At 64.8% G+C, this 57,671-nt stretch carries 50 protein-coding genes and 2 tRNA genes (1 of these 52 only partly in view); 22 read left to right on the plus strand and 30 right to left on the minus strand.

Features of this window, described 5'->3' with window-relative positions; genetic code table 11:
* Nucleotides 1-63 precede the first annotated feature (63 nt).
* Together A5785_RS13415 and A5785_RS13420 are read left to right on the plus strand one after the other, a co-directional pair.
* Nucleotides 64-1,677, plus strand: coding sequence for an amidohydrolase (locus A5785_RS13415; RefSeq protein WP_064866899.1), 1,614 nt, complete (start codon nt 64-66; stop codon nt 1,675-1,677).
* 62 nt (nt 1,678-1,739) lie between these two features.
* Nucleotides 1,740-2,363, plus strand: a complete 624-nt coding sequence (locus A5785_RS13420) for a TetR/AcrR family transcriptional regulator (RefSeq protein WP_064866901.1) — start codon at nt 1,740-1,742, stop codon at nt 2,361-2,363.
* A gap of 25 nt (nt 2,364-2,388) precedes the next feature.
* On the opposite strand, the gene polA is transcribed toward A5785_RS13420, so the two are convergent.
* The 8 genes from polA to A5785_RS13460 form a co-directional block, all read right to left on the minus strand.
* Nucleotides 2,389-5,202 (minus strand): DNA polymerase I, encoded by a 2,814-nt coding sequence (polA, locus tag A5785_RS13425; protein ID WP_442902853.1) that lies wholly within the window; start codon nt 5,200-5,202, stop codon nt 2,389-2,391.
* Between the two features lie 82 nt (nt 5,203-5,284).
* Nucleotides 5,285-5,860: a GNAT family N-acetyltransferase gene (locus tag A5785_RS13430; protein WP_064866904.1), complete on the minus strand. Its 576-nt coding sequence runs from the start codon at nt 5,858-5,860 to the stop codon at nt 5,285-5,287.
* 4 nt (nt 5,861-5,864) lie between these two features.
* Nucleotides 5,865-6,635 carry an ABC transporter ATP-binding protein gene (locus A5785_RS13435; RefSeq protein WP_064866906.1) on the minus strand — a complete coding sequence of 257 codons (771 nt, stop codon included), beginning with the start codon at nt 6,633-6,635 and terminating at the stop codon, nt 5,865-5,867.
* Complete coding sequence (locus A5785_RS13440) at nt 6,619-7,629, minus strand: ABC transporter ATP-binding protein (protein WP_064866908.1); 1,011 nt, start codon at nt 7,627-7,629, stop codon at nt 6,619-6,621. Before A5785_RS13440 ends, A5785_RS13435 begins: the two co-directional genes overlap by 17 nt.
* Nucleotides 7,626-8,891: a branched-chain amino acid ABC transporter permease gene (locus tag A5785_RS13445; protein WP_064866910.1), complete on the minus strand. Its 1,266-nt coding sequence runs from the start codon at nt 8,889-8,891 to the stop codon at nt 7,626-7,628. The genes A5785_RS13440 and A5785_RS13445 overlap by 4 nt, the downstream gene beginning before the upstream one ends.
* Nucleotides 8,888-9,934, minus strand: a complete 1,047-nt coding sequence (locus A5785_RS13450) for a branched-chain amino acid ABC transporter permease (RefSeq protein WP_064866912.1) — start codon at nt 9,932-9,934, stop codon at nt 8,888-8,890. Before A5785_RS13450 ends, A5785_RS13445 begins: the two co-directional genes overlap by 4 nt.
* 84 nt (nt 9,935-10,018) lie before the next feature.
* Nucleotides 10,019-11,245 (minus strand): branched-chain amino acid ABC transporter substrate-binding protein, encoded by a 1,227-nt coding sequence (locus A5785_RS13455; protein ID WP_064866914.1) that lies wholly within the window; start codon nt 11,243-11,245, stop codon nt 10,019-10,021.
* A 167-nt stretch (nt 11,246-11,412) separates the two neighbouring features.
* Nucleotides 11,413-12,036, minus strand: coding sequence for an ANTAR domain-containing response regulator (locus A5785_RS13460; RefSeq protein WP_197494438.1), 624 nt, complete (start codon nt 12,034-12,036; stop codon nt 11,413-11,415).
* Nucleotides 12,037-12,189: 153 nt separating this feature from the next.
* Between A5785_RS13460 and A5785_RS13465 the strand changes: the two genes are divergently transcribed.
* Together A5785_RS13465 and A5785_RS13470 are read left to right on the plus strand one after the other, a co-directional pair.
* A tRNA-Leu gene (locus A5785_RS13465) sits at nt 12,190-12,266 on the plus strand.
* A gap of 126 nt (nt 12,267-12,392) precedes the next feature.
* The gene (locus A5785_RS13470; RefSeq protein ID WP_064866916.1) at nt 12,393-13,016 is read left to right on the plus strand and encodes a hypothetical protein; all 624 of its coding nucleotides are present in this window, start codon (nt 12,393-12,395) and stop codon (nt 13,014-13,016) included.
* A gap of 67 nt (nt 13,017-13,083) precedes the next feature.
* On the opposite strand, the gene A5785_RS13475 is transcribed toward A5785_RS13470, so the two are convergent.
* Together A5785_RS13475 and A5785_RS13480 are read right to left on the minus strand one after the other, a co-directional pair.
* Nucleotides 13,084-13,542, minus strand: coding sequence for a hypothetical protein (locus tag A5785_RS13475; RefSeq protein WP_231894042.1), 459 nt, complete (start codon nt 13,540-13,542; stop codon nt 13,084-13,086).
* Nucleotides 13,543-13,979: 437 nt separating this feature from the next.
* Nucleotides 13,980-14,225, minus strand: coding sequence for a helix-turn-helix domain-containing protein (locus tag A5785_RS13480; protein WP_064866918.1), 246 nt, complete (start codon nt 14,223-14,225; stop codon nt 13,980-13,982).
* A 278-nt stretch (nt 14,226-14,503) separates the two neighbouring features.
* On the opposite strand from A5785_RS13480, the gene A5785_RS23285 reads away from it, so the two are divergent.
* Nucleotides 14,504-14,598, plus strand: a tRNA-OTHER gene (locus A5785_RS23285).
* 45 nt (nt 14,599-14,643) lie between these two features.
* Here A5785_RS23285 and A5785_RS13485 read toward each other — a convergent pair.
* A complete protein-coding gene (locus tag A5785_RS13485) occupies nt 14,644-16,869 on the minus strand; it encodes an FUSC family protein (RefSeq protein ID WP_064866919.1) in 2,226 nt (741 codons plus the stop codon).
* Between the two features lie 330 nt (nt 16,870-17,199).
* Between A5785_RS13485 and A5785_RS13490 the strand changes: the two genes are divergently transcribed.
* From A5785_RS13490 to A5785_RS13500, 3 genes are all read left to right on the plus strand, one after another.
* On the plus strand, nt 17,200-18,087 hold the full coding sequence (locus A5785_RS13490; RefSeq protein ID WP_064866921.1) for a YdcF family protein: 888 nt from the start codon (nt 17,200-17,202) through the stop codon (nt 18,085-18,087).
* Nucleotides 18,088-18,586: 499 nt separating this feature from the next.
* Nucleotides 18,587-19,264: a hypothetical protein gene (locus tag A5785_RS13495; protein ID WP_231894043.1), complete on the plus strand. Its 678-nt coding sequence runs from the start codon at nt 18,587-18,589 to the stop codon at nt 19,262-19,264.
* Entirely contained in the window at nt 19,257-21,032 is a 1,776-nt protein-coding gene (locus A5785_RS13500) for a GMC family oxidoreductase N-terminal domain-containing protein (RefSeq protein ID WP_064866924.1), read from the plus strand. Before A5785_RS13495 ends, A5785_RS13500 begins: the two co-directional genes overlap by 8 nt.
* Nucleotides 21,033-21,035: 3 nt before the next feature.
* Here the strand turns inward: A5785_RS13500 and A5785_RS13505 are convergent, their stop codons facing one another.
* Nucleotides 21,036-21,833 carry a DUF5995 family protein gene (locus tag A5785_RS13505; RefSeq protein ID WP_231894044.1) on the minus strand — a complete coding sequence of 266 codons (798 nt, stop codon included), beginning with the start codon at nt 21,831-21,833 and terminating at the stop codon, nt 21,036-21,038.
* A 198-nt stretch (nt 21,834-22,031) separates the two neighbouring features.
* Here A5785_RS13505 and A5785_RS13510 point away from each other — a divergent pair, with 198 nt between their 5' ends.
* A complete protein-coding gene (locus A5785_RS13510; protein WP_082937798.1) occupies nt 22,032-22,775 on the plus strand; it encodes a M23 family metallopeptidase in 744 nt (247 codons plus the stop codon).
* Nucleotides 22,776-22,859: 84 nt separating this feature from the next.
* A complete protein-coding gene (locus A5785_RS23290) occupies nt 22,860-23,006 on the plus strand; it encodes a hypothetical protein (RefSeq protein ID WP_156525513.1) in 147 nt (48 codons plus the stop codon).
* Nucleotides 23,007-23,074: 68 nt separating this feature from the next.
* Here A5785_RS23290 and A5785_RS13515 read toward each other — a convergent pair whose 3' ends face one another.
* Nucleotides 23,075-24,700, minus strand: coding sequence for an MFS transporter (locus A5785_RS13515; protein ID WP_064866928.1), 1,626 nt, complete (start codon nt 24,698-24,700; stop codon nt 23,075-23,077).
* 279 nt (nt 24,701-24,979) lie between these two features.
* Between A5785_RS13515 and A5785_RS13520 the strand changes: the two genes are divergently transcribed.
* The gene (locus tag A5785_RS13520) at nt 24,980-25,792 is read left to right on the plus strand and encodes a hydroxypyruvate isomerase family protein (RefSeq protein ID WP_064866930.1); all 813 of its coding nucleotides are present in this window, start codon (nt 24,980-24,982) and stop codon (nt 25,790-25,792) included.
* Between the two features lie 43 nt (nt 25,793-25,835).
* Nucleotides 25,836-26,723 (plus strand): 2-hydroxy-3-oxopropionate reductase, encoded by an 888-nt coding sequence (locus A5785_RS13525; RefSeq protein WP_049698174.1) that lies wholly within the window; start codon nt 25,836-25,838, stop codon nt 26,721-26,723.
* A gap of 14 nt (nt 26,724-26,737) precedes the next feature.
* Here A5785_RS13525 and A5785_RS13530 read toward each other — a convergent pair whose 3' ends face one another.
* Nucleotides 26,738-27,358 carry a TetR/AcrR family transcriptional regulator gene (locus tag A5785_RS13530; protein WP_064866932.1) on the minus strand — a complete coding sequence of 207 codons (621 nt, stop codon included), beginning with the start codon at nt 27,356-27,358 and terminating at the stop codon, nt 26,738-26,740.
* A 148-nt stretch (nt 27,359-27,506) separates the two neighbouring features.
* On the opposite strand from A5785_RS13530, the gene A5785_RS13535 reads away from it, so the two are divergent.
* Nucleotides 27,507-28,541, plus strand: a complete 1,035-nt coding sequence (locus A5785_RS13535) for an agmatine deiminase family protein (RefSeq protein WP_049698176.1) — start codon at nt 27,507-27,509, stop codon at nt 28,539-28,541.
* The gene (locus tag A5785_RS13540) at nt 28,538-30,559 is read left to right on the plus strand and encodes an amidase (protein ID WP_049698177.1); all 2,022 of its coding nucleotides are present in this window, start codon (nt 28,538-28,540) and stop codon (nt 30,557-30,559) included. The genes A5785_RS13535 and A5785_RS13540 overlap by 4 nt, the downstream gene beginning before the upstream one ends.
* Before the next feature lie 126 nt (nt 30,560-30,685).
* Here the strand turns inward: A5785_RS13540 and A5785_RS13545 are convergent, their stop codons facing one another.
* Complete coding sequence (locus tag A5785_RS13545) at nt 30,686-32,575, minus strand: HNH endonuclease signature motif containing protein (RefSeq protein WP_053117387.1); 1,890 nt, start codon at nt 32,573-32,575, stop codon at nt 30,686-30,688.
* 102 nt (nt 32,576-32,677) lie between these two features.
* Nucleotides 32,678-33,139: a mycothiol transferase gene (locus A5785_RS13550; RefSeq protein ID WP_049698178.1), complete on the minus strand. Its 462-nt coding sequence runs from the start codon at nt 33,137-33,139 to the stop codon at nt 32,678-32,680.
* Between the two features lie 170 nt (nt 33,140-33,309).
* On the opposite strand from A5785_RS13550, the gene A5785_RS13555 reads away from it, so the two are divergent.
* From A5785_RS13555 to A5785_RS13570, 4 genes are all read left to right on the plus strand, one after another.
* The gene (locus A5785_RS13555; protein WP_005208825.1) at nt 33,310-33,564 is read left to right on the plus strand and encodes a hypothetical protein; all 255 of its coding nucleotides are present in this window, start codon (nt 33,310-33,312) and stop codon (nt 33,562-33,564) included.
* Nucleotides 33,565-33,573: 9 nt separating this feature from the next.
* Nucleotides 33,574-34,800, plus strand: a complete 1,227-nt coding sequence (locus A5785_RS13560; protein ID WP_049698557.1) for a cupin domain-containing protein — start codon at nt 33,574-33,576, stop codon at nt 34,798-34,800.
* A complete protein-coding gene (locus A5785_RS13565) occupies nt 34,797-35,696 on the plus strand; it encodes a sucrase ferredoxin (RefSeq protein WP_049698179.1) in 900 nt (299 codons plus the stop codon). The genes A5785_RS13560 and A5785_RS13565 overlap by 4 nt, the downstream gene beginning before the upstream one ends.
* Nucleotides 35,697-35,794: 98 nt before the next feature.
* Entirely contained in the window at nt 35,795-35,998 is a 204-nt protein-coding gene (locus tag A5785_RS13570; protein ID WP_005208831.1) for a DUF2945 domain-containing protein, read from the plus strand.
* Nucleotides 35,999-36,025: 27 nt separating this feature from the next.
* On the opposite strand, the gene A5785_RS13575 is transcribed toward A5785_RS13570, so the two are convergent.
* Nucleotides 36,026-36,580 carry a hypothetical protein gene (locus tag A5785_RS13575; RefSeq protein WP_039856949.1) on the minus strand — a complete coding sequence of 185 codons (555 nt, stop codon included), beginning with the start codon at nt 36,578-36,580 and terminating at the stop codon, nt 36,026-36,028.
* Nucleotides 36,581-36,659: 79 nt separating this feature from the next.
* Here A5785_RS13575 and A5785_RS13580 point away from each other — a divergent pair, with 79 nt between their 5' ends.
* On the plus strand, nt 36,660-37,292 hold the full coding sequence (locus tag A5785_RS13580) for a DUF2461 domain-containing protein (protein ID WP_049698180.1): 633 nt from the start codon (nt 36,660-36,662) through the stop codon (nt 37,290-37,292).
* Between the two features lie 42 nt (nt 37,293-37,334).
* Here the strand turns inward: A5785_RS13580 and A5785_RS13585 are convergent, their stop codons facing one another.
* A complete protein-coding gene (locus A5785_RS13585) occupies nt 37,335-37,733 on the minus strand; it encodes a YchJ family protein (RefSeq protein WP_049698558.1) in 399 nt (132 codons plus the stop codon).
* Between the two features lie 93 nt (nt 37,734-37,826).
* Between A5785_RS13585 and A5785_RS13590 the strand changes: the two genes are divergently transcribed.
* The 3 genes from A5785_RS13590 (at nt 37,827) to A5785_RS13600 (ending at nt 41,081) form a co-directional block, all read left to right on the plus strand.
* Complete coding sequence (locus tag A5785_RS13590; protein ID WP_049698181.1) at nt 37,827-38,168, plus strand: hypothetical protein; 342 nt, start codon at nt 37,827-37,829, stop codon at nt 38,166-38,168.
* 296 nt (nt 38,169-38,464) lie between these two features.
* The gene (locus A5785_RS13595) at nt 38,465-40,288 is read left to right on the plus strand and encodes an APC family permease (protein WP_082938100.1); all 1,824 of its coding nucleotides are present in this window, start codon (nt 38,465-38,467) and stop codon (nt 40,286-40,288) included.
* 64 nt (nt 40,289-40,352) lie between these two features.
* On the plus strand, nt 40,353-41,081 hold the full coding sequence (locus tag A5785_RS13600; RefSeq protein WP_049698182.1) for a DUF998 domain-containing protein: 729 nt from the start codon (nt 40,353-40,355) through the stop codon (nt 41,079-41,081).
* Here the strand turns inward: A5785_RS13600 and A5785_RS13605 are convergent.
* The 12 genes from A5785_RS13605 to A5785_RS13660 form a co-directional block, all read right to left on the minus strand.
* Nucleotides 41,060-41,506, minus strand: coding sequence for a GNAT family N-acetyltransferase (locus A5785_RS13605; RefSeq protein ID WP_053117390.1), 447 nt, complete (start codon nt 41,504-41,506; stop codon nt 41,060-41,062). The genes A5785_RS13600 and A5785_RS13605 overlap by 22 nt on opposite strands.
* A 110-nt stretch (nt 41,507-41,616) precedes the next feature.
* Entirely contained in the window at nt 41,617-42,225 is a 609-nt protein-coding gene (locus A5785_RS13610) for a hypothetical protein (protein WP_049698184.1), read from the minus strand.
* Between the two features lie 6 nt (nt 42,226-42,231).
* Nucleotides 42,232-43,110, minus strand: coding sequence for an acyl-CoA thioesterase (locus A5785_RS13615; protein WP_049698185.1), 879 nt, complete (start codon nt 43,108-43,110; stop codon nt 42,232-42,234).
* A 94-nt stretch (nt 43,111-43,204) separates the two neighbouring features.
* Nucleotides 43,205-44,638: a pyruvate kinase gene (pyk, locus tag A5785_RS13620; RefSeq protein WP_039856938.1), complete on the minus strand. Its 1,434-nt coding sequence runs from the start codon at nt 44,636-44,638 to the stop codon at nt 43,205-43,207.
* 88 nt (nt 44,639-44,726) lie between these two features.
* Complete coding sequence (locus A5785_RS13625; RefSeq protein WP_049698186.1) at nt 44,727-46,232, minus strand: glutamate synthase subunit beta; 1,506 nt, start codon at nt 46,230-46,232, stop codon at nt 44,727-44,729.
* Nucleotides 46,225-50,796: a glutamate synthase large subunit gene (gltB, locus tag A5785_RS13630; RefSeq protein ID WP_049698187.1), complete on the minus strand. Its 4,572-nt coding sequence runs from the start codon at nt 50,794-50,796 to the stop codon at nt 46,225-46,227. The genes A5785_RS13625 and gltB overlap by 8 nt, the downstream gene beginning before the upstream one ends.
* A gap of 436 nt (nt 50,797-51,232) precedes the next feature.
* Complete coding sequence (gene lgt / locus A5785_RS13635) at nt 51,233-53,350, minus strand: prolipoprotein diacylglyceryl transferase (RefSeq protein ID WP_049698188.1); 2,118 nt, start codon at nt 53,348-53,350, stop codon at nt 51,233-51,235.
* Nucleotides 53,351-53,423: 73 nt separating this feature from the next.
* On the minus strand, nt 53,424-54,248 hold the full coding sequence (gene trpA, locus A5785_RS13640; RefSeq protein WP_049698189.1) for a tryptophan synthase subunit alpha: 825 nt from the start codon (nt 54,246-54,248) through the stop codon (nt 53,424-53,426).
* Entirely contained in the window at nt 54,245-55,588 is a 1,344-nt protein-coding gene (gene trpB, locus A5785_RS13645) for a tryptophan synthase subunit beta (RefSeq protein ID WP_049698190.1), read from the minus strand. The genes trpA and trpB overlap by 4 nt, the downstream gene beginning before the upstream one ends.
* A gap of 64 nt (nt 55,589-55,652) precedes the next feature.
* Nucleotides 55,653-56,471 (minus strand): indole-3-glycerol phosphate synthase TrpC, encoded by an 819-nt coding sequence (trpC, locus tag A5785_RS13650; protein ID WP_049698191.1) that lies wholly within the window; start codon nt 56,469-56,471, stop codon nt 55,653-55,655.
* Nucleotides 56,472-56,550: 79 nt separating this feature from the next.
* On the minus strand, nt 56,551-57,462 hold the full coding sequence (locus A5785_RS13655; RefSeq protein WP_053117393.1) for a TIGR02234 family membrane protein: 912 nt from the start codon (nt 57,460-57,462) through the stop codon (nt 56,551-56,553).
* On the minus strand, nt 57,459-57,671 hold the final stretch of the coding sequence (locus A5785_RS13660) for an anthranilate synthase component I (protein WP_049698192.1). The gene runs 1,428 nt beyond the window's last position; the window shows 213 of its 1,641 coding nt (coding positions 1,429-1,641); its start codon lies beyond the right edge, outside the window — the gene reads right to left on this strand; its stop codon occupies nt 57,459-57,461. The genes A5785_RS13655 and A5785_RS13660 overlap by 4 nt, the downstream gene beginning before the upstream one ends.

A 57,671-nucleotide genomic window follows, 5' to 3' on the forward strand; every position in this document is an offset into this window, starting at 1 on the left:
TCAATCACGTACCAGACCGCACTCAACGACATACGCAGGGACGACCATGACACAGGGACGACAATGACACAGCGAGCCGACACGGTGATTCTCGCCAAGACCATCCACACACTGACAGGGGAACAGGGCCACAGCGCCGTCGCCATCTCCGACGGGCGGATCTGCGCACTCGGCGATGCGGATTCGCTGGCCACCTATATCTCTGCGTCAACTCAGATCGTGGATCTGGGAGGCGCGACACTCACCCCCGGCCTCATCGACGGACACATCCATCCTGTTCTCGGACTGGACATCTCGGCCGGCGTCGACCTCTCGGGCGTCGACAACCTCGATCAACTCGTCGAGGCTCTGCGGACCGCCCCGGTCGTCGACGGCTGGGTACGGGGCTGGGGCCTCGATCCCAACGCGTTCGGTGGCCGACCCGTCACGTCCGACGTGGTGGTGACGGCGGTGGGACCCGACCTGCCCACCCTGCTCTACCTCTTCGACGGTCATTCAGCACTCGCCACGCCGGCGGCACTGCGCATCGCGGGCGTCGATGGCCCGCGGACATTCAGCGGCAACGCCGAGATCGTCTGCCAGGACGGCATTCCCACGGGCCACCTGCTGGAGTTGGAGGCGGTCAGCGTCGTATCCGCGGTCGTACCGCCCGAGTCGGCACACCAACGCCGACGACGCCTCACCGAACTCCTCGGCTCCATGGCAGCGGCCGGACTGACATCAGCGAACGCCATGGATTTCGAAGGCGACAGCGGCGAGCTCGTCACCGCACTCGAAGCCGACATCGAACTTCCCATGCGGCTCCGCTTCGCTCCGTTCTGCATGCCCGGCACTGACACCGAGCAACTCGATCACATCGTCGAACTGCAGCGTCGCGGTGGCAGGCGGTGGCGTGTCGACGGCGTCAAGTTCATGGTCGACGGCACCATCGACGGTGGCACCGCGTGGCTCGAGACTCCCGACTCCCACGGCGAATCGACCGCACCGCTGTGGCCGGACCCGGCGGAGTACCGACACGCGCTGCGCTACTTGGCACAGCGAGGTGTCCCCACGGTGACCCACGCGATCGGCGACGCCGGAATCCGTTATGCACTCGACAGTCTCGTCGATCTACCCGAACTCCCGTCGGGCGCACGACATCGGATCGAACACATCGAAACACTCCCCGACGACCTCGTCGACCGTTTCGCGCGGCAGGGCGTCGTCGCGAGCATGCAGCCGACCCACTGCACCCACTACACGCGCGCCGACCACTCCGACAACTGGTCGGAGAGACTCGGGACCGAACGTGCCGACCGCGCATTCCGTACGCGCGACATCCGTGACGCGGGAGCGATCCTCGCGTTGGGTTCGGACTGGCCGATCGCACCCTTCGATGCCCGTTCGATCATGGCCGACGCCCAGCTCCGACGCCGCGCGGGACATCTCGACGACGCTCCGATCCTTCCCGGACAGGCACTCACCGCGCGCATGGCGCTCGAGGGCTATACGAGCCACGCCGCACGAGCGCAGGGCGCGAGCGACGCGGGTGCCATCGCGGTGGGCTGTCGCGCTGACCTCACCGCGTTCGCCGTCGATCCGCTCCGGTGCCCGCCCGACGAACTCGCCGACGCCCCGATCGTGCTCACCATGGTCGGAGGCGACGTGGTGCATCGCGCCGACCACGTCGACGCCTGACCCGCCCGAGCGTCGAGGCAACGGCGAGCATCAGGCATACGGCGAGTCACTAGGCTTACGGAATGCCCCGCCCGCGCACACCGATCCTCGATCCGAACACGATTGCCCGAGCGGCACTCGACGCGCTCGACTCCGACGGCTCGTTCACCATGCCCGGGGTTGCGAAGCGCCTCAACGTAGCGGTGTCGTCGCTGTATCACCATGTGGCGAGCCGCGAGCAACTCCTCGAGCTCATCCGCGGGGTGATCGCCGAGGAACTCTCGGTGTCGATCGAGTGGCCGGAGGACTGGCGCGACGTGGTTCGAGAGTGGCTGATCGGCTACCGCGCGGGCTTCGGCGCCCACCCCGAACTGGTGCGGGCACTCACGGCGCAAACGGTTCGCGCACCCGAGGTGCTGCGCGGCTACGACCGATTAGCGCAGAAGCTCGTCGACGCCGGGTTCCCGATCGATCGGGTGCTGCACGTCATCACGTTTCTCGACACCATCGCGCTCGGGTCGGCGCTCGACGTCGGCGCACCCGAGGAGGTGTGGTCGGCCGACGGCGTCGCAGCCGACAGCGCCCTCGGGCGTGCGCTGTCAGCAGCACCGACGGGACGCGTGCGCGCTGACGAAGCGTTCGAGCTGACCGTCGACTTGGCCGTCATCGGCCTCGAGACCGAACTGGCCCGCGTGTCGCAGAACTGACAGCTCTATCGCAGGACTGCGTTCCTCAGTGCGCGGCGTCGTCCCACGAGCGACCGAAGCCGACCGAAACCTCCAGTGGCACAGACAGATCGATAGCATTGCCCATCTCTTCGCGAACGACCTTCTCGGCTTGTTCGCGCTCACCCTCTGCCACTTCGACGACGAGCTCGTCGTGGACCTGGAGCAACATGCGGGAGGCAAGCTTCTCGGCGACGAGTCGCTTGTGCACGTTGATCATGGCGACCTTGATGATGTCGGCAGCCGTGCCCTGGATCGGGGCGTTGAGCGCCATACGCTCTGCCGCCTGACGCCGTTGCCAGTTGTCGCTGTTGAGGTCGGGTAGGTAGCGGCGTCGACCGAAAAGCGTTGCGGTGTACTCGTTTCGGCGTGCCTCGACGACGACGTCATGAAGGTAGTCCCGCACGCCACCGAAGCGGTCGAAGTAGGCCTCCATCTGTTCCTTGGCCTCGTCGCGACTGATCCGCAGCTGCGCCGCGAGCCCGAACGCCGAGAGTCCGTATGCGAGACCGTACGACATCGCTTTGACACGATGCCGCATATCTGTGGTCACTGCGTCGATCGGCACTCCGAAAGCCCGTGACCCGACGAAGTTGTGGAGGTCTTCTCCGGTGTTGAACGCCTCGATGAGGCCCGCGTCGCCAGAGAGGTGAGCCATGATGCGCATTTCGATCTGGCTGTAGTCGGCCGTCATGAGGGTCTCGTACGGCTTGCCGGTGCCACCGGGTCCGTTGTCCGACCCGACGACGAATCCGTGGCGGATCTCGCGGCCGGCTTCGGTACGAACCGGAATGTTCTGCAGGTTGGGTTCGGTCGACGACAGCCGACCCGTCGCCGCGACGGTTTGGTTGAAGGTCGTGTGGATGCGGCCGTCGTCGGCCACCGACTTGAGCAGACCGTCGACGGTCACCTTGAGTCGCGTGGCATCACGGTGCTCGAGGAGATACGCGAGGAACGGATGCTCGGTCTTCTCGTAGAGGGTCTGCAAGGCGTCGGCGTCGGTCGTGTATCCGGTTTTGGTCTTCTTGGTCTTGGGCATGTCGAGCTTGTCGAACAGCACCGTCTGCAACTGCTTGGGCGAGCCGAGGTTGATCTGCTCGCCGATCACCTCGTAGGCGGCCTCCGCGGCCGTCCGTATGCGCTCGGAGAACGTCTCTTCGAGCTGACCGAAGTGCTCGACGTCGACCGCGATCCCCGCTGCCTCGAGGTCGGCGAGCACGAAGAGCAGTGGCAGCTCCATCTCGGTCAGCAGCGGCTTGGAGTCGATGCGGTCCAGCTCGGTGTCGAGGGTGTCGGCGAGCTCGGCGACAGCCCGCGCCTCGAGCATCGCCTGCTCGGCGATCTTGCCCGCGCCCCCGTCGTCGTCGAGGAGCGAGAGCTGCCCGGAGTCGGCGCCATCGTCGGCGCGCAGTTCGCGTCGCAGGTAGCGCAGCGCGAGATCGTCGAGGTTGAAGGTTCGTTGGCCGGGCCGGACGAGGTACGCGGCGAGGGCGGTGTCGCTGGTGACACCGGCGAGCGTCCACCCACGAGACCGCAGCGCGTGGATGGCCCACTTCGTCTCGTGGAGGGCCTTGTCGATGGTCGAGTCGGCAAACCAATCGCCGAGCGCCTTCTCGTCGTCGGGGCCGAGCACCGTGACGTCGACGTAGCCCGACGTACCGTCGGCCGCGGCGATCGCGACGCCCGTCACGTCTGCGCCGACGACCTGGTGCGGAGCGGTGACGGTGAGTCCGCTGCGGCCGGTGCGGGCGTGCGCGTCGAGCCAGTCGCGAACCTCACCTTCGCCGAGGACCGACCCGTCGAGTTCAAACCCTGATTCGGCCTCCGGTTCGACGGAACTGAGCGTCGAGAACAGACGATCGCGCAGGACACGGAACTCGAGGTCGTCGAAGAGTTGGTGGATGCGGTCGCGGTCCCAGCCGACCATCGCCAGTTCGTCGGGCGTGGCAGGCAATTGCATGTCGCGGACGAGCTCGGTGAGCTGGCGATTCGTCTGCACCGAGGCCAGGTGCGCGCGCAATGCGTCGCCGACCTTTCCCTTGACCTCGTCGACGTGATCGATGAGTGAGGCGAGAGAGCCGTACTCTCGAATCCACTTCGACGCCGTCTTCTCCCCCACGCCCGGGATGCCGGGCAGGTTGTCGCTCGGGTCGCCGCGCAGCGCCGCGTAGTCGGGATACTGCGTGGGTGTGAGTCCGTACTTCTTCTCGACCTCTTCGGGGGTGAAGCGGGTCAGCTCCGACACGCCTTTGCGCGGGTACAACACCGTCACCGAGTCGTCGACGAGCTGCAGCGAGTCCCGGTCGCCGGTGACGACGAGAACCTTGTAGCCCTCCGCTTCGGCCTGCGTTGCCAGCGTCGCGATGATGTCGTCGGCCTCGTAGCCCTCGATCGCCATCACGGGGATTCCGAGCGCATCGAGCACCTCTTTGGTCAGATCGACCTGACCGTTGAACTCGTCGGGCGACTTGGATCGCTGTGCCTTGTACTCGGGAAACATCTCCGAGCGGAAGGTCTTGCGCGAGACGTCGAACGCCGCTGCGACGTGCGTCGGTTCCTCGTCGCGGAGCAGGTTGATCAACATGGAGGTGAAGCCGTACACCGCGTTGGTCGTCTGGCCGGTCGCCGTTTTGAAGTTCTCGGCAGGAAGCGCGAAGAACGCCCGATAGGCCAGCGAGTGCCCGTCGAGCAGCATCAACGTCGGTTGACGCTTACCCTTGCCACCCTTCTGACTCGATCGCGACGACGTCGACGGCGCAGCCTTGCCGTCAGCGGGTGTGCCGTCGGAACTCTTCACGGGTGCACTTTGCGCAGGACTCACACCGCCGAGTCTAGTGACGCCCCCCGACACGCCTCATCCCCGGCAACCCATCCCCGGCAACCCCACGGCCCCTCGCGAATCCTCAGCCAGGCGCGCTGCGGTACATCGGCCACACCGTAGGTCCGTTCTCCGGCAACGTCACCTCGGCGGTCACCGTGAAACCGAATCGCTCGTAGAGCGGAATATTCGCCTCGTTGGAGCTCTCCAGATACGCCGGGCCGTCGACCGACTCCATCCCGGTGCGCAACAACGTACTTCCGACGCCGCGCCCCTGCAGTGTGGCGCCGACGAATGCCAGATACCAGTGCGGTTCGCGCGGACGGTATCCCGCGAACATCTCCTCGATCTGTTGGCCGCGACGGTACCGACCGCCCAGCGCCGACAGGAACCGCGGCACCGCCAACAGTTGGCGGCCGCTCGAGGGGTGAAATCCCGGCGGGTCCCACACCGCGGCGCCGACTGCCCGGCCACCGTCACAGCACACGTCGATACGTCCCCGCGACCCGTGACCCGCGGTCAACAATGCGCGATACAGGGCCGCGTACCGGGTGGTGTCGGGTTGCAACCACCGCATCACCGGGTCGTCGGCAAACGCCTCTCCGAGAATCTCGCTGACGAGCTTGTTGTCCGTTGAGCCCTCGATGGCGTAGGCGGTCACCGCGTCAGGCTACGCCGAGATACGCCTCACGCACCGCGTCGTCGACGAGTAGCTCTTTGCCCGGACCCTCTTTCAGGATCGTGCCGGTCTCCAGGATGTAGCCCCGATCGGAGCGGCTCAAGGCCTGCTGCGCATTCTGCTCGACGAGCAGGATCGTGGTTCCCTCCGCGTTGATCTGCGCGATGATCGAGAAGATCTGTTGGATCACCATGGGCGCCAATCCCATTGACGGTTCGTCGAGGAGTAGCAGATTGGGACGCGCCATCAGTCCACGACCGATCGCGAGCATCTGCTGCTCGCCGCCGGACATGGTGCCGCCGTATTGCTTGCGCCGTTCCGCCAACCGCGGAAACAACTCGAAGACCTGGTCGAGGGCCTGACTGTAGGCAGCCTTGGACTCGAATTTCCTTCCATAGCAACCCATGTCGAGATTTTCGAGCACCGTCATTCCCGGGAAGATGTGTCTGCCCTCGGGAACCTGGATGATTCCCCGTGACACACGCTCGTGCGGGGCCAGCTTGGTGATCGACTCGCCATGGAACTTGATGTCGCCCTGACTGAGTTTGAGCAGACCGGAGATACCGCGCATCGTGGTCGATTTTCCCGCGCCGTTGGCTCCGAGGAGAGTCACCAGCTCGCCCTCGTCGACGTGTAGCGAGATGCCGTGCAGCGCTTGGATTCGGCCGTAGTGAATGACGACGTCGGTCATTTCCAGCACCGGTGTCTTGGTGGTCGTCGAGGCCGAATCCTTGCTGAGATCAGGCGATTTGGTCATCGGGAACTCCCAGGTAGGCGGCGACGACCGCGGGATTCTCGCGAACCTCGCGCGGTGAGCCGTCAGCGATCTTGCGGCCGAATTCGAGGACGACGATGCGGTCGGTCACACCCATGACCAAGCGCATGTCGTGCTCGATCAGCAGCACGGTGTAGCCGTCCTCGCGGATCTTCTGGATCAACTCCATCAGCGCCGACTTCTCGCTCGGATTGAAGCCGGCCGCAGGCTCGTCGAGGCACAGCAGCTTGGGTTCGGTGGCCAATGCCCGAGCGATTTCGAGACGACGCTGATCTCCGTACGGGAGATTCGACGCCTTCTCCGCCGCGCGGGCACCGATACCGACGAACTCGAGCAGCGCCATCCCGCGGTCGACGGCGTCGTGTTCTTCGCGGTACAGCCGCGGCGTGCGCATGATTGCTCCGAAGACCGACGTCTTGTGTCGGGCATCGGTGCCGACGGAGACGTTCTCCAGGGCGGTCATCTCACCCCAGAGCCGCACGTTCTGGAAGGTACGCGCGATCCCCTTGCGAGTGATCTTGTGCTGCGACATCTTGCCGAGCGGCGCACCGTCGAAGACCACCGTTCCACGCGTCGGACGATAGACGCCCGTAATCGCGTTGAAGCACGTGGTCTTGCCCGCGCCATTGGGTCCGATCAGGCCGAGGATCTCGCCGCGCTTGATGTCGAACGTGACGTCGTCAAGTGCAGCCAGGCCACCGAATTCGACGGTCAAACCGGTGACCTTCAGTAGCGGTTCACCCTCGGCAGTTTCGATGTTCCGTTGCGGCGCAACGGCTTCGGCGACAGCTTCTGGATCAGCGAGTTGCGGATCGACCGCTGCCGGGTCGACGACGGCCGTCGACTCGGGGTCGGCGAGCACCTCCTCGACCTGTTCGACGTTATCTTGCCCGGTCTGCGCCTTGCTGATGTCGACACGCGGAGTGGTGTCGTCGGCGCGATCGTCCGCGGCGTCGTCAGGTGTCCTGTGCGTCATGCGTGCGCCTCCTCACTTCCCGACGGTAGCGGGTTGGGGTTACGACGGACAGCGGCATAAACCTTCCGACCGAAGGTCAACAGTCGCGCTCGTGCCGGGAACAGGCCTTGCGGCCGGAAGATCATCAGCACCACGAGGGCGATGCCGAAGAACAGGTACTTGAACTCGCTGAGCGACTGCCCGCCCACCTCGATGCCCTGCACCCGCGCAGGCAGGTAGACGATGATGAACGCGCCGGCGATCACGCCGAGCTTGTTGCCCTGTCCGCCGAGCACGACGGCACAGAGAAAAAGCATCGAGTTGATGACCGTGAACGCCTTGGGATCGACGTACTGCACCTGGCCCGCGTAGACGGCGCCCGACAGCCCGCCGATACCCGCGCCGATCACGAACGCCCACAGCTTGTACTTGAACGTGGGCACGCCCATGATCTCGGCAGCGTCCTCGTCTTCACGAATCGCCACCCACGAGCGTCCGACGCGGCTGCGTTCCAGATTGCCGATGATGATCAGTACGAGGATGACTGCGACGATTCCCAGCCAGTACCACCAGACACCGTAGTTCGTGGTCGGGCTGTTGTTACCGACGGAGAACACGCCGTCGGGATGCGCGTCGGACCGCCCGAGCTCGGGGAACAGGACACCCTGCAGTCCCGACGCACCGTTGGTGATGTCTGTGAGGTTGTCGGCGAGCAGACGCACGATCTCGCCGAATCCCAGGGTGACGATCGCCAGGTAGTCGCCTCGGACGCGCAGCGTCGGGGTACCGAGGACCAACCCCGTGAGTCCGGTGATGATGATCGCGAGCGGAACGCAGGCGAGCCACGCCCACGGCCCCGAGAAGAACCCGTGATCTTCGCTGTTCCACAACGGACTCGCCGGACTCGTCAGCAATGCGACGACGTAGGCGCCCACCGCGTAGAAGCCGACGTAGCCGAGGTCGAGGAGACCCGTCTGGCCGACCACGACGTTGAGTCCGATGGCAATCAATGCCGTCATGGCGAACGTCGCCATGACCACACCGAAGTTGGTTGCCGTCGTCGTGATCAGTGGCGGTTTGATGACCGGAAGCAGCGCGAGAAGAATGATGAGGGGGACGCCGAGTAGCCACTGCTGCACGCGAGGCAGGCTGTCCCACCAGGTGCGGATACGGTCGCCGAGACCGCGCGGCGGCGGCGTGGTCAGTTGCGTCGAAGACACTTTCGCCGACGCCACCTTGTCTGACGCCACGCTGTCTGACGCCTCATTGTCTGATGTCGTCATACCCGCGCCTTCCCCAGCTTCTCACCGAGTATTCCGGTTGGACGGAACATCAATACGAGGATCAGGAGAACGAACGCGACGACGTCCTTCCATTGATTTCCGAAGAGCACGGAACCGTAGTTCTCCATTACACCGAGCAGCAAGCCTCCCAAGAGCGCGCCACGAACGTTGCCGATTCCGCCGAGCACCGCGGCGCAGAACGCCTTGATCCCGAGAATGAAGCCGCCGTTGTAGACGATGTTGGTAGGTACACGCAGCGTGTAGAGCAGCGCCGCAGCGCCTGCCAGCAGACCACCGATGAGGAAGGTGACCAGGATGATGCGATCGCGGGAGACACCCATCAGCAGCGCGGCATCGGGATCCTGTGCCACCGAACGGATTCCACGTCCCAGACGTGTCTTGTTGATCATGAAGTCGACGCCGAGCGCCAGCACCAACGCAGAGCCGATGATCACCACCGTCATGTTGAATACCGGGGCGCCGAAGATCGTGAACTCCTTCACGGGCTCCACGAGGCGAATCGTCGGTTGTGCCGTGGAGCCGCCGAGTGGCGGGTCGACCGGGAACTTCGGCAGCACGTAATGCACGAATTCCTGCAGTACGAACGACATTCCGATCGCGGTGATGAGGAACGCGAGCGGCTTCGCGCCGCGTCGACGTAGGGGCCGATACGCGACGAACTCCAGTCCGACCGCCGCTCCGCCCGCCACGATCATGCCGCACAGGCCCGCGAGCACGAGATAGACGACCGTCATGACCGTTCCCTCGGAGTACGTGTTGCCCGACGGCGTGAAGCCCAACAACAGCAGTCCGATGTAGGTGCCGAACATGCCGAGCATGAAAACCTCGGAATGAGCGAAGTTGATCAGTCGGAGCACGCCATAGACGAGTGTGTATCCCACCGCGACAAGCGCGTACACCGATCCGTAGGTCAGCCCCTCGATGGTCAGGCCCCAGAAGCCGTCGAACAGTGCGTGATAGTCGAACCCGATGGTGGATGCCACTGCGGTCGACGTCTGTGCCACCAGAAGTGTGGTGGTCATACGATCCCCTCAATCGTCGAAAAATCGCAGACACGAACCGCGCCCGGCCGCCGTGATCGACGGCCGGGCGCGGTGGTGTCGTACTTACTTGACCTCGTATACCCAGATCAGTGATGTGGTGAGTTCACCCTTCGGTGTCCACGAGTACTTACGGGCAAGACCGGTGCCGTTGTACTTGCTGATGTACTCGAGCAACTTGGGACGGGTGTTGTTGCCCTCCTCGATGCCCTTCATCATGATCGTCGCGATGTCGTACGCCTCAACCGAGTACACGCCCGGCGGCTGGTTGAACGCAGCCTTGTAGTCCGAAGCGAACTTGTCGGGAGCGGGACCACACGGGCACGAGAGCAATGCGCCCTTGGCGGAATCGCCGGCCTGCGCGGTGAACTGCGGATCGTTCGCACCATCACCCGAGACGAACAGAACATTCGAGTCGGCCGACTTGAGCTGCTGCGCGAGCGGCGCGGCCTCCGCGTAGTAGCCCGCGTAGAAGACTGCATCCGGCTGTGCCGCAGTGACTTTCGAGATGATCGCGGAGAAGTCGCGCTCACCCTTCTTGACGTCGCCCGAGCAGTCGGCGTCAGCGGCGGAGCCGAGTGCGCCGGTGACGGCCTTGGCCAAGCCGGCGCCGTAGTCGGTGTCGTCCTTGATGACGCAGACCTTCTTTTTGCCCTTTGCCCCGGTCAGGTACTTCGCGACGGCGGGGCCCTGAATGTCGTCGTTGGCGAGGCCGCGATAGAAGGTCTTCCACCCGTTGTCTGTGAGCGTCGGGTTGGTGGCCGAAGCGGTCACCGAGACGAGTCCTGCCTGGTTGAAGATGCCGCCGGTCGCCTTGGTCTCACCGGAGAACGCCGGACCGATCAATCCGATGATCGAGTCGTCGTTGGTGATGGTCGGTGCAACCTGTGTTGCCTTCTGCGGGTCACCTTCGGTGTCGAAACGCTTGAGGGTGATCTTGCAGTCGGGATTCGCTTTGTTGTGCTGGTCGACGGCGAGCTGCGCGCCGTCGACGATGTTGATACCGAGTGCCGCGTCGGCGCCGGTCAATGCTCCCGCCATTGCAATGGTCGCCGGGTCGCACTTCTTTCCGCTCGGCGAGGCCGGATCGAGAGCTTCCGCGTCCGATGCCTTCGGCTGTTCCTTGCCCTCCGTATCGATCTGGGCGAGAGCCGAAATGGTGAGCCCCGACCCCGCTGATGCCGACCCACTCGATGACGAATCCGAGTCAGTGGACTTACTGCTACATGCCGAAACGGCGAGCACAGCGGCCAGCGTCGCCCCTAGCGCTGCGGTCGTCACGCGACGATGCATCTTTACTACCTCTCGTCCAGCCACCCGACCCCCTGTGGCCGGGAGGTCTACTGAGGAGACCTTGAGAAAACATAGACCGAGATACGAGTTTGCGTGGGGCAATGAAAGAGAAATCCGCTAGTCACCGTCGACGCGTTTTCACAGATTTAACGCGGCCGACTCAGGGGTCAGTCTGTGGGTCCCAACGTTTCGACGACGACCTGCGCGACGGCCTTCATCGTGGTACGACGATCCATCGCCGCGCGCTGAATCCACTTGAACGCCTCTGGTTCTGACAACGACTGCTTCTCCATGAGCAATCCCTTTGCGCGCTCGACCAGCTTGCGTGTTTCGAGCCGGTCCTGCATTGTCGCAACTTCTTTTTCAAGCATCTTCAGTTCGTGATAGCGACTGACCGCAACCTCGATGGCGGGAACGAGATCGGCTTTGGAGAACGGTTTCACCAAGTACGCCATTGCGCCGGCATCCCGAGCTCTCTCGATGAAGTCGCGCTGACTGAAGGCCGTCAACATCACCACGGGCGCCAACCGCTTGTGTGCGATCTCGGTGGCGGCGTCGATCCCGTCGCGTACCGGCATCTTGATGTCCATGATGACGAGATCGGGCGAGAGCTTCTCGGTGAGATCGACGGCCGCCTGCCCGTTGGGCGCCTCGCCCACCACGTCGTAGCCCTCCTCGCGGAGCATCTCGATGAGATCCATCCGGATCAGCGAGTCGTCCTCGGCGACGAGCACCTTGTGTGCAGTCTGCTTGTCCTCGGCCTGGGCCGGAACATTCTCCACCACAGTCACCAATCCCTCCTCCACATCGAGTTGACCAGAGCGGTCACAACCGGCCGCACCCACTCGCTCACGACCAGCACCAATGCTCCGAAGAGTACCGGCTCACGCGGCTTCCGGCCGATCATCTACAGTTGTCTGTTGCAGCCGCTCGCGGCGGCAGATGCCCTCGTAGCCCAATTGGCAGAGGCAACGGATTCAAAACCCGTCCAGTGTGAGTTCGAGTCTCACCGAGGGCACCACGAAACCCCTGTTCAGCAGGGGTTTTCTGCCATCTGAGTGTCGTCCAACTGTGTCAATACCACCCGTGCTACCCACGCGGCACGGCACCGCACGGATTGTCGGACTCAGCTGCCAGAATCCAACGCATGGAACCAGTGCAAGTTCAAGTCTTGAGCGAAACCGCGTGGTGGCTCGCATGGCTACCTGTCCTCGGCTCTCTACTCGTTGCTATCGGTGCGGTGGTCGGCGTAGTCGTCAACAACAGCACAAATCGATTAGCGATCGCCAAGGCTGACGCTCGCGCCGAGTACGACCGGGAGGAAGCTCGATCCCGTGACCACGATGCGTGGCGAAAACAGATCGTCCTGGAAACCGTTGCGGAACTACTTGTCCTGTCAAACGAAGTCTGCCAACGAATTTGGCGGCACGACAGTTGGACCGTCCACGAAATGGCTGATGTCAACGACGAGTTAAGTGTGCGAGTTAGCAACGGCCGAACACTGCTAGGCAGGCTATTCCTTGTGAGTAATGGTCTGGCGGACGATGCAACTAGATTGATCGACGCACTTCACGAAGGGCTCGATGAAGCCACATCACAGCGCAGCGGCGAGCTTGGACGAACTATGACGGCCGAGGAACGCACCGAGGCGGAGGCATCCTATAGAGCAGCTATGGACTCGGTCTATAGAGCTGAGATGAATCTGATGGGGTCTACCCGTTCGGAGATTGGCATTGATCTAGCTCCGCCGGTCAAACCGCCTAGCGACTGAATAGCTGCACGACGTTCCGCTCGGACACCGTTGGCGCAGGAGCCGGGGCGGGTTCAAGCGGGGGACTTCAGCGCGCCTCCGTTTTCGCTCGGTATCCAGTCGCCGTAGGTGTCAGCGAATATTGCGCATGGCCGAGCCACTGCGAAACCTGCATAAAGTGGACGCCCGCCGACAACTGCATGGTGGCGAACGTGTGGCGGCTATAGTCGTGCAGCCTGATGCCTCGTTGGACTGGCTGGCCGTTGCGGGCGGGGCAGCGTACTGGCGGACCGACCTCAACCAGCGCCGGAGCCAAAATCGTCTCGAACCTCGTCCCCATCTCGGGAGGCTGAGACCAGTCCAACTCAGCTACGGTGCGCTCGCCTTTCATCCGCCGTCCACCGCTCTCTAGCGAGGCCCGCAAAGGCGCTGTCAACTCGGCGGCGCGGGGATGCTCGGCAACGTAGACGCACATCCCTTCGGCCATCCACGGCGGCAAAGGTACGAACAACGCACCTTGCGACTCCTGGGCGTGCTCGTCACCCACTGACCACCCTTACGGTCCTTGGTTCGGCGGACATGCACCGTGCAGAGAGTGCGTCCTCACCGAGACCCCCTCATCGACCTGTCCTGCTCCGGTGAGGCGGGGGTACTCGCTACGGCGATCGATTGGCAGCCCAGAATGCCGGACGCGACGCCTTAGCGGCGTTGATAACCGCCGGGGCATCGTCGCGAGTCTGCGCGATGCGGCGGCAGAATCGAAGCCATAGCGCGTAGCGGACAAGGCCGACAACGGCAAGAACCAAACAGAGGAAAGCGTAATCGAGCACGGCAACTCCAGCGGTCGCACGCACCGCGAGTCGCAGGTACTCGATCGGCTCTGAGTGTCGGCCCCTACGACGCCGGGACGCTGGCGGCCCGAGATCGTGCGCACCCCGGGCGATCTATCCATCTTGCAGGAGCCGCACTTAGACCATACGACATCTACTCGGTTGGCGGACCGCCTGCCGAGTAGCCTGGCGCCGTCTCCAGACCGGCCGCGAACTTCAGCACCGATTCCAAGCGAAGGCTGCGCTGACCACGCTCGACCCAACCGAGATACGTGAGGTGGATGCCGGTCTTCTCGGCATCCTGCTCTTGGCCCAGCCCAAGCTCGGTCCGACGTGCGGGCACACGCTCACAGAACGTCGCACGGGTGGCGTATCGGGACGGCTTGACGTCGGCGGACACGCCAACCAAAGCTCGTCCCCACCGAACTGGACGTGAAATTGCCTGCGGAAGTCTGTTCACGCCGTGGAACTTGCGGACGCTCACCAAACGATCCGCGAGACGATGCCGGGCACTGCCGAGCGATACCGCACTGCCCGCCGCCTTATGCCCCGCCCGCGAGTCACCACCACCCCGGCAACATCCCGGCGCTCGCGGGTCATCAGGTCGTGATCCAGCAGTAGTCGCTACTGAGCAATAGGTGGGGGTTTATGCGGTCCCGAATCGATTCCAAACAATCAGCCTCGTCTGCACTGGTCACCAAGTCACCCGAAACGCACATCGCAGGTTTTTCAAAACCCGTCCAGTGTGAGTTCGAGTCTCACCGAGGGCACCACGAAACCCCTGTTCAGCAGGGGTTTATTGGTTTCTGTCGCTGGTCTCATTGCTGTTCGGCAGCATCCGGCACCTTGGTCGCTGCCTGGTCCAGATCCTCGAGCACCTGATTGAGGCGCGACGCTGCCACGATCGCCTCGCCGCGAGGAGTATCCGGCTCCACGTTCAGCTTGGCGAGTAGTGAGATGACGGGGATGCGGGCGGGGTCGACGGCCGACTCCGCTTCGCCACTGAGCGCTGCTCGAGTCATCTTGACCCGCTCACGGATTCGGTCCAGTGCCTCGCGGATATCGGTGGCGTCGGTACCTGTGAAGACCTGTGGTGGCTCGGACCCGGAGACAACGATGGCCGCGATCAACAGCGAGTGTGCGCAATGATGAATCGCCACGATCGGTTGTCGGACTGCCGCGGTTGATGACCGTGGCTCCAGAAGTGCGACAGCTCGTGTTGACGAACAGGCGGATTCGACGTTGACCTTGGCTTGCTCGAGGCGTCGAGTGGCCTCGGTGATCTGATGACGCTCCCCCGCAGTGGTGAGTCCGGTGGCAACACAGACGAGGGCGTCGTCCAGGGCGTCGAAGTACTTGGCGATGGAATCGATGAGCATGGGCCGCGAATTGGTCGAGAGAATCAAGTAGGCGCAGACCACCCCGATCAGCGATCCCGCCACGGTCTCCTCGACGCGAACGACGAGCAGTCGCATGTCGAAGACGCCGAGCAGATCGAACAGCGCAGCGACCATCACGGTGATGAACGCCACCAGGTAGGTGTACTGAACCGGGCCGAAATAGCTTGCGAGGAAGACGCAGAGCACGCCGAGGATCAGTTCGGGGATCACGTGATGGTTCGCGACCACCACCACGAGCGCCCCGATCACGACTCCCAGCACGGTGCCGACGATCCGGTCCATCGCGCGAGTTAGCACGGCCGCACGCGTGCTGGCCTTGATGAAGACGATGAACGCGGTCAGAACGGCCCAGTACCAGCGGGAAGCGGAAATAGCCTCGCCTACGACGGAAGCCAGTGCGGTGGCGAACATCACCTGAACAGCCAGCCGCGACGTAGGCTCCCAGTTGCGCCAGTGCTGCAGTTTCCAGGGCGGTGCCGAGATGCAGAGGGAGGCCGGCCCGAGACGTGGACGGTGGCGCTCGCGATGACCGTCGGCAGGGTCGGAGGGGTCGGCAGGGGGCATCGCCTCGGAGTCGCGCACCGAAGCGGTCAGTTCATTGAGCGCATGCCACGTACGTACGCAGCGCGAGATCTCCAGCGTGGCCAGTCCCCCCTCCTCGCTGAGGTCGACGAGGGACTCGGTTCGTTTCGCCCGACGTGCCGCGACGCGGCTTGCTTCGACGTCGACATCCTTGCCCAGAACGGTGTGCAGATCGGTGATCGCGTTGACGAGCAATGTGTTTCGTGGGAGTGCGCCGTCGTCTGACTGCGACGCGTCGCCGAACCTGTCGGCAACGAGCTGACTGCACACCTGCTCCACCGAGATCTGCGCATCCACTACAAGGTCGGCGAGAGTCTGTGGTTCGCAATCGAGGTAGCGATGCGTGTCGAACCGTGACTGCCAGTCGTCGATCGCGAGGGACATTCCACCGAGCCGGGCGAGGTCGCGCTCGATGCGCGGGCGGCCGGTGGCGCGCTGTGCGGCGAGTAGGGCGGTGTCAGCCGCGATGCGAAACTCCTTGAGCAGCAACGTGATCTGACGCCGCGGCCGCTGACGAAGCGCCACCGCACGCAGAAGCACTCCGGTGCCCATGGTGAGGCCGACCACCAGCCACAGGACGGGCAGCTGACCGTGATCCAGGCGTAACAGCAGAGTGAGGAAGTACGGAAAGAAGGCCGCGAATCCCAGCGCTCCACCCCGAGGACCGAATCGTCGAACCCACACGGCGATTCCCGACACCGCGACGAACACCGAGACCGCCGCGAATCGGTACGGCTCGAGCAGCGCGGCGAGCGTCGCAGAGAGCAGCGCGACGATGAGCTGGAGGCTCGCGGTGACGAGCCGCGCCCGGGGAGTGGGGTCCTTGGTGGAGTTGGTGCACACCAAAGCGGTGATGATGGGGACGACGAGCATCGACTGGTCCGCGTGGCCCGTGGCGACCAGAACCCAGGTGGCGCCGGTCGACAACGCAACCGCGGAGGTGACCAGAGTCGCGTCGTGCAGCCGCTGCCGTCCGGGATCTGCCGCGTCGGCCAGTCGCAGCAGATGCCGCGGATTCCAGATCTGTACCGGTTGCGGTAGCCGGTGGAGGAACGTCGACACGCCACTCAGTGTCGTGCACGCGCCCGAAATAGGCCTCGATCCGCCCAATAACGGGCGCTAACTTGCGAGCCATCATCCCGGCGAACGAGATCAGCTTTGAGATGGGCTGCATGAATGGGACTGTGTGTCCCGGGCCATCGCTCTGCTGAGAGTCTGTCTAATGGGATCAGTTCATGCTCACCGGAAACGTGGGTGGCCGCGCAACGTCAGAGAGGCACCGCAGTGCGAATTGTCGTCGGAGTCATATTCGTCCTCACCGCGATACTGATAGCCGTTACGTGGTTTCGGATTCGACGCGACGCCCGACATTCCACGCACGGGCTGTGGCTGATGGCGAGCCTCACCATGATCTGGATCTCGGCGACGGCGATCGCGGTGATCATCGCTCCCGAGGGTTCATTCTCCCTGTTGGTCGCGGTGTTGCCGGTGCTCGTCGTGATTCTGGGCTTGGCCGCGAGCGCACTACTGCTGGCAGCCAATACGCCCATCGTGGTCCGCCGCGAGGGATTGCGCATGGCCACGTTGGTCCCGGCCGCCCTCGGATTGGCCATCATCGCGACCCTGGCTCTTGTGTGGTGGTGGATGTTTTCCGCCATCTACGGTGACTGGCAGCTGGTTGTCGTACCGCTGGGCATCATTCCCGGGGCAATCATCGTCGCCGAACTGATGGCGTACACGACCTACGCGGTCGTATATCCGAGGGTGAATGGGCGTATCACTGACAGCGAAGTGATCGTCGTACTGGGTGCAGGGCTCAACGGCGATCGCGTTACCCCGCTTCTGGCGAGCCGGCTCGACCGAGCGGTACGCGTCTACGACGATCTGGTCGCGGCAGGCCGTCAGCCATGGATCGTGGTGTCCGGAGGCAGGGGCAACGACGAGGTGGTCAGCGAGGCATCTGCCATGGCCCGGTACCTCGCTGAGGAAACTCACGTACCGGCCGACGCGGTACTCCTCGAGGACGCATCGACCAACACCCGCGAGAACTTGGAGAATTCGCTACAGCTGTTGGCCGATCAGGGAATCAACTCCGCCCAGATGATCGTCGTGACGAACAATTTCCACGTACTGCGTAGCGCATCGCTGAGCCGTGAGTTGGGCATTCCAGGGGCGATCGTCGTCGGCTCCCCCACCGCCTGGTACTACCTGCCGTCGGGATTCCTCCGGGAATTTGCCGCAACCGTCGTGCACTACCGCAAACAGAATGTGCTCACCTAGGCCGTCATCTCCGGGTTGTGGATAGCCCTGGCTGCCGTCGCACTGATCATCAGCGCGCGTGAAGAATTCGTCGACGACGCACCGGTGCCACCGGCCGCACAGGAGTTCGTGCGGGCCGTCGGCTGACTCGCGCCTCAGCGCCCACCGCCGTCAACGAGTTCCGAACTGTCTCGACGTCAGATCAGTTCACCTGAGTTCCGACGACGCCCCGCGGCAAAAGCGACTTTCCCGGCGCTCGTGCCGTAGCCTCGCAATGTGACCCACAACACGGCGATGCTGTAGATGTCCGATTCTTCCGCGGGTTCCCGCGGGATCAGTCGGCGTCAGTTGTTAGGGGCGTCTGGTCTTGCCACAGTGGTTCTCGCGTTGTCGCGCACACCCGCGGCGCGCGCCGCGCCATCCCCGCCCGACGGCTATCTGGACATGCCGCCCATCGCGAGACAGATACTCGGGGGGGCTGCGCATAGCGTCGCGCGATGCGCTCCGTGGCGTGTCGGTCATGGTGATGCCAGGTGACGACCGGTACTCGAAGCAGCAGGGTGTCACCGGGCGCGGCCCCGGTGCGATGTCTGATGGTGCGGCCGACGAATTCGTCGGCCTGGTGGACCGCTTTCTACCGCAGGGCGACCAGCTTCTCCGGCCACTGGCAGTGGCACTGTCGGTGACGCTCACCGACCTGGCCGTCACGCCGCTGCAGCTTCCCGACGACAAGGTGGCCTCGGCAGTCGACCGCGCGCTCGGCGTCAGCGACAACGACCGCACCTTTCCGCTGTCCCTGATCGCCGGGTTGGTCATGGATGTCGCAGCGCTACTCGTCGGCGCACCGCTTGCGGGTCCGTTTGCCTCACCCTTCGCCAACGCCAACTTTCAGACGAAAGCCCGTGCGTTCGAGTTGGTCGAACAACCTGCTGCCGATCTACTCGCCGTCTTCGACAATGCGCTACCGCAACCGCTGCGCGGGTCCGGCGCGGGCCTGTTGCGCTTCGTCGGGGGCATCCTGCTCGACGGTTCGGCGTTCACCGTGTGGAGCGAGCATCGGCTCTACGACTACACCGCACGGCGTCTCTCGGCGTCCTGTCAGTTGGAACATCACCGGATACCGGCCCAACGGGCTCGTAGACGGCCACGACGATTTCATCGGCTATTACAAGGGATTCGAGGAGTTCTGAGTGCGTGACGTCATTGTGATCGGCGCTGGTGGGGGTGGCCCGGTGGTCGCCGCCGAACTCGCCGGACAGGGCCTCGACGTGTTGCTGCTCGAAGGTGGTCCGCGCCACGCGAACCCCGCCAAACAGTGGTCGCATCTCGAGTTCGACGCCAACGACCCCACAGCCGGTTTCCTCCGCTTCGGACCGGGCGACCGGTCCACACCGTACTGGCACCGCGAATGGGCACAGAACAGCTTCGTCTGGGAATTGGGTGGGGTGGGCGGCACCACTCAACACTTCTTCGGCAACAGTCCGCGACCGTATCCCGGCGTGTTCGCCGGCTACCGCGGTGCCGACGCCGCCCTGTACGACACCGCGCATCGCTTCCCCTTCACCTACCGCGAACTCGTTCCGTATCTCGAGTGGGTGGAAGCGAGCCTGCCGGTCAAGCCTGCCCCGATGGGGACCAAAGAGGCGCTCTTCTTCCGAGGCTGCGAAGGCTTGGGATTGCCGCTGCAACGATCACGGGACACGACCCGCGCAGCTTTTCGACCGCAGCCGAACTGTATTTTGCATCCAGGCGGAAATGCCGGCCGCACAACAGATTCCAACCTTCTCGCCTACCCGCAGGCAACGGGTTGCACCTTCTGCGGCCACTGTTTTCAGGGTTGCTACCAACCAGCGCGCGCACCACGGAACCTCTTCGCCCGCCGATCGACCGACAACAGTTACGTTCCGCTCGGCCTTGCCGCTGATGCGGTTCGTCGCGGCGGCAAGGCCATGGAACTGCGCGCGGAGTCGTTCGTCGAGCAAATTCACACAGAGGAACGCCGCGGACGCGTCCGCGCCACCGGAGTGACATGGCGAGACAACGTCACCGGGGTGCGACATCGTGAAGACGCCCAGGTCGTGGTGATGGCCGGCGGCGCTACAGAGAGCCCGCGGCTGTGGTTCAACAGTGGATTGCCGAACCCGAACGGCTGGGTCGGTCGCGGACACACCGACCACTGGTTCGACTGGGTGGTAGGTCTTTTCGATGAGGACACCGGCAACACGCGGGGTGCCAATTCTTGTGCACGGGTCGAGTTCCCCGGATATGGATGCTTGGAGAACTCCGGAGTCACCCCGGCGATCCAGGCGTTCACGATGACGTTGTCCAACAGCGGTATTCGCGGCCAGTACACCAACGGCCGCGGGATGCGGGGCGCATGGGACGGCCCCACCGGACGACTGGCCGGGGACGAACTCCGCGACTTCATGGCCCACGGAATCGACCGGATGCTGAACGTCTTGTGCATCACCGACGACCACGTCGAGCCCGAATGTCGAATAGTGCCTTCACTTTTCCCGGCTGACTCCCACGGTGCTGTCGCGAAAGTCGACATCGACATTCGCAAGCGGTCGGCCCCGACCCGACGCAACCGCGAGTACATCACGACGAAGGCGGCGCAACTCCTCCGGAAAGCCGGCGCGCGAAAGGTATATCGGCTGGACTGGGCTCCCCTGCTCCTCCACGTGCACTCGTCGATGCGCATGGGCGAGTCGGCCCGCAATTCCGTGACGCGCCCCAGCGGTGAGGCGCGATTCGTCGACCGAATTTTCATCGCGGACAACTCGGTTCTCGCCAACTCACTCGGCGGACCCAACCCCACCCTGACCACCCAGGCGCTCGCCACCCGCACCGCGGAGAAGATCATGGCTACCTACTTCGGAGGCGACCCCTGGGTGGCCACCGGCGAACCGGTCGCGACCACCGACGATCGGATCACCAAGCGGATGATCGAACTCGGGCTCTGACCCCTACAGTTCCGTCTCGATCGGAGCGGGCGTCGCGGCCACGTCGGCAAGCACCTCGACGTTGTGCGCCACACCCCGGCTCTCCCGAGCGGCGATCCGGGTGACGGCGCTATCAAGGACGCCGACGACGCCCGTCGGATCGAAGACGGCCAAGCACTGGCGTGCGACCACCAGGTCGCGCGCGAGAATGGTAGGGCCACGGGCGAACCCGGGCTCGACTGCCAACAGCAACGCGAACCGCCACGCACTGTCGCGGAGGACCTTGATCGCCTCATTGATCGCAAAGATCTGATTCTGCTTGAGGACGGTATAGATCTCGGCCAGCGCGGGCGAAAGTTCGTTGATGTCGTCGACAACACCATTGACCTGGCTCGCAAGCACCGCGTTGATCGTCGTGAAATCGCGCTCGATATCCCGAAGCCCGCGTCGGCCGGCGACCTCGACCGCCGCGATTCCCAAGTCCAACACGATATGTGCAGTGATCCCGGCGAGCATGTGCTGCACCATGATCGGCGCGGGATCGGGTGCATGGTCGAACGTGATGCGCCAGGAGCGAGTTGGCTTCGAGAAGGTGCCGGGATGGTGATAGCCGTTGAAAGCCTCAAAGTATCGGGCGGCGAAAGCGACATCGAGACGCTCCATCCGCGGGCCGTCGTCGAAATACCCGCGCTCTATGGCAGCACCCACGGCAAGAGTGATGCGCTTGTAGAGCGCAGCGAAGTAGCCGAGACGACTCGGTGTGCTCACCGACCACGAAATGATGTCGTCGAGGGCAGCCACCACGTCGTCGATGGTGGTCACGGGCGGGACCGGCGAAGGAGCCGGCACAACCTGGCCGCGCGAACGATTCATAACGCCCTCCACTGCCTTGACCTGCGACGATACCGGATCTGAGCCTCTCCGGCAAACACGACATGTCGCCCAAGCCGCGCGTCTGATAGTCTCGCCGTGTCCATTCCGATATCAAAGCGTTACCAACCCCAGAGCGGACGTATAGCAGTGCCTCACCACCGATTGACCGACCGTGACTCGATCCCGAACGCGACGCGTGCGGTCTTTGACTCGCCACCTCGCGCCAGCCGTGGTCAGCACCGCGCAGCTTCCAACAACGCGCACACCCTCAAGCTGAAGACCGCGACCGTCGCCGCGATCACCGGAGTGATCGGCCTCGGTTCCGTTGGCGCGGCGCAGGCCGCCGCAAAGCCGGCTCCGAAGCCCGCAGCACCGACCGTGGCGTTGCCGGAGAACATCAAGCTGCCAGAGAACATCAAGCTTCCGGAAAACATCAAGCTGCCACCGCAGCTAGAGGAACTCACCCGCAACGCGTTGCCCCCGAATGCGGGGGTCCCGGGCAAGAAGCGTGCCGTTGCACCGACCACCGGCACCGTGACCTCCGGGTATGGCGCCCGCTGGGGATCGCATCACAACGGCGTCGACATTGCCAACCGCGTCGGCACTCCGATCCACGCCGTCACCGACGGCACCGTCCTCGAATCGGGCCCGGCGTCGGGCTTCGGGATGTGGGTTCGTGTTCGCCAGGACGACGGCACGACCGGTGTCTACGGACACGTCAACGAGAGCTTCGTCAGGGCGGGCCAGAAGGTTCACGTCGGCCAGACGATCGCCACCGTCGGCAATCGTGGACAGTCCACCGGCCCGCACCTGCATTACGAGGTCTGGGACAAGAACCAGCAGAAGATCAACCCGCAGGCGTGGTTGGCATCGCGCGGGGTCAACCCCTGACCTCCAACCCCTGACCCCTCGGGGCAGTATTCTCGACGATGTGCGCTGATCGGCGCACATCGTCGCAGGCCCCTGGAGATCGCCATGGGATTCATCTTCTTCACACTGCTCGTCGTTGCCGGCGTCATCGGCCTCATCTACAAGCTCAAGCACGACAAGCCGCAGGATCACGACGGCATGATCAGCTACGACAGCACGGGCTCGAACCCTTCGGATTCGAGCAACGACTGATCGCTCTCGGGTCGCACACTGCACCTGCGATGAGTCCTGAGGCACCTGCGATGAGACTCGAGCCGCGATCACTTTCCCGCCGCGGCTGGCTCATCCTTGCCCAATTCTGCGCCGGGAACCGTCGGAAGTCGTTGAGCGACAACTAGTCCGAGCAACGCCAAGAATACGGCCAGCAGGATCGCCATCTTGATCGCCTCCAACTGGGCGTTGACGTAGTCGTCGACAAGTGTCGACACCTCACCGGCGGGAATATCGTGCTCCTGAGCAACCGCCTCGAGCTGGTCTCGTCCGAGGATTTCGACGCCGTTCGCCGTCGCGTCGTTGATCTGACTCTTCGTCTGCGCCGAAATCGTCGAGTCTGCCTGAGCTGCCGTATTGAAGCCCGAACTGAGCGCGGCGACAAGTAGCGCACCGAGCAGCGCAACGCCCACGGATGTCCCGATGTTCTGGGCCGTGCCCTGCAAGCCGCCCGCTTCACCACGGTCACGATTGCCCACCGACGACATGATCACGTTGCCGAGTTGTGCTGCTATGAAACCGAATCCGGCGCCGAAGATGGCCATGCCGATGGCGAACACAACACTGTTGAGCTCGGGATCGATGGTGGTCACCAGAAGTACGCAACCGACGATCACAAGCACCAGACCGATTCTGACCATCCGCCGCGGCGACTGCGTCGCAGCCAGTTTCGGGCTGGCGAACGCCGCGATCAGCATGGCCACCGACATGGGCGCGAGCTTCACTCCTGTCTCGAACGCGTTCATCTGCAGTGCGTACTGCAGGTAGATCGGGATGATGAAGAACATCCCGCCGATAATGGTCTGCTGCGCGAGCAGCATGATCAATCCGTTGCGCAGCTGCAGTTTTCGAAGCAACGCGGGGTGAAGCAGCGGTGTGCCGCCACGGTCGATGACACGACGCTCCCAGGAGACAAGACCGATGAGCACAAAGACGCCGAGCGCAATCATGAACGGCACCACCGAGAAACCGAACGGTGTCACTCTCACGTCACCGATTGTCAGTGCGCCTCGCGGCCTGATGAAGCCCCAGGTGCCTGCCTGCAGCAGCGCGATCACGATGAGCCCGAGTCCCGCTACCGACAACGCGGTTCCGACCCAGTCCATCCCCCCGGGCTCGGCCTTCTCGTCGTCGGCGATGGCGCGCACCGCAAGCACGACGAGGATGCACACGACGGTCTCCGCGGCGAACACCACCCGCCAGGTGAGTGCTTCAGTCACCCATCCGCCGATCAACGGACCGGCCGCCGCGCCGGCTGCGGCAATACCGCCGAGGGCGCTATAGGCGGTTGCGCGGTCGCGACCCGAATAGTTCGACGCCGTCAACGAAATGATCGCAGGCATCACCATGACGGCTCCGGCGCCCTCAACGAAGGACCATCCGAACAACAGCATGCCGATGTTCTGGCTGAATGCCGTGATGAGCGAACCGATTCCGTACACGATGAGCCCGATGGCGAAAACCCTCCGCCTGCCGAACATATCGCCGAGGCGACCGCCGAAGAGCATGAACGATCCCATGACCAGTGTGTAGAGGGTGATCGCGAGTTGGACTTGGGTCAACGTCGTGCCGAGGTCGGCAACGACCTGCGACACCGACACGTTCATGACCGTTGTGTCGAGCACCATGATGAACTGTGCAGCGCTGAGGATGAGGAGGACCCGCCACCGTCGCATGGCAGCACGATACGCGGAACGCCCTGGCCGCACGCGGTTTCTGCCCGGCAGCGGAGGCAATCTCTACTGATTGGTCGACAGCCACGATCTCAGACCGCGCCGAGTGCGGACACCGACTCCCTCGCTGAAAATGGCCACCTCGCACACCGTCAGATTGGGCCCTGGACAACCTCAGCAAGGCTAACCATTTGGGCCATTTGGGAGACGCCCACCAATGACGGTAAAACAGTCGCGAGCAACGTCACGTCAGCCGAGTTGACCCCAGACGAGGGAGCCGCGATGAACCCCCACCGACTGACTGTGAACTGCTCGATGCTGTTCACCGACCTACCGTTGCTGCGCAGACCCCAGGCGGCGCGCGATGCGGGTTTCGATGCCGTCGAATTCTGGTGGCCGTTCGACGACGCTGTCCCTGCCGATCGAGAGGTCGACGAGTTCGTGACGGCGATCGACGACGCCGGGGTACGCCTCACCCACCTCAACCTCGCAGCGGGTGATCTCGCGGCGGGTGAGCGTGGGCTGTTGTCGCATCCGCCCAGGACGCGCGAGTTCGTCGACAGCATCGACGTCGCGGTCGGCATCGGTGCACGTCTGCGAACCGTGGGTTTCAATTCGCTCTACGGCAACCGCATGGCAGGACTCGACATCGCCGAACAAGACTCACTGGCAGTCGACAACCTTGCCATCGCGGCTCGTGCCGCTGCGACGATCGGCGCGCAGATCCTCCTCGAACCACTCAGTGCGATCCCGGACTATCCGCTCCGCCTCGCCGATGATGCGCTCGCAGTGGCCGACGCCGTTCGACGCGAGCACCGGATTGACAACGTCGCGCTCCTCGCTGATCTCTACCACCTGTCGACGAACGGCGACGACCTCGACCACGTGCTCTCGCACCACACCGGGCGGATCGGTCATGTGCAGATCGCCGACGCCCCTGGCCGTGGCGAACCAGGCACGGGCACAATGGACTTCGCGCGATACCTGGGTGCGCTCGACGAAGCCGGATACCAGGGATGGATCAGTCTCGAGTATCGCCCGACGCTGCCCGACCCGTTCTCGTGGATCGCGGAGTTCGCAGACGGCGCACACTGAGACACGGCACTCGGATCACCGCACCACGGAGGAGCACCTCATCATGACAACCCTCGCGTTCATCGGACTCGGCGTGATGGGCAGTCCGATGTCCGTCAACGCGGTTCGCGCAGGACACCGCGTCGTCGGCTACAACCGCACACCGTCCAAAGCCGCGGCACTCGTCGAGGCCGGTGGAACCGCAGTGCACTCCGTCCCCAAGGCGGTCGCCGATGCCGACATCGTCGCCACGGTGCTCCCCGACTCCCCCGATGTCGAGCAGACGATGAATGGACCAGATGGAGTGTTCGCGCACGCCAAGCCGGGCACCGTCATCGTCGACTTCTCGACCGTCAGACCCGACGTCGCGGTCCGGTTGGCCGACCAGGCGGCTGAGCGCGGCCATTTGTTTCTCGACGCTCCGGTGTCGGGCGGCGAGGAGGGCGCAGTCAATGCGACCCTGTCGATCATGGTCGGCGGCTCAGACCAGGCGGTCGAGGCAGCGGCGCCCCTCCTGCATGCTGTCGGTTCGACCGTCGTACACGTGGGACCAAGCGGCAGTGGACAATTGGTCAAAGCGGCCAATCAATTGATCGTGGCCGCCAATATCGCCGCACTCGCCGAGGCACTCGTCTACCTCGAGGCCAGCGGGGTGCAGACCACCGCAGCGGTCGAAGTCCTCGGCGGAGGACTCGCGGGATCGACAGTGCTCGACCACAAGGCACGTCGGATGATCGATCGAGACTTCGCACCGGGAGCGCGAATCGACCTGCACCACAAGGACCTCGGGATCGTCACCGCCTCGGCACGCGAGGCAGGATTGGCTCTCCCGATCGGCTCCCTCGTCGCGACACTCATGGCGTCGGCGCGGGCCAACGGCGACGGCGGCCTCGATCACGCGGCACTGTTTCGGACGGTCGAGCGGCTGTCCGGCAGGCTCGACTCGATGTGATGTCCCAGCCCGGCCTACTGCAGGGTTCCGCGTGCGAGTCCGAGCTCGTTCTCCATCGCGCGCCGAACCAGACGCCCTCTGTCGGGAGCACCCGCGTAGTGCACCAGCGCGTGCGAGTTGACGCCGTCGATCATCCCGAGGAACTGCCACGCGACGTCGGCCGCGTCGTCGGTGACGAACTCGCCCGCGTCGACACCCTCGCTGATGAGCTCGGACACCAGTGACTGCCAACGGCCCATGACGTCCCGAACTGCGGCAGCGAGAGGGTGATTCACCCTGCCAAGACTGAAGGCGTCGGCCCATACGATCGTGACATCGTCGCGGCCCGGCTCCGTCAGCGTCGCGATCAAGGTCCGCAGCTTCGACGTTGAGTTCGGTTCGGTGGCAATGAGTTCGGTGATGTCGTCGACCTCCGCGCTGGTGATCGCCGAGAACGTGGACGCGACGAGCTCGTCCATACTCGGCTCGTAGTGTGCGACGAGCGCGGGCGCCACACCTGCCCGTGCGCCGACAGACCTCAGGGTCAGCCCTGGAAGCCCATCGGCACGAGCGACCTGACATGCGGCGGTGCGGATCTCATCCGTCCGTTCCTCGGGCGACTTGCGGGGTGCGCGCGTCCGGCTCTTCGAGACCATCACCCAGCGATCATCGTGCCTGGCCACCACCTAGTCAACCGCTATTGATCACAGAATCAATAATTCGTTCGTACCACTTGACGGCCCGACCCGCACCCCTTACCGTTCTAGTTATTGATTGCTCGATCAATAACGAAAGGCTCCGAATATGTCCTGGACAATGCCCGCCGAGACCGCCCCCCACGAGCGTGTGTGGATGGCGTTTCCACGGACCAACACCACCCTCGCCGAAAGCGCGGCCGACGCCGAGACCGCGTACGCCGCGTGGAGCGAGGTTGCCAATACGGTCGCGCAGTTCGAGCAGGTCGTCATGGTCGTCGACCCGACAGAGACGACACGTGCGCGTGCCATGCTCTCGGAGGAGATCGAGATCGTCGAAGCGCCGCTCGACGACGCGTGGATGCGCGACATCGGGCCGACCTTCGTCATCGACGACGCAGGCCAACTCGGCGCTGTCACATGGACGTTCAACGGTTGGGGCGCACAGGAGTGGGCCGAGTGGACCAACGATCGTCAGATCGGGCGCGTGGTCGCAGGCCGGGCAGGTGTCCCAGTTGTCAGCTCGATGCTCGTCCAGGAGGGCGGCGCCATCCACGTCGACGGCGAGGGCACCGTTCTCGTCACCGAGACGGTCCAACTCGACCCCTATCGAAACCCCTACGCCACGCGCGAGACGATCGAAGCCGAGCTCGAACGCACGATCGGCGCAAGGAAGGTCATCTGGCTCCCCCGCGGCCTGACCCGCGACTACGAGCGGTTCGGCACGCGCGGTCATGTCGACATGGTCGCGACCATTCCCTCCCCCGGGACGCTGCTGCTGCACCACCAGCCGAATCCCGACCATCCCGACCACGCAGTCACCAAAGGCTTGCGCGAGTTCTTCGAAGGCACCACCGACGCAGCCGGACGATCGTGGAACATCGTCGATCTGCCCGCTCCCAACACGATTCGGGACTCCGAGGGCTTCGTCGACTACAGCTACATCAACCACCTCGTCGTCAATGGTGGTGTCGTCGCCTGTGGTTACGGTGAACCGGAGGCCGACGCGCGCGCGGCCGAGATCCTGGCGTCGGTCTACCCCGGCCGGCGCGTGGTGACCATCGACGCACGCGAGATCCTGGCACGCGGCGGTGGAATCCACTGCATCACACAGCAACAACCAGCCGTCGGCGCCACGTCATGACGTCCCCGACACAAACCCCACCACTGGTGGAGGCATCGATAGCCGAACTGAGTGCCGCGCTGGAATCAGGCGCGGTCACCAGCGTCGAACTCGTCTGTGGGTACCTGAACCGCATTGGCCGATACGATAGACACAGGTTGACGCTCAACGCGATTCCCGTTCTCAACCCGACGATGTTCGACGAAGCGCGCGCATCGGACGAACGTCGTGCCCGTGGCGAGGCGTACGGTCCGTTCGACGGCATCCCGTACACCGCGAAGGACAGCTACCGGGTGCAGGGCCTCACCGTGGCGTCGGGTTCGCCTGCGTTCGCGCATCTCGTCGCGGGCTCAGACGCGTTCGCCGTCGAACGTCTGCGGGCTGCCGGCGCAATCTGCCTCGGCCTCACCAACATGCCTCCGATGGCCAATGGCGGTATGCAGCGGGGCGTGTACGGACGGGCCGAGAGTCCTTACAACAGCGACTATCTCGCGGCCGCGTACCTGTCCGGCTCGTCGAACGGTTCTGGCGTGTCGACAGCTGCGAGCCTTGCGGCGTTCGGCCTCGGCGAAGAGACATGGTCGAGTGGCCGCTCCCCCGCGTCGAACAACGCGCTCGTCGCGTACACGCCGTCGCGCGGCGTGATCTCGGTGCGTGGCAACTGGCCGTTGACGCCGACAATGGATGTCGTTGTGCCACAAACTCGTACGGTCGACGACATGCTCGCCCTGCTCGATGTGCTCGTCACGGATGACAACGACACACGAGGAGACTTCTGGCGCACGCAGCCATGGGTGGAATTGCCCGCGGCATCGTCGGTGCGGCCAGAGTCGTACCTGGACCTCCGCGATGACAATGCCCTGCGGGGCAAGCGTTTCGGCATACCCCGCATCATCCTGGGCGACGACCCCGACGCGGGCTGGCCGATCACACCACGACCCTCGGTCATCGAGCTGTGGAACCGCGCACGAGCAGACCTGGAGGCAGCGGGCGCCGAGATAATCGACGTCGACTTCCCCGCCCTGACCAACTACGAACTCGACCGACCCGACGCCCGCGACGGCTATGCCCGCGGAATCCTCCCGGAAGGATTCTTCGACGCGGAGATGTGGGACCTCACCGTCTGGTCGTGGAACGATTTCTTGGAGGCCAACGGCGACCCCGCACTGAACCGCCTCGCCGACGTCGACGGGCCGTTGATCTTCCCACTGCCCGACGGCGCGATTCCCGATGAACTGCACGGGTATTACGCGCGGTACAACCTGGACATCAGCGAGTACCCCGAGCGCGCCGCACGCGGAATCCCAACGCTCGATGAGATTCCCGATCTGGCCGAGGGCATCCGCGGGCTCGAGGAGATGCGCCGCGTCGACCTCGAGGAGTGGCTCGACGAACTCGGCCTCGACGCACTGGTGTTTCCCTCTGCGCTCGACGTCGGACCCGCGGACGCCGACACCAATCCGGAATCACACGAACGTGCCATGGCAAACGGGGTGTGGGTGTCGACCGGCAACACCATGATCCGTCACTACGGCATTCCGACTGTCAACGTCACGATGGGCACGATGAGTGACATCGGAATGCCCGTGAACCTGACATTCGCCGGACGCGCCTACGACGACAACGCCCTACTCGCCTACGGCTGGGCCTACGAGCACGCGTCTCGACGCCGCACCGCCCCTACCTCGACGCCGGAGCTCCCTTCACTGATGCGCCCCCTGATGCGCCCGGGCGCCGAGGCCGGCGGCGACGTCCCAGCGCTAGAACTGACAGCATCCGCTCGACGCGATGCGCAGTTTGCGGTCATCGAGATCTCGGGGTCATCCGACGCCGACCTGCTACAGGTGTTCGTCGACGGAGATGCTGTTCCGATCGACCGCGAGGGATCGAGCTTCACAGCATCGGTCGAGATTCCCGCAGCCGAGCTCAAGCGACAACACTCCGCGTGGCGCATCCCGTACGGCGCACTCGTGACAGCAATCGCGACGTCATCGAACGGCGCAGCCAACGCCGAATATGTGATCGTGGACGGCATCTGACCACGCTCCCTCTACTGGGACCTGCCCCGAGCGACCACGTCTGCCCCGCCACCGATGCGTGGTGGCGGGGTGTAGACGGGTTGCGGCACAACCAGATTCGACGGTTCGCCCGGGATGGCGCGGTGGTCAGGCGGCGTCGGCCAGCGGTGGGCCGAGGCTGTCTGGCGGGTCGACGCCGTGGGGTGCGATGAGGCCGCCTGGTGGAGCTGGGCCCGTTGGCGCGTCCGGGTCTGTGGGTGGCTCGGGGTCGGGTGGATCAGCGAGGTTCCATCGGATGTCGACCCGCGAGCTGAGACGAACGGTGTCGCCGGAGGGCATTGCGCCCACCAACGCGAGCTCGACCCGCCCGCGGGGCGGGTCCGGCATCGATGTCGGCGACACCATCCAGGCGCCGACTGCGTCCGCGACGATCTCGGCGTCCGCTGTACCGGAGGCTCGCGCGACGATCCCGGTATCGGCTGTGTCCGAGGCGATCCCGGTCCCGGTACCGGCCGCGCGTGCAGCCGCTGCTGCTTCGTTGTTGGTGTGTTCGGCGGCAAGGTAGTCGCGGAAATCAGCTTTAACGTCCGCGATGCGGTTGATGCGTTCCGGATTCTCCGGCATACCGGGCTTGGCGTTGAGCCGCCACGCAACCCGCCCGGTGTCGGGGCCGTCGGTGATCATGCGGGTGGTGAACTGGCCAGGTTTCGGGCCGACTCTCCGGTTGTGCACATCGCATGCCGGGACGAGTTGGTCGATATCGGTCAAGCCGCCGTCGGCCCAGTCTTTCGCGGCGTGATGCATCTGCACCCTGCTCGCGGGCTGATTACAGCCCGGGGCCGAACACATCTTCCCGCCGGGTGAGGCGAACGAGGCCAACCGTTGCCCCAGCGACGCGATCCGCTTCGACCGACCGAAATACAGGGGCACGCTGGTGTGCTCACCGAACACCGCCAAATACTGGCTCGCCCCGGCCGAGGCGGCCATCTCGATCACATCACCGATCGGGAGCAGTGTTCCGGACGTGGTTTGCGCGATCCCCGCCTGCGCTTCCAACTCGTGCAGGCTGGTGGTGACGATGACCTGGATCGGTAACCCCCGGTGGGTGTTGCCCAACATCCCTGATTCAAGTACTTGCTGCAGGAGTGCGGAGAAGGCGTCGTGGTTGCGTTGCGCTGGTGAGCGTTCATCACGCAGCGCGGCCGCCGCGACCTGTTCAGCATTCGCGGTCGTGATCGGCCCGACCGGCGACTCCGGGTCGTCCGGATTGTTCATGCCCGGTTTGGCCCACGCGTCCAACACCGTGTCCAGCCGTGCGCGGGCGATCGGATCGAGGTCGGCGGTCAATCGCGACATCAACTGCGCGTTCTGCCGGTTCACCCACAGGCGACGTCGACGTTTGCGATCTTTCGAGGTGGTCAGCGTGCCATCCGGATCCAGGTGCGCCAACAATCGTGACCCGAGGTTGGTGATTTCGGCGGGCGTGAATTGGACCGCATACCCGGCCATCTGTGCTTCGGCGGCAGCTTTGGTCTCGGCCGACACTTCACCGGGGATCTCCTCCAGCACCTCCAACACCGCACGGACATGTGCGCCCGCGACACGACCCTCGACGACATAGCCGGCCAGGGTGGGACACGACGGCGGTAGTCGGTTACCGCAGATCGTGGTGAACGAGCCGGTCGCCGCGATCACCCGATGCCGGGCCGCGGGGTCACCGATGTGCAGGCCGTGGCCCATGAAGTTCCGGATGTCGCGGAAACCCAGGGCGCGGGGTAGGTCGCGGTCGGAGGCTTCCACAATCAAACGATCCGTCACCGCACCCGCAGTGCGCAGTGCTAGGCGTTCCGCTTCGACGGTGGCTTCGACCAGCGCCGCATCCGACACCAACGACACATCGACGGCAGCCAACTCGTCCAGCACCGCGGCAAGGCGTGACAGCTTCTCCGCCACGACAGCATCCGCCGAACCCACCGCAGCAGTAGCCAAAGCCGAAGGCGCACCACCGGCCCCAACGTCATTGCTGTTGCTGTTCACGTGCCGCCACCCCCGCCCCACGTCATGTCGAATATGTGTTCTACATTACCCGACAATACCGACAGCGTCGAGGAAAACTCGAAAGAGCTTTCGATCGCAGATTCAGGCGCTCAACAGATCGCGGGTGATCTGAAGCTGGCCCAGGTGCTGGGCCAAGTCGTGTACGACATGCAGCACCACCCACTGAGGCGTGACGGTGTTGAGGTCGACCTTCGCGCGTGTTCCGCGTGCATCGCGGCCCGCAATTCCGTCGCGCACCATGCGCGTCGACCACACATCCATATCGGCGCGGACCTGCGCGATGCGTATGACGAGATCGTCGCGCGTTCCCGTCGCGTCGAACTCCCGCGACCGATCACGGGGCAGATCCATTCCGCACCCGAATGTTCCCAGCCACCAGCGGGCCATCTCGATGCAGTGGTGGACGATCGCATATGGCGCGTTGGAACCTGCGACCGGCAAGCTTCTGTTGAGGTCTGCATCGGCCACGCCGTCGAGCGCAGTCAGAACGCCGTCCCAGCATCGATCAGCGGTGTCACGAGCGGCCTCAAACCAGAGATCCATCGCTATAGCGTGTCACGTTCGGATCGTCGTGATCTTGCAGGAACCGCCATCTCGGCGCAGTAACGAAGTTCGGGCCTCGTCGACGAATCCTCGTCAAGAGCGTCACATATCGACATAGTGGAGTGTGGAGTCGCCAACCGAGCGACTCCCAACGAGGAAAGGGTTTACCCATGGCACTCGACGACGACGACATCACCACCTCCAGCCCAGGGGGTGAAGGTCCTGCCGATGGCGGCTCAAATCCCGGCGGACACGACGGCGGCGCAGACGGCACCGCCTCACCCGGCGAAGGACCAGCCGACGGCGGCTCCAACCCCGGCGGACACGACGGCGGCGCAGACGGCACCGCCTCACCCGGCGAAGGACCAGCCGACGGCGGCTCCAACCCCGATGGACACGACGGCGGCGCAGACGGCACCGCCTGAGTGACGACAATGCTGAGCCGCTGCATCGCCATCGACCCCGACGCGTTCGCGCGTGATCACTGGGGTCGGCGTCCTCTGCTCAGCAGATCGGACGCGCTCCCCCGCGACTTCGACGATCTTCTCTCGCCGCGCCGCGTCGACGAGTTGATCGCCGAGCGCGGGGTGCGTGCACCGTTCATCCGGATGGCCAAGGAAGGCGGTCTGGTAGGCAAAGAGAACTACCTCGGGCCGGCCGGTTTCGGTGCGGAGATGCCCGATCAGGTCGATTCGGCAAAAGTGCTGGCGCAGTTCGCCTCTGGTGCCACGATCGTTCTGCAGGGGTTGCACCGACTGTGGCCGCCCATCATCGACTTTGTGCGTGGGATGGTCGACGACCTCGGACACCCGGTACAGGCCAACGCCTACATCACCCCACCCGCAAATCGCGGTTTCGATCCCCACTACGACGTACACGACGTCTTCGTACTCCAGATCTCCGGCCGCAAGCACTGGCGGGTTCACGCCCCGGTACACACCGATCCCCTCGCCGACCAACCCTGGACCGACCACCGTGATGCAATCAAGGCGCGCAGTCACGAAGAGCCGGTGATCGACACCGTCCTCGAACCCGGCGACGCCCTGTACCTTCCGCGCGGATGGCTCCACTCGGCAGAAGCTCTCGGCCACACGTCGATTCATCTCACGGTCGGGGTATCGGCTGTCACTGCCTTCGATCTGGTCCGGGCGGTCGTCGACCAACTCGGCACAGTCGAATCGCTACGCGCCGCGCTGCCGATGGGTACCGACTTCACCGACCCCGACGAGTCAGCGGCGCTGGCAGCCAAGACAATTGCTGCCGTCATCGACGTATTGCAGGCCAACACAACAGATCTGGCCGAAAGCACCGCCGCGCGGTTGTCGACGATCCACGCCGAGCGAACCCGACCCGTGGCAGTTCGACCGCTCGCCACACTCGACGCAGTCAACTCACTCACCGAACACACGACGGTGAGGCGACGCCACGGCCTCGTCGTCGAAGTCCGTCGTGCGTTGCAACGTACCGAGATTCGCCTTCCCGATCGGACCATCAGCTTCCCCGACTACTGCACAGAGGCACTCGAGGCCGCAGTATCCGGAGCCACCGTCACCGCGGGTGAACTACCGGGACTCGACGCCGCCGACAGCCTCGTGCTGATTCGCAGACTGCTTCGTGAGGGCGTCGTCGTTCTCGAGAGTGGATCGGTTCCAACCGGATGACCCGTCGTCCTCCGTGTAGCGTGCAATCCGCGGAGCGCGGTGATCCGATCTACGGCACAGCCTCGGCGGGAACATTGTGGGTCCTGCTCGAACTCGGTGGTGCGTGGGGACATTCGGCGTTCTTGCAATCGCCGTCCATCATCGACCCCGACCTCGGTCTGAGCATCGTGCGTCGGGTCGAGAAGCAGCGCATGCGGATTGTCGCGATTCGACGACCGGGACGCCGACCGCAAACACCACGGTGGCGTTGGTTCATCGTGGACTCCACGCCGGGAGCGGAAAGCGTGCACGCTGGCGAAGTCGACGGTCCTGCAGGCTATCTCGACCTCGCGCTCGACGGGTCCGACGGCGCTCCATCGACCGAACCTCTCGTCGCAGTGTGCGCGCACGGTAAGCATGACCAGTGCTGTGCAGTTCGGGGTCGGGCCGCGACAGCATCGATCGCGTCGGCGTATCCGGAGTGGACGTGGGAGTGTTCACACCTCGGTGGTGACCGTTTCGCCGCGACAGGGCTGATCCTTCCGCACGGTCTCTGTTACGGAAGACTCGACACCGCCGTCGACCCAGCGTCCATCGTTGAGCTCTACACCCAAGGGCGCCTTGTGGATTCGCTACTGCGTGGACGTACGTCACTCCCCCACGCCGTGCAGGCCGCACAGCACTTCGCCCGCGTCGAGACCGGAGATGACCGCATCGACTCGTTCGCGCCGATCGACGTCACACACGTCGATGGGCGGATCCACGTCCGTCTGACGGGCCACGTCGGCCCCGTCGACGTGGTGCTCGGTGAGGAGTTCTCCGAGCCGCTGTTCTCGATGTGTGAAGCGAATGTCGCTGGACGCGTACGGCAGTTCACGCTGGACTCCATCGCCTTCGGACAGGTCGCCGCGACCTGACCGTGACCCTGTATCGATCGGTGGTCGGCGACGTATCGAGCACGCGTCACCCACGTCGACGAGCGCCGTCGGCGTCGGTGAGCGCGCATGCTCGACTCATGGGAATCAACAAGAACGACACCGTCGAATGGAATACGTCCCAGGGACCGACGCATGGGCACGCGAAGGAAAAGCGCACATCGCCATTCACCTTCGACGGTCAGAAGTTCAATGCTAGCGACGACGACCCGTACTGGATTGTCGAATCGTCGAAGACAGGATCGCAGGCGGCGCACAAGGAGTCGTCGCTCACCAAGAAGTGAGTGATCCGTACCCACATTCTCGACAGGTCACATATTTTCGAAGGCCCGACCGAGTTCGGCACCGACGTCGATGATGCGAGCAGCTTTGACCTCGGGCTTGTCGATCTCTTCCGCCACGTGCTGGGCGACGAAGCGCTTGATTTCGGTGTCGACCTGACCGACGGCACGGATGAATTCGCCACGCAGGTTGTGCGACGCGACGCCGACTATCACGTCTTTCGGCCGTGGCGGAGTGACGTCGATCCGCAACTCCAACGGCTCGGCGGCACGAACGGTCAGCGGTAGCGTGATCAGCCCGTCGACGTCGTACTTGATGCGGTCGACTCGCAGATCCACGACGAGACCGATGGTCAGCATGATCTCAACGGTGAACGTGATCAGTTCCCCGACGTTGCGCGCGATGCGCGGCTCGCCGATCTCGACGTGCGCGGTCACGCGAGCGAGCCCACCGGGGCCGGACGGGATGGGACCGACGTCGAACGATCCACCCGTGATAGAGGAGAACGCTGACCCCACCCGCTCCTCGGTCACGGCGACCTCGAAGAACCGGCGGCCGAACTCTTCATACGTCAGCTGCGTCATCCCCTTCATCGTGCCATTTCATCGATCGTCATAGAACACGTTCGCCTCGATCCGGCGCGGCGAGTCGTACCCTCGGGACATGTCTTTTCAGGGCTTCCCCGAGGCCGCCCTCGATTTCTACGACGACCTCGAGGTCGACAACAGCAAGGCTTTCTGGGAACAACACAAGCAGACATATCAGAGCGCTGTGGCCGCACCGATGCGTGAGCTGACCGACGCACTTGCCGATGAGTTCGGTGAAGCGAAGCTGTTCCGCCCGTACCGCGACGTCCGGTTCTCGAAAGACAAGTCGCCCTACAAGACCCATCAGGGCGCCTACGTTGCAGTGGCACCGGCGACCGGCTACTACGTCCAGATCAGTGCACCGGGTGTCATGGTGGGTGCCGGCTTCTACGACGCTTCGCCCGAGCGATTGTCCGCGATGCGCACAGCCATCGACGACGATCGACGTGGCCGCGAACTCGAACAGATCGTGCGTCGACTCGAGGACGCAGGATTCGACATCGGCGGAGAACGTCTGAAGACGGCTCCTCGCGGATGGGATGCCGGCCACCCACGAATCGAGCTACTGCGGCACAAGACGTTGACGGTCTCGCGCGATTACGGATTCGACGCCGTGATCCATGGTCCCGACCTGGTCGAGCGCGTGCGCGCTGACTGGCGCACCGCCCGACCACTCGTGGACTGGCTCATCCAACACGCTCTCGCGTGACGCCTCGCTTGACGTCCAGAAACGCCTGCGGGACATGCTGCGCTAGTCGACTGCGCCGTCGACGTAGACCCACGAGCCGTCGAGTCTGGTGAACGTCGACAGCTCGTGCATCTGCCCTCGACGCCCCTCGGCGCGATAGAACGCCGTGAACTCGACCGTGCCCGTGGTGTCGAACGGGCCGCCGCCGCTCACCGATTCGACGTCGAGACGCAGCCACCGCATGCTGTCATCGAGACCGAGGTCGGCCGGTCGGGTATCGGGATGCCAACTGCGCAGCAGGTGATTTCGGTCGCCGACGGCGAACGCGGTGAAGCGCGACCGCATCAACGCTTCGGCGGTTGGGGCACGGCGCTCTCCACGCAGGATCGACCCACAGCATTCGGCCAACGTCAGGCCGGTCCCGCACGGGCAGCGCGCGTCGTCGTCGAGTGTCGTGCTCATGGCGGCCCAGCATATGCCGCCGCGACCGATGGTCCCAGCCGACTGCCAGCGTCCGCCCATCACGGTGGCAGCGTCGGCGACTGTGATGGTGGCATGACAACGATTACTCATACCCCAGCAGTCACCCGTACCCGTCGCGCCGACACGGTTGTACTGATCATGGACGGTAGCGTTCGAGCTCACTGCGTCGCACGACAGATCCTGGATCGCGGGAAGAACCTCGCCATCGCGGGAACCCGTGGTCACGACCTCGTTCCCTATGTCGACGCTGCCGTGCGAGACCGTGTGGTGACGGTCATCGCCGATCCCTCCGATCCGACGCAGATCGACGCGGTCATCGAACGCGCGAGTGACACCCTCGGACCCGTGATCATGGTCGTCGATCCCGGCGGGTTGCTCTCCGACGTTCACGCCGCCGACCGTCACGCCGCCTGACACGCCGCACTGCCGGCGTCTGCGGCGAGGGCGGTCTGCGGTGGAGAGGTCTGCGGTAGAGCTGCGTCAAGATCTGACGAGTCGGCGTCAAATTCGCGTCAGAGGCGCTCGCATAACGACTTTCCGGCTATACAACGTCCCTCGTGGCATTACCCGGAACACGTACGCGAGTGTTGGCGCGCGACGAGGCATCGTCGTCGAACTCGACCTCCGCTGACCCGTCGAGAACTTCACGAAGCCGCGACAAACGTCGCCTGACCGCGACGACGGGTCTGGCAGCGCTCTCGCTCGATGCGATGGCGTCGGTCGCCTATGGGCCGGAGGCGATCGTCCTCGTGCTCGCCGCGGCGGGCGGCAACGCGTTGGGACTGACCCTTCCCGTCAGTGCCGCGATCGTCGTACTCCTCGCGGTGTTGGTGCTCTCCTACCGGCAGCTGATCGCTGCATTCCCCGACGGCGGCGGTGCTTACGCCGTCGCCAAAGCCCATCTCGGCCGCCGCGCATCACTTGTCGCCGCGGCTTCGCTCGTCATCGACTACGTCCTCAATGTCGCTGTGTCCGTGACCGCCGGAACCGCCGCACTCACCTCCGCCTTTCCCGCAGCGGGGCGGTATACCGTCTGGATCGCGCTCTCGGTGCTGGCCTTGATCACAGCCGTCAACCTGCGCGGAATCGTCAGCAGCGCCAGAGCTTTCGTCACTCCAACCGTTGTGTTCGTGGTGAGCATCGCGTCGGTGATCGTCGTCGGCCTCGTCAACGGCGGAAGCCACAGTGTCCCGCAGGTCGACTCACAAACGGTCGGGACCATCGGAATCTTGCTGGTACTCAAAGCATTCTCCAGCGGCTGCGCCGCGTTGACGGGCGTCGAGGCCATTGCCAATGCGACGCCACAGTTCAGGGAGAATCGAATCCGCCGCGCGCAGCGTGCTGAGGTGGCGCTCGGCGTGCTCCTCGGCGCGATGATGCTCGGCATCGCCGCACTCGTGGAGCGTCTGCACATCCAACCGCAGGCAGGCGTCACGGTGCTGTCGCAACTCACGGAAGGCGTATTCGGGCGTGGTGCAATGTATTACGTGGTGCAGGTAGCCACGATCGTGCTGCTCGCCCTTGCTGCCAATACGTCGTTCGGCGGGTTGCCGCAACTGATGAAAGTTGTTGCGAGCGACGATCATTTGCCGCATCGACTCACTCGCCGAACACGCAACGGTGTGTACCGCAACGGAGTTCTCATTCTTGCGGGCGCATCCGCTCTGCTGATTGTCGTCTCGGGCGGAGACGTCAATGCCCTCGTCCCGTTGTTCGCCATCTGCGTGTTCATCGGCTTCACCCTCGCGCAGGTCGGCCTGGTGCGTCACTGGTCGGTCACGCGGTCACACGGTTGGCGACGCCGCGCCGCGCTCAACGGCTTCGGCGCGGTACTCACCGCTGTGGCGGCGGTGGTCCTCACCGTGATGAAGGCCGGCGAGGGGTCCCTGTGGGTCGTCCTCGTGTTGGCGATACTCGTCGCGGCGATGGAGTTGCTGGCCCGAAGTTACCGACGCACAAGGGAACTCGACATTCGGACGGCCGCCGATACGTCGCACCCAGGAGAACACCCGCGACACTCCTTCGCCGGACAGGGCCTCGCCGTCGTACCCGTCTCGTCACCGTTGTGTTGTGCCACCAACGACGCCCTGCATGCGGCCCGCGCGTTCGGCCGCGAGGTCGTCGCACTGCATGTCGTCATCGACGGTGACTCAGTACGAGAAGGCGACACGGCACGAGAAGGCGACACGGCACAAGAAGGCGATACCGGCGCGGCCATCGCTCGCGAGCATGACGATTTCGCGTCGGAGTGGCGGCGGTACCACCCGCTCGACCGCCTGGTCGAAGTCCGCGCACCCGACGAGGACTCCGTCGTCGATGTCCTCGCCGACCATATCGCCACCCTGGCAAGCAACGACGACGTGCTCGTGATCATCCCCGACTCCGCGTCGGACACACGCGCAAAGCTACTGTCCTCGGGACGGGCCGACGACCTCGAGCGAGCACTCAAGCGCACAACACACGCTTTGGTCACGAGGACGCGGACCAACGTCGACGCCCGCCGCTCGACGTCCATCGCGAATGTGCGCAGGTAGCAGCGGGGGCAAGGCACTGGGTAAGCCTCGGGGCACCTATTCTCCGGTGGACTAACCTGATCGAATGCCTTCGTTGTCGACGACCCGCCGGATCACCGCGGGGATACTCATAGCGCTGGCCGGAATCTGCTACTCGTCGTGGGTCCTCGAGTTCTTCTGGTCGAGCCCGCTCGATCCGCTGAACAGCTTCCTCAGCGAACTCGACGCTGCCCACCGACCCCACCGAGCGGTGTACGAGGTCGGCGACATCCTCACCTCGATCTTCGCGGTGTGCTCGGCGCTGATTCTCTTTCTTCCGCGCCCGATCGTGAGTGGGGTGTACGCACGGATCGCTGTGATCTCGTTCGGCGTGTTCGGTGCAGCGACGTTGGCCGATGCGCTCGCACCCATCGACTGCATCCCCGGCGTCGACAAGGATTGCCCGTACGAACCGAGTGGGCTTCTCCCCCAGTTGCATCACATACATGCGTTGACCAGCACGGTCGCCGTGTTCGCCATCTTCATCACGATGATCGCGGGTGTGGTGGCCGCCTATCGACAACGCCCGCCGCTATGGCCGCTGCTCCGGACAGCCGGGCTCGGGGTACTCGTCATCGTCGCGGTGACCACCGCGTGGATGCTGATCGCCGACAACCTGCACGGCGACTACTACCTCGGGCTGGCGCAGCGCATCCAGGTCGGAGGCATGTCGGTGTGGTTGATCCTGTGGGGCATAGCGGTGTGCACGCAGCGCACACGCGCTCCGGCTCGCGCTGCGACCAGCACACCTGGTCAGGTCAGTTCGACCTCGTAAACGACGAAGTCGTTCGACGCGATGGTGTCGTACAGAGAACGGGCCGTCGTGTTGTCGCGTGCGGTCTGCCAGTAGACCTTCGGTAGTCCTTGGTTGCGAGTCCACTCGAGTACGTGATCGATCAGTGCCCGCCCTGCGCCACTCCGGCGAACATCCGGAGCGACGAAGAGGTCTTCGAGATAGGTGTAGGAAGCATCGCTCCACGTCGACGCATGCGTCAGCCAGTGCACGATGCCGATCGCTCGTCCGGTCTCGTCGCGCGCGATCGCACCGAACATCGGGTAGTCGGGGTCGAGGATCCGTGCGAAGGTCAGATCATTCTGTTCGTCGCTCAGTTCGTGCTCGTAGAACGTCAGGTACCCCGCCCACAGCGGAGCCCAGTCCTGCCGATCGGCCTCCGTCAATGGCGCGATTGTGGTGGTCATCAGTCGTCTCTCTCGTGAGTGTTCATCGGTGTCGCAAGTCAGCGATCAGGAAGGCAGCGGCCCGGGCTCTCGCATCGGCGGCGCGCCATTCTCATGTGGCACGTCAGCCGTCATGCAGTCGGGCGGAACACCACTCCACGCTTCAGCGCCGAACCCGAAACCGGTTGTGCAAAGGTATCTCCCACGTGCACCACGTAGCCGCTCTGGCTGGCGTCGACGTCATCGACGGAGAACCTCAGCACACACTGCCGACCCTCGTCCGTACTGTGGCGTTCGAGCGGCGTCGTCGCAAGTTTCGTGCCCGTTTCGCTGTAGATGGTCACGACCGACTTGTCGGAAATGGTGCCGCCGTTGGCTTCGGTCTCCCACGACCCGCAGCTCACCGGAACCCCTCCGATCGCAGTGAAATGCGGCGTGTAGTTGATCCCGAGCACGACGGCGAGCCCGGCGAGGGCCGCGAACACAACCATCGCGATCGACGTGCCGACAATGACCGGCACGCGAGTCTTGTGCTGCCACTCGCGTCGCGGCAACGCGGCACCCGAGTCCAGCCAGAACTCGGTGGTCCCTTGCTGCGAGTCACTCGGATACTGCGGCTGCTGGAAGGTCTGCGGGTAGCCCTGGTTCTGCGAGTACTGCTGCTCTTTGGGGTACTCCTGCGACTGTGTGTGTTGCGGCGAATGGGGGTGTTGCTGGCCCGACCACGATCCCGGATGCACTACGTGTCACTCCTTCGGAGGAAAGTATTTGATCAGGGCTTCTTGCACGACGGAGGTCGCAAGGGTTCCGTCTCGCTTCCAGAAGCGGCCCGAGCCCATCCCGCGCGAGCCGGTGGCGACCGGCGATCGCGTGGCGTAGAGCATCCACTCGTCGAAGCGGAAGTCACGGTGAAACCACATCGAGTGATTGACGGTCGCCGCGAACAGTCGGTCGATGCCCCAGGACAGGCCGTGCGTCGTGATGATCGAGTCGAGCACCGTGGTGTCGGACGCGTAGCACATCGCTGCGACGTGGAGCAGCGGATCGTCGGGCATGACGCCGTCGGCCTTCATCCATACTCTGTTGTCGCGCAACGTCTCTCCGGCTTCGCGCATCTTCCATGAGGGATCATTGGCGAAGCGGATGTCGATGGGATGCAACGCGTTGACGAAGGTGGCGATGCGGTCCTCGAAGCCCTTGAAGTGCTCGCCGAGCGGGGGCAATTCTTCCGGGTAGGGAACCTGAGGGATCTCGACCGCGTGCTCGAGACCCGCGGCGTTGTCCTGGAATGCGACGAGCATGGTGAAGATGACCTCGTCGTCTTGGATCGCGGTCACCTGCCGATTGGCGAATGACTTGCCGTCGCGGTAGCGGTCGATGTGGTACTCGAGGGGCTTCTTGACGTCGCCGCCGCGGATGAAGTGTGCGTGCAACGCGTGGACGGGAGGGTTCCCGCGCGTCAGGGTGCGTCCCGCCGCGACGACGCCCTGCCCGAGCATCTGGCCGCCGAAGGTGCGCGCGGTCTTCTGCTCGGGGTGCTGCCCGATGAACAGGTCGTCCTCGCGTCGTTCGACGTCGAGCAGGTCGAGGAGTTTGCCGAGATCCTCGGACACGTCGGTTGTCATGCAGATCACCCTATGCGGTCAGCCGCAGAGGAGGTGCGGCTGGTGGCTGCGTCGGCTCGTGGCGACGGGCGCAGCCACGAGCCGCGCAGAAACCTCAGTGGTCCTGCTCGCCGATGCGGTGCACGTGAATCATGTTGGTCGAGCCGACGGTGCCGGGGGGCGCGCCGGCGACGATCACGACAACGTCGCCATCGCGAAGCCTGCCGATGCGCAGGAGTTGCAAGTCGACCTGATCGATCATGTTGTCGGTGGTGTCGACGCGGTCGACGATGAACGTCTCGGTGCCCCAGCTCAGGGCGAGCTGGCTGCGCACGGCCTGGGTGGGCGTGAATGCCAGCAGCGGGAGTCGTGAGTGCAGGCGCGCGAGGCGTCGAACCGTGTCACCGGACTGGGTGAACGCGACGAGGGCTTTGACTTCGAGTCGTTCTCCGATGTCGCGTGCGGCGTAGGAGATGATGCCGCGCTTGGTGCGCGGGACGTGCGACAGCGGCGGGACGTCGCGCGAGCTTCCCTCGACGGCCTTGCAGATCCGGTTCATGGTGCGCACCGCTTCGATGGGCCATTTGCCGACCGATGTCTCGCCGGAGAGCATCACCGCATCGGCGCCGTCGAGCACGGCGTTGGCGACGTCGGATGCCTCCGCGCGGGTTGGGCGCGAGTTCTCGATCATGGAGTCGAGCATCTGGGTTGCCACAATCACCGGCTTGGCGTTCTCGCGAGCCATCTGGATGGCACGCTTCTGCACGAGCGGCACTTCCTCCAGCGGCAGTTCGACGCCGAGGTCGCCGCGGGCGACCATGATGGCGTCGAACGCGAGCACGATGGCCTCGAGGTTGTCGATGGCCTCGGGCTTCTCCAGCTTGGCGATGACGGGCACGCGGCGTCCGACACGGTCCATGACCTCGTGGACGAGTTCGATGTCGGCAGGGCTGCGCACGAAGGACAGAGCCACGAGGTCGACGCCGAGGCCGAGGGCGAACTCGAGGTCGGCGATGTCTTTCTCGCTCATCGCGGGCACCGAGACGTTCATGCCCGGCAGTGAGAGGCCCTTGTTGTTGGAGACCGGGCCACCCTCGGTGACGGTGCAGACCACGTCGTTGCCTTCGACGTCGGTGACCACGAGGCCCACCTTGCCGTCGTCGACGAGCAGCCGGTCGCCGGGGACGGCGTCGTCGGCGAGTCGCTTGTAGGTGGTCGACACGCGGTCGTGCGTTCCGACGATGTCGTCGGTGGTGATGCGCACGGTGTCGCCGGTGTTCCACATGACTTCGCCGTTGAGCGCGCCGTCGTCTTCGAATTTGCCCAGTCGGATCTTGGGACCCTGGAGATCGGCGAGGATGCCGACGGCCTTCTCGGCGTTGTCGCCGGCCTTTCGCACTCTTTCGTAGACCACTTTGTGGTCGTCGTGCGTGCCGTGGCTGAAATTGAGTCGCGCGACGTCCATTCCGGCGTCGACGAGTTCCTTCAGCCTCTCTTCGCTATTGGTAGCTGGACCCAGGGTGCAGACGATCTTGGTTCGGCGTTCCACTGTGCTCACCTTAGTCCGCTCGTTTCGGCATAGCCATCGTTACACCTGAGTTGTCACCGGACGTCAACGCAGCGTTGCTCGTCGCGGGTCAGCGTACGGACAGCGGGAGTTGGGCTGGTTTTACCGGTGACGGCAAATCCGAGGCACCCATGAGGAATTCGTCGACGGCGCGTGCAGTCGAACGTCCCTCGGCGATCGCCCACACCACCAACGACGCTCCGCGGTGGGCGTCGCCGCACACGAACACGCCGGGCGCGTCGGTCTGCCAGTCGCTTCCGCACGAGATGTTGCCGCGGCGGTTGGGCTCGATCCCCAGATCGGTGAGAAGTGCCGTGTCGCGTACGCCTTCGAATCCGATGGCGAAAAGTGCCAACTCGCAAGGGATCTCGAACTCGTCGCTGACCGGGGTGATCACCCGTCGACCGTCGGGCTCACGTACGACCTTCACTTCGGCGAGCACCATCGCCGTCACGTTGCCGTCGGCGTCGCCGACGAATCGTTGCACCGCAACCTGGTACTTGCGTTCGCCGCCCTCCGCGTGCGCACTCGACGTCCGCATGACAAGCGGCCAGGTCGGCCACGGCGAACGGTTGTCGTCACGGTCGCTGGGTAGTTCGGCGTTGTAGTCGAGCTGGACCACCGACGCCGCGCCCTGGCGATGCGCGGTTCCGAGGCAGTCGGCTCCGGTGTCGCCGCCGCCGATGATGACGACGTGTTTCCCCGCGGCGCTGATCGGCGACGGCCCGTCGCCCTCGCACTCCTTGTTGGCGGGCACGAGGTGTTCCATCGCGAGGTGCACGCCGTTGAGCTCACGTCCCGGGACCGGATTGTCACGCGCCTTCATCGCGCCGATCGCGAGCACGACGGCGTCGTGCCTGCTGCGCAGTTCGTCGACCGTGAGATCGATTCCGACATCGCAGTTGACGACGAATTGTGTTCCCTCAGCGCGCATCTGAGCGATTCGCCGCTCGATGTCGGACTTCTGAAGCTTGTACTCGGGAATGCCGTAGCGCAGGAGTCCGCCGACGCGGTCGTCCTTCTCGTAGACCGTGACGTCGTGGCCGGCGCGGGTCAATTGTTGCGCTGCCGCCAATCCGCCGGGACCGGAGCCGACGACGGCAACCGACTTGCCCGACTTCGCATCCGGCGCCTCGGGGCCGATGATGCCCTCTGCCCACGACTCGTAGGCGATCGTCTTCTCGATGCGTTTGATCGTCACGCTGCCGCCGGTCGTCGGCTCGGAGATCGACAACACGCACGCCGCCTCGCACGGTGCCGGACAGACCATTCCGGTGAACTCGGGGAAGTTGTTGGTCGCGTGCAGGCGCGCGCTTGCGGCATCCCACCGACCACGACGCACGAGGTCGTTCCACTCAGGGATCAGATTCCCCAACGGACATCCCGCAGTTCCGGAGTGGCAGAACGGGATTCCGCAATCCATACACCGACGGGCCTGCTCGGATACCTCGTTGAGCGAGGCGACGGGGTCGAATCCGTGCGCGTACACGTCTTCCCAGTCCTGCACGCGCTCGGCGACCGGACGATACTTCGATTCTTTCTTCCCGACTTCCAGGAATCCGCGTGGGTCAGCCACGTGCCGCCTCCATGATCGCTGAATCAACATCTCGCCCTTCGGCTTCGGCCATCCTGGCCGCGTCGAGGACGCGCTTGTAATCGGTGGGCATCACCTTGGTGAAGGCCAGGCATCGCCTCGGCCAGTCGGCGAGCATCGACGCACCGATCGCCGATCCGGTGAGCTCGGTGTGCTTCGTGATGTGCTCATGCAGCCAGCGCAGGTCGTCGGGGTCGGGTCGCAGTAGCTCCACCATCGCACCGTTGACCTTGGTCTCGTCGAGGTCGTAGACGAACGCGATACCGCCGGACATTCCCGCGGCCATGTTGCGCCCGGTGGGTCCGAGGATCACCACGCGACCGCCCGTCATGTACTCGCAGGCGTGATCGCCGACGCCCTCGACCACCGCGGTCGCACCCGAGTTACGCACGGAGAAGCGCTCGCCGACCTTGCCGCGCAGGTAAACCTCGCCCGACGTCGCGCCGTAGAGGATGGTGTTACCCGCGATGACCTGGTCTTCTGCGATGAACCAGGCATCCTCGTGTGGAGCCACCACGATCTTGCCGCCACACAATCCCTTGCCGACGTAGTCGTTGGTGTCACCGGTGAGCTTGATGGTCACACCTGGCGGAAGGAACGCGCCGAGCGACTGCCCTGCCGAGCCGGTGAGCTCGACGGTGATGGTGTCCTCGGCAAGCCCTTCGGCGCCGTATCGTCGGGTCACCTCCGAACCGAGCAGCGTGCCGACGGTGCGGTTGACGTTGCGCACCGGGAGCTCGAGTGTCACCGGATGCGCGTCTTCGAGTGCACCTTCGGCGAGTTGGATGAGCGTCTGGTCGAGCGCTTTGTCGAGGCCGTGGTCCTGACCGCGCACACGGCGGGTCGGGCCCTTGTCCTCGATCCGACGGAAGATCGGGCTGAGATCGAGTCCCTTGCTCTTCCAATGGGCGACGGCGGTGTCGGTGTGGAGCCGCTGCGACTGTCCGATCGCGTCGTCGAGCGTCCGATATCCCAACTGCGCCAGGTACTTTCGCACGTCCTCCGCGATGAATCGGAAGAAGTTCACGATGTGCTCGGCCTGGCCGGTGAACCGTGAACGCAACACCGGGTTCTGCGTCGCGACGCCGACCGGGCAGGTGTCGAGGTGACAGACACGCATCATGATGCACCCGGACACGATGAGCGGTGCGGTCGAGAAGCCGTACTCCTCGGCACCGAGCAACGCGGCCATGATGACATCGCGACCCGTGCGCAGCGCGCCGTCGCACTGCACGGTGATGCGATCGCGCAAACCGTTCAGCATCAACGTCTGCTGGGCGTCGGCGAGGCCGATCTCCCAGGGTGTGCCCGCATGCTTGAGCGAGGTGAGCGGTGACGCTCCCGTTCCGCCGTCGTATCCGGAGATCAGCACGACGTCGGCGTGGGCCTTGGAGACACCTGTCGCGACGGTGCCGACACCGACAGCACTCACCAGCTTCACGTGGATGCGCGCATCGGAGTTGGCGTTCTTCAGATCGTGGATCAGTTGCGCGAGGTCTTCGATGGAGTAGATGTCGTGGTGCGGTGGCGGCGAGATGAGCGCGACGCCCGGCGTCGAATGTCGTGTCTTCGCGATCCACGGGTACACCTTGTACGCGGGGAGCTGGCCGCCCTCACCGGGCTTGGCACCCTGCGCCATCTTGATCTGGATGTCGGTGGCGTTGGTGAGGTAGTCGCTCGTCACGCCGAACCGACCCGACGCGACCTGCTTGACCGCGCTGCGTCGTTCCGGATCGTAGAGGCGGTCGGTGTCCTCGCCACCCTCACCCGAGTTGGAGCGGCCACCGATGCGGTTCATCGCGATCGCGATGGTCTCGTGGGCCTCGGCGGAGATCGAGCCGTAGCTCATCGCGCCCGTGTTGAAGCGCGTCATGATCGACTCGATCGGCTCGACCTCGTCGAGCGGCACGGGATCGCGACCGGTGAAGTCCAATTCGAACAATCCGCGAAGTGTGCCGCCCTTTCGCGACTGATCGTCGACCTTGTCCGAATACGCCTGGAACACATCGTCGCGTCCGGTCTTGGTGGCGTGCTGGAGCAAGAACACCGTCTCCGGGGTGAACATGTGCAGCTCACCCTCACGGCGGTATTGGTATTCGCCGCCCACTTCGAGTCGTCGGTACACCTGTTCGGTTGGGTTACGCGGGAACGCCCGGTGGTGTCGGATGCGCACTTCCTCGGCGAGTTCGTCGAGTCCGACGCCTTCGATCCGCGACACCGTCCTGGTGAAGTACTCCTTGACGACGGCCGACGAGAGGCCAACCGCCTCGAACGCCTGCGACGCCGTGTACGAGCTGATGGTCGAGATGCCCATCTTGCTCATCACCTTCAGGACGCCCTTGCCGAGCGCCTCGATGTAGTTGCGCTTCGCCTTCGACGGCCTGACGCCCGTCAGCTCGCCCTCGGCGATCAGATCCTCGATCGATTCGAGTGCAAGGTACGGGTTGACCGCCGCAGCGCCGAAGCCGATGAGCAGTGCGATGTGGTGGACTTCGCGCGCGTCACCCGACTCGACGATGAGCGCGATCTTCGTGCGCTCCTTGGTGCGGACGAGATGGTGGTGCACCGCCGACGCCGCGAGCAGTGAAGGGATCGGCGCGTGCTCACGATCGGAGTGCCTGTCCGACACGACGAGCGTGCTGTGCCCCTCCGCGATCGCCTGGCTGGCGCGGCGTCGAAGATCTTCGAGCGCATCGGCAAGGCCCTCCCCGCCGCGGGCCACCTCATAGAGTCCGTGGAGGACCTTCGCGGAGAGTCCCGGGTTGTCGCCGTCATCGTTGATGTGGACGAGCTTGGCGAGGTCGTCGTTGTCGATGACCGGCCAGTGCAGCATGATCTGTCGACACGACGCCGCGGTCGGGGCGAGCAGGTTCTGCTCGGGTCCCATCACACGCGCCATCGAGGTGACGATTTCCTCGCGGATCGCATCGAGTGGCGGGTTGGTGACCTGCGCGAACAGCTCGACGAAGTAGTCGTAGAGCAACCGCGAACGCTGCGACATCACGGCGACGGGCGTGTCGGTGCCCATCGAACCGAGCGGTTCGTAACCCGACGCCGCCATCGGGGTCAGCAAGACGCGCAGGTCTTCTTCGGTGTAGCCGAAGGACACCTGACGTCGGACGACCGTGTCGTGGTTGGGCTTGTAGACGGGGCGCGGCGGGAGCGTGGCGATGTCGAGGAGTCCCGCGTGCAGCCATTCGTCGTAAGGCTCCGAACGCATGAGATCGCCCTTGATCTCCTCGTCGGGGATGATCCGTCCCTGTGCGGTGTCGACGAGGAACATCCGACCCGGTTCGAGGCGCCCCTTGGAGACCACGTCGTCGACCGGAACGTCGAGGACGCCGGATTCCGAAGCGAGGATGACCCGTCCGTCGCGCGTCTGCCACCAACGTCCCGGGCGCAGTCCGTTGCGGTCTAGGACGGCGCCGACGACGGTTCCGTCGGTGAACGTCACACATGCCGGACCGTCCCACGCCTCCATCAGCGACGCGTTGAACTGCAGAAACGCGCGGCGCTTGGGGTCCATCGACGGGACGTTCTCCCACGCCTCCGGCACCATCAGCATCACCGCGTGCGGCACGCTGCGGCCACCGAGGTGAAGGAGTTCGAGGACCTCGTCGAGCGACGCCGAATCAGAAGCCTCGGGCGTGCAGATCGGGAACGCGCGCTTGAGGTCGCCGGGAATGAGGTCTGTCTCGAGCAGAGCCTCGCGGGCCCGCATGCGGTTGCGGTTGCCGCGCACGGTGTTGATCTCACCGTTGTGCGCGACGAACCGGAACGGGTGCGCGAGCGGCCACGATGGAAAAGTGTTGGTAGAGAAGCGCGAGTGGACGATGGCGATGGCACTCAGGCAACGGTCGTCACGCAGGTCGGGGTAGTAGAGCGGCAACTGCATCGTCGTGAGCATGCCCTTGTAGACCATGGTGCGACTCGACAGCGACGCGACGTACAACCCGGTGCCCGCGGCCTCGAATTCGGGCGTGATGCGCTCGGCCTGCTTGCGGAACGGGTAGATGTAGCGGTCGAGGTCGACGCCGCCGAGCCGTGGTTGTCCCGGTTCCGGTTCGACCGTGACGAACAACTGCGCCATGAAGGGCATGCAGCCGACTGCGGTCTCGCCGATGTCGGCGCCGTCGACGTCGACGGGGAGGTCACGCCACCCGAGGATCGTGATGCCCTCTGCCTCGGCGAGCGACCCGACGCGGTCCATCGCATCTCGGCGGGCCGCCTGGTCCATCGGCAGGAAGCAGGTGCCGGCAGCATAGGTGTTCGCACCGTTCTCCGACGGCGCGGGAAGTGCGAAATCGACTGTGCCACGGAACAATTCGTCGGGCAGCTGGATCAGGATGCCCGCTCCGTCGCCGCTGTTCGGCTCGGCGCCTGCAGCACCGCGGTGTTCGAGGTTCTCGAGTGCGAGCAGACCGTCGGCGACAATCGAATGCGACCGACGACCGTGGATGTCGGCAACCATCGCGACGCCGCACGAATCCACTTCTGTCTCTGGGTCGTACAGGCCCTGTTTGGCCGGGAGCGCAGAAAACAACATCACGAGCCTCCACTCGATTCGCGTGAATCAAATGCTGAAGTCCTCAGGGACAGCGCTGGCCCGTGGAGCAGGAGTCAGGACACGACGCCGTTGGGGACGCGTGTTCCCGGGTGAGATCCCACTCTATCCGACCACCGCCCGCCGCGTGGTTTTCGACGCCGCGGCGGGGGTTGGGGGTGCGGGAGGTCGGGGCGTCCGGCGGAGGGGCAGCGTCGAGCCGCGTGCGCGGCGGGGCGTGGGGCTGGGCGCGGCGTCGAGCCGTCGGGTGGCGGCGCAGAAACTAGGGGAAAGAATCCTTCCCCTACTCCCAGACCTCTCCCCCGAAAACTTCGCGGGGACACGCAAGAAGGCCGCGGAAAGAACCCTTCCCCTACTTCCCGCAGCCCACACGAGGCCGACGACCCGGTCCCCGGGGCAGGCGCCCGAGTGAGTCGAGCTACTGCGAGTCCTTTGGCTTCCACGGCTTGGCGTCGGCCGACTCGCCGGTGCCCGGGATGATCTTGGCGTCGATCTCTTCGTACTCGTCGACGACGGCGTCGGGACCGCCCGCGTTCGTCATCTGGCCGTCGGCGAGAACCTCTTCGGCTTCGTCCACGCCTTCTGCCGTCGCGGCGCCGTCGTCATCGGCAGCGTCCTCGGCATCTTCGGCGATGCCCTCGGCGACCTCTTCGGCGTCGATGTCGGCGGTGTCGCCCGGAGTCGTGTCGGACTCGGAATCGGACTCCCCGAGAATCTCCGACTCGGTGGTCACGCCCTCTGGTCGAGCCGGATCGTGTTCGGGGTTCCACGGTGTGGCGTCAGCAGATTCGGCAGTGCCCGGGATGATCTTGGACACGATCTCCTCGTTCTCGTCGAGAACCGGGTCGGGTCCACCCGCGTCGATCTCCTGCCCGTCGGCGAGTTCGGCTTCATCTTCGTCGACGCCCGATGGGCTGGTGTCGCCCTCGTCGTCGGCCTTGTCCTCGATGTCTTCGGACAGCCCCTCCGCAATCTCGTCGGCTGCCACGCTGCTGTCTTCTGCGCTGCTCATCGGAACCCCTTCGTCGGTCGGATCATCCGCCGCGTCGGACCCGGCAGATTCGGAACCATCGGACTCTGTGTCACCGGAATCGGTTACACCAGCCTCGGCTCCACCGGCCTCCGTTGCATCGGACTCGGCTACATCTGGCTCGGTGGTGGCGGACTCGTCTCCATCTTCCACGGCTTCGTCGCCGGCGGGGGCGTCCTCATCAGGATCCGTATCCGAGTCGGGTTCAACGTCCGAGTCAGCGGCCTCGCCCGAGTGGGCCTCGGTCCCAGTCTCGGTCTCGTCGGCGTCGGGCGCGACGTCAGCCTCGTCGACGTCGGTGTCCGACGCCTCGTCGTCCGATGCCTCTTCGTCCGGCGCCCCTTCGTCCGGCGCCTCTTCGTCCGCGCCGACAGCAGCGGCACCGCCGACGGCAACCGCCGCACCAGCAGCGGCCGCGACCGGGATCGTCTTCGACGACGAGTCATCGGACTCCTCGTCACGATCCGCTTCGGCGGCCGCGGCCTTTTCCCGCTCCGTCTTGTCTTCCTCCACCTTTTCGTCCTCGACCGCGTCGCCGTCGGCTTCCTCATCGTCGAAGAAGTGCTCGCCGTCGTCGTCCTCGTCGTCGATGTCGTCGTCGAAGTAGGCGCCGGTGTGGCCGAGCTCCTCGAGTTCGGCGGCCCGTTCGGGCCAGTAGACCTCGAGGCCCTGCTCCCGGCCGCGGGGCGCGACGATGAAGTAGATCGCGCCGCAGACGATGCCGAGGGCCGCGGTGAACACGTTGATGCGGACGCCTGCGATGTGGGTGAAGGCGGGATCGGAACGCATGAGTTCGACGGCAAACCGCCCGATGCAGTACCCGACGACGTAGAGCGCGAAGAGACGGCCATGGCCGATGCGGAAGTAGCGGTCGACGAGCACCAGGATCACGACGATCAGGAGATTCCACAAGAGCTCGTACAGGAACGTCGGGTGGACGACCGCGACGACCTGGCCGTTCGACACTCCCGTGATCAGGCCGGGGTCGGCCTGTCCCGATGCGTCGACGCGCTCGTAGATCTCCAGGCCCCACGGGACGTCGGTCGGTCGGCCGTAGAGTTCCTGGTTGAAGTAGTTGCCGAGGCGACCGATGGCCTGGGCGAGCAGGATCGCAGGCGCGATGGCGTCGGCGAACGGCGGCAGTTTGATGCCCATGCGCCTGGTGCCGATCCACGCACCGAGGCCGCCGAACAACACGGCACCCCAGATGCCGAGACCGCCGTCCCAGACCTTGAATGCGTCGATCGGGGTCTTGCCGCCGTCACCGAAGTAGATCTGCCAGTCGGTGAGCACGTGGTAGATGCGACCACCGATCAGGCCGAACGGAACCGCCCAGATCGCAACGTCGAGAACCTCGCCCGAACGCCCACCACGGGCAATCCACCGACGGTTTCCCCACCACACGGCGACGATGATGCCGACGATGATGCACAACGCGTAGGCCCGGAGCGGAAACGAGCCGATGTACCACACGCCCTGCGGCGGGCTGGGGATGTAGGCGAGCATCGTCGTCGTCGGCGCTGTCACGCTGCCACCCTAACGGACGCTGCGGACCCCACGGCCGAAGCCACCGAGGCGGTCAGAGGTCTGCTCGCGGTTCGTGCACGCCCGCAGCCAGTTCCGTGACGAGGTCGGCCAGGTGGTCTTGGCCTGCCTTGGCCGCTGTGACCAGTGCCGAGCCAACGATCACTCCATCGGCGTAGCTCGCGATTTGCGACGCCTGCTCACGATTTCGAACACCGAGTCCGACGCCGAGCGGGATGTCGGAGTACTCGCGGACGCGTGCACACAGCTCTGGCGCGGCGTCGGACACCGCGTCGCGCGCTCCCGTGACACCCATCGTCGACGCGACGTAGACGAACCCGCGCGATGCGTCGACGGTCAGCGCGATGCGTTCGGTCGTCGACGACGGTGCGACGAGGTAGATGCGGTCGAGGTCGAACTCGTCGGACGCCGCGTGCCAGGCAGCACCCTCTTCTGGGATCAGGTTGGGCGTGATCATGCCCGCACCGCCCGCAGCCGCCAGGTCACGCGCGAACTTGTCGACGCCGTACTGCAGCACGGGATTCCAGTAGCTCATGACGACGGCATTCCCGCCCGCGGCGGTGATCGCTTCGACGGCACGGAATACGTCGCGGACTCGCACCCCGTTGGTCAGCGCGAGGTCGGCGGCCTCCTGGATCGTCGGTCCGTCCATGACCGGATCCGAGTACGGCACGCCGACTTCGATGATGTCGCAGCCCGCACGGACCATCGTCTCGAACGACTCGATGGACTTCTCGACGGTCGGGTAGCCGACAGGGAGATACCCGATGAGCGCGGCACGTCCCTCGGCGCGACACTTCTCGAAGACCGGGCTCAACTTCGACGGTCCCGCGTGCACGGGTGCCTTCGGCTGTGTCATTGCACGTCCCCCGTGGTGCTTGTTGCGGCCGCCGTACCGGTCGTCACGCCGACCTCGTTCTCCGATGGTGGCGGGTCGAAGAGGTGGAACCAGCGCGCAGCGGTGTCGACGTCCTTGTCGCCGCGACCGGAGAGGCTGACCAGAACGATCGCGCCCTCCCCCAGTTCCTTACCGAGCTCCAGAGCTCCGGCGAGTGCGTGAGCCGATTCGATGGCGGGGATGATGCCCTCGCGACGGCTGAGCAGAGCGAGCGCCTCCATCGCCTCGGTGTCGGTGATGGGACGGTACTCGGCGCGGCCGGTGTCTTTGAGCTGTGCGTGCTCGGGCCCGACCCCCGGGTAGTCCAGTCCCGCTGAGATCGAGTGCGACTCGATGGTCTGGCCGTCCTCGTCCTGCAGCAGGTACGAGTAGGCACCCTGGAATGCGCCGGGTGTGCCTCCGGTGAACGTCGCGGCATGTCGACCGGTCTCGACGCCGTCGCCCGCGGCCTCGAAGCCGACGAGGCGCACCTCGGAGTCGTCGAGGAAGGGATGGAAGATTCCGATGGCGTTGGACCCGCCACCGACACAGGCGGTGACGGCGTCGGGTAGGCGCCCCGCCTGGTCGAGGATCTGCGCGCGTGCTTCGAGTCCGACGATGCGCTGCAGGTCGCGCACCATCATCGGGAACGGATGCGGACCGGCCGCGGTACCGAAGCAGTAGTACGTGTTGTGCGCGTTGGTCACCCAGTCGCGCAGCGCCTCGTTGATCGCGTCCTTCAGGGTCGCAGAACCGTTGTCGACCGCGACGACCTCCGCGCCGAGCAGTCGCATCCGTGCGACGTTGAGTGCCTGCCGGTCGGTGTCGACGCGGCCCATGTAGACGATGCACTCCATACCGAACAGTGCGCAGCCGGTCGCGGTGGCCACACCATGCTGACCGGCACCGGTCTCGGCGATGATGCGGGTTTTACCCATGCGCTTGGCGAGCAACAACTGCCCGAGCACGTTGTTGATCTTGTGCGAACCGGTGTGGTTGAGGTCTTCGCGCTTCAGGAAAATCCGTGCGCCACCGGCGAATTCGCTCAGGCGCGTGGCTTCGTAGAGCGGCGAGGGACGTCCGACGTAGTCGCGCTGCAGCCGATCGAGCTCACCGAGAAACTCGTCATCTGTGCGCATCTTCTCGTAGGCAGCGGTCACGTCGTCGATGACCGCCATGAGCGCCTCGGGAACGTGACGCCCGCCGTACACGCCGAAGTGTCCGCCCGCGTCGGGTTCCGACGACGTACGGGTGCTGACTCCGACACTCGCAGTGGGGAACTCGGCGCGAAGTTGATCGTCGGATCGGGATTCGGTGGTCACGGAACTCTCACAGACATCTCGTCGTCCGTGACACGGCAAGTCGACGCTAAATCGAAAGCGAGTGTCAGCGAACGGGTTTCGGACAGGAAGGATGGGTACCGGCGGTCACGAGTTCGGAGACCGCAGTACGCGGGTCGCCGCTGGTGACCAGGCCTTCACCGACGAGGACCGCGTCGGCACCCGCACCAGCGAATGCCAGTAGATCTGCGGTACCGCGCACACCCGATTCGGCGACCCGGATGGTCTCGGTTGGCAGACCCGGAGCGATACGCGCGAACGTATTGCGGTCGACCTCAAGGGTTTTCAGGTTGCGGTTGTTGACACCGATGACCGACGCACCCGCTTCCAGAGCGCGGCTGGCCTCGTCTTCGGTGTGCACCTCGACGAGCGCGGTCATGCCGAGACTCTCGGTGCGGTCGAGCAGCGAGGCGAGCACATTCTGTTCGAGTGCCGCGACGATCAGCAGGATGACGTCGGCGCCGTGGGCGCGAGCCTCGTGGATCTGGTACGGGCCGACGATGAAGTCCTTGCGCAACACGGGGATGTCGACGCGGGCGCGCACGGCGTCCAGATCGGCGAGCGACCCACGGAACCGACGCTCCTCGGTGAGGACGCTGATGATGCGCGCACCACCCGCTTCGTACGCGGCGGCGAGGTCGGCTGGATCAGGGATGTCGGCGAGCTCACCCTTAGAAGGACTCGCTCGCTTCACCTCTGCGATGACACCGATTCCGGTCTTGCGCAACGCAGCCATCGCATCGCGAGGAGCCGGCGCGGCAACGGACGCCTTTTTGACGGCCGCGTAGTCGACGATCGCCTCGCGCGCGGCGACATCGGCTTTCACTCCCTCGAGAATTGAATCGAGGACGGTGGGCGTGCTCACGACAGCTGGCTCCCTTTCTGTTCGTGCTCTCAGGGTAGACGGCCGCCTTCGAAGCGCCGGGAGCGGGTTGTGTTTTTCGTCATCGTTGATCAGTCGGATCGATCCCGGTGTCGAGAGCGTCCCAGAGCATGCGCTCGTTGGGCGCGTCGTGCTCAGCATCTCGCTCGCTCGTCGACTCGGCAGACTCCGCCGAATCGTCTGCCGCAGCGCTCTTCTCCGCCGCCGGTGACCCCGCCGACGAGACGGCGCCGGCGGTCCGGGAGTCGCCATCGGTCTGGCCGCTCTTGCCGGTCTGGACACTCTTGTCCGTCTGACCACTCTTGTCGGCCTGTGCCGATTCGGATGCCTGGCGCCGCTTGTGTTCAGCGAAGATCTCACGCTCGATGTCTTCGCGTCGCGCGGCGGGCGTCTTGTACTTCGACGACATGCCCGCGCCGGATGCGACACGCATGAGCAGCACCCCGGCGGCGACGGCGCACAGCGACCCGATGAGGACAACGGCGGCCACCCAGTTGTTGGTGGTCACCAACTGCACGACGTATCGATCGCTGAGACCCGCGGCGGTGGCGGCGTACAAGTCGTTGGTTCCGCCCATGATGAGGGAGATCGCCGGGAAGGCGGCGAGCACACCCGCTGCGGCAACCAGGAGCGCCAGGATGCGCAAACCCCACCCACGAAGCGACATCGCCGCCAGAATCGCCGCGAGCAACACCAGCGCGAGTGGCGTGAGCCACGGGCTCCAGTCGCTGCCCTTGACGTCGAAGGTCCGTGCCGGGGACAGCCCGTCGGCAGCGAGCACCGTTGCCCAGGTCAGGCGCGACGCAATCCAGAATGCGAGCGCCGCAGCGGCGAGCAGTATCGATCCGAGAAGCTTTGTTCGACGCTGCGCTCGCGCCACCTGCTTCTCATCGTCGGCGGCACTACCCGCCTCAGCGCCCTCGACATCAGGGCTTTCAGCGCCGGGATTTCGTTCAGGGTCGGGAACGGTCATCGGTCACTCTCCACGCCGTCACTCTCCACGCCGTCACTCTCCACGCCGACGCGACGCATCGTCGTGGCAGCCGCTATCGCGTTGAGTACAGCGGTGGCCTTGTTGCGTGCCTCGTTGTACTCGTAGTCGGATTCGCTGTCGGCCACCACGCCGCCGCCCGACTGCACGTAGGCGATGCCCGTGCGCATCAGTGCGGTGCGGATCGCGAT

This window comes from Gordonia sp. 852002-50395_SCH5434458 (genome assembly GCF_001665905.1).
Classification (GTDB): Bacteria; Actinomycetota; Actinomycetes; order Mycobacteriales; family Mycobacteriaceae; genus Gordonia; species Gordonia jacobaea.

What these genes read in the sequence shown, in the direction of transcription:
- A5785_RS13560 (WP_049698557.1), top strand. Translation starts at nt 33,574, where the DNA reads ATGCTGAGCCGCTGCATCGCCATCGACCCCGACGCGTTCGCGCGTGAT.
- A5785_RS13490 (WP_064866921.1), top strand. Translation starts at nt 17,200, where the DNA reads ATGGCGAGCCTCACCATGATCTGGATCTCGGCGACGGCGATCGCGGTG.
- A5785_RS13440 (WP_064866908.1), bottom strand. Translation starts at nt 7,629, where the DNA reads ATGACGCACAGGACACCTGACGACGCCGCGGACGATCGCGCCGACGAC.
- A5785_RS13550 (WP_049698178.1), bottom strand. Translation starts at nt 33,139, where the DNA reads ATGGATCTCTGGTTTGAGGCCGCTCGTGACACCGCTGATCGATGCTGG.
- A5785_RS13520 (WP_064866930.1), top strand. Translation starts at nt 24,980, where the DNA reads ATGAACCCCCACCGACTGACTGTGAACTGCTCGATGCTGTTCACCGAC.
- trpA (WP_049698189.1), bottom strand. Translation starts at nt 54,248, where the DNA reads ATGACACAGCCGAAGGCACCCGTGCACGCGGGACCGTCGAAGTTGAGC.
- A5785_RS13565 (WP_049698179.1), top strand. Translation starts at nt 34,797, where the DNA reads ATGACCCGTCGTCCTCCGTGTAGCGTGCAATCCGCGGAGCGCGGTGAT.
- A5785_RS13575 (WP_039856949.1), bottom strand. Translation starts at nt 36,580, where the DNA reads ATGACGCAGCTGACGTATGAAGAGTTCGGCCGCCGGTTCTTCGAGGTC.
- A5785_RS13415 (WP_064866899.1), top strand. Translation starts at nt 64, where the DNA reads ATGACACAGCGAGCCGACACGGTGATTCTCGCCAAGACCATCCACACA.
- A5785_RS13600 (WP_049698182.1), top strand. Translation starts at nt 40,353, where the DNA reads ATGCCTTCGTTGTCGACGACCCGCCGGATCACCGCGGGGATACTCATA.
- A5785_RS13615 (WP_049698185.1), bottom strand. Translation starts at nt 43,110, where the DNA reads ATGACAACCGACGTGTCCGAGGATCTCGGCAAACTCCTCGACCTGCTC.
- A5785_RS13450 (WP_064866912.1), bottom strand. Translation starts at nt 9,934, where the DNA reads ATGACCACCACACTTCTGGTGGCACAGACGTCGACCGCAGTGGCATCC.
- A5785_RS13470 (WP_064866916.1), top strand. Translation starts at nt 12,393, where the DNA reads ATGGAACCAGTGCAAGTTCAAGTCTTGAGCGAAACCGCGTGGTGGCTC.
- A5785_RS13580 (WP_049698180.1), top strand. Translation starts at nt 36,660, where the DNA reads ATGTCTTTTCAGGGCTTCCCCGAGGCCGCCCTCGATTTCTACGACGAC.
- A5785_RS13495 (WP_231894043.1), top strand. Translation starts at nt 18,587, where the DNA reads ATGGTGATGCCAGGTGACGACCGGTACTCGAAGCAGCAGGGTGTCACC.
- A5785_RS13420 (WP_064866901.1), top strand. Translation starts at nt 1,740, where the DNA reads ATGCCCCGCCCGCGCACACCGATCCTCGATCCGAACACGATTGCCCGA.
- A5785_RS13525 (WP_049698174.1), top strand. Translation starts at nt 25,836, where the DNA reads ATGACAACCCTCGCGTTCATCGGACTCGGCGTGATGGGCAGTCCGATG.
- A5785_RS13585 (WP_049698558.1), bottom strand. Translation starts at nt 37,733, where the DNA reads ATGAGCACGACACTCGACGACGACGCGCGCTGCCCGTGCGGGACCGGC.
- A5785_RS13435 (WP_064866906.1), bottom strand. Translation starts at nt 6,635, where the DNA reads ATGACCAAATCGCCTGATCTCAGCAAGGATTCGGCCTCGACGACCACC.
- A5785_RS13595 (WP_082938100.1), top strand. Translation starts at nt 38,465, where the DNA reads ATGGCGTCGGTCGCCTATGGGCCGGAGGCGATCGTCCTCGTGCTCGCC.
- A5785_RS13515 (WP_064866928.1), bottom strand. Translation starts at nt 24,700, where the DNA reads ATGCGACGGTGGCGGGTCCTCCTCATCCTCAGCGCTGCACAGTTCATC.
- A5785_RS13530 (WP_064866932.1), bottom strand. Translation starts at nt 27,358, where the DNA reads ATGGTCTCGAAGAGCCGGACGCGCGCACCCCGCAAGTCGCCCGAGGAA.
- A5785_RS13455 (WP_064866914.1), bottom strand. Translation starts at nt 11,245, where the DNA reads ATGCATCGTCGCGTGACGACCGCAGCGCTAGGGGCGACGCTGGCCGCT.
- A5785_RS13555 (WP_005208825.1), top strand. Translation starts at nt 33,310, where the DNA reads ATGGCACTCGACGACGACGACATCACCACCTCCAGCCCAGGGGGTGAA.
- A5785_RS13540 (WP_049698177.1), top strand. Translation starts at nt 28,538, where the DNA reads ATGACGTCCCCGACACAAACCCCACCACTGGTGGAGGCATCGATAGCC.
- lgt (WP_049698188.1), bottom strand. Translation starts at nt 53,350, where the DNA reads ATGCTCGCCTACATCCCCAGCCCGCCGCAGGGCGTGTGGTACATCGGC.
- A5785_RS13605 (WP_053117390.1), bottom strand. Translation starts at nt 41,506, where the DNA reads ATGACCACCACAATCGCGCCATTGACGGAGGCCGATCGGCAGGACTGG.
- gltB (WP_049698187.1), bottom strand. Translation starts at nt 50,796, where the DNA reads ATGTTGTTTTCTGCGCTCCCGGCCAAACAGGGCCTGTACGACCCAGAG.
- A5785_RS13445 (WP_064866910.1), bottom strand. Translation starts at nt 8,891, where the DNA reads ATGACGACATCAGACAATGAGGCGTCAGACAGCGTGGCGTCAGACAAG.
- A5785_RS13535 (WP_049698176.1), top strand. Translation starts at nt 27,507, where the DNA reads ATGTCCTGGACAATGCCCGCCGAGACCGCCCCCCACGAGCGTGTGTGG.
- A5785_RS23290 (WP_156525513.1), top strand. Translation starts at nt 22,860, where the DNA reads ATGGGATTCATCTTCTTCACACTGCTCGTCGTTGCCGGCGTCATCGGC.
- A5785_RS13570 (WP_005208831.1), top strand. Translation starts at nt 35,795, where the DNA reads ATGGGAATCAACAAGAACGACACCGTCGAATGGAATACGTCCCAGGGA.
- A5785_RS13655 (WP_053117393.1), bottom strand. Translation starts at nt 57,462, where the DNA reads ATGACCGTTCCCGACCCTGAACGAAATCCCGGCGCTGAAAGCCCTGAT.
- A5785_RS13590 (WP_049698181.1), top strand. Translation starts at nt 37,827, where the DNA reads ATGACAACGATTACTCATACCCCAGCAGTCACCCGTACCCGTCGCGCC.